This is a genomic window from Cupriavidus sp. R6-3, assembly GCF_059772245.1.
The window spans coordinates 1-56,565 of the sequence record NZ_JCBAJO010000003.1 but is presented as its reverse complement, the minus strand read 5'-3'; the positions used below and the strand labels follow the sequence as shown (position 1 = coordinate 56,565).

The following is a 56,565-nucleotide window of genomic DNA, read 5'->3' as shown; positions in this document are numbered from 1 at the left end:
GGCACTGTTCGACCCCGTGCTGGGCGACGAACTGGCGCGTGTCGATGCCACCGGGCTCGATCTGGCCGAAGGCTTCGCCTTCGCGCGCGAGCAAGGCGGCGCGGCGCTGCGGGCGCTGACCTATCGCGAACGGGCGTCGCTGCTGGGCGCCATCGTGCAGGTGCTGCAGCAACACCGCGACGCCTACTACGAGATCGCGACCGCCAACAGCGGCACGGTCAAGCGCGATTCCGCGGTCGATATCGACGGCGCGATCTTCACGCTGGGCTGCTATGCGAAGCTGGGCGAGACGCTGGGCGACCGGCGCTATCTGCTCGATGGCGAGGCGGCGCGCCTGGGCAAGGATCCCTTGTTCCAGTCGCAACACGTGCTGGTCCCCACGCGCGGCGTCGCGCTGTGCATCAACGCGTTCAACTTCCCTTCGTGGGGCCTGTGGGAGAAGGCCGCGCCGGCGCTGCTGTCGGGCGTGCCGGTGATCGTCAAGCCGGCCACCTCCACCGCCTGGCTGACGCACCGCATGGTCCGCGATGTCGTCGAGGCGGGCATCCTGCCCCCTGGCGCGCTGTCGATCGTCTGCGGCAGCGCCGACGGCCTGCTGGACGCGCTGGAGCCCTTCGACGTGGTGTCGTTCACCGGCTCGGCGCAGACGGCCGCGCAGATCCGCACGCATCCGGCCATCGCGCAGCGCTCGGTGCGCGTCAATATCGAGGCGGACAGCGTCAACTCGGCGCTGCTGCTGCCGCGCGAGGCCGGCGGCAACGATGCGCTGCCGCTGCTGGCGTCCGAGGTCGTGCGCGAGATGACGGTCAAGTCGGGACAGAAATGCACGGCGATCCGCCGCGTGCTGGTGCCCGAGTCGCTGTACGACGCCGCCGCCGAAGCCATCGTCGCGAAGCTGCGTGAAGTCACCGTCGGCAACCCGCGCAACCCGGACGTACGCATGGGGGCGCTGGTCAGCCGCGCGCAGCTCGCCACCGTGCGCGAGGGCCTCGCGCAATTGCAGGCGCAGACGCAAACCCTGCATGACGGCGCGAGCCAGGCGCTGATCGACGCCGATCCGGCCGTGGCTTGCTGCATCGGTCCGACGCTGCTCGGCACGCGCGATCCCGACGGCAATGCGCTGGTGCATCAGATCGAGGTGTTCGGTCCGGTCGCCACGCTGATGTCCTATCGGGAGCGGCAAGGCGAAGACAGCATCGACGCCGGCCATGCCTTCGAACTGGCGCGCCGCGGCGAAGGCTCGCTGGTGGCGTCGCTCTATGGCAGCGATCCGGCCGCGCTGGCCGCCGCGGCGCTTCAGCTGGCCGACAGCCACGGCCGCGTCCACGTGATCTCGCCCGATGTCGCGCAGCTGCATACCGGCCACGGCAACGTGATGCCGCAATCGCTGCACGGCGGCCCCGGCCGCGCCGGCGGCGGCGAGGAACTGGGCGGCCTGCGGGCGCTGAACTTCTACCATCGCCGCAGCGCGGTGCAGGCCAGCACGGCGGTGCTCGACCGGCTGTAGGGGTCCGCTGCCAGGACCAGTTGCAAGGAGACACGCAGCACATCGCATCACCGGCAGTATTCGCAGCATTCGCAGCATCCATAGAACAGATGGGGAGACAACGCATGGCAGCCGCAACGACGACTACCGCGACCACGATCACCGCCACCGCGCCAGGCTCGGACCCGCCGCCGGTGGTCGCGCCCACCACGCCCTTCAACTTCGCCCAGCACCTGCTGGAAGCCAACGCGCACCGCGGCGACAAGACCGCCTATATCGACGACCACGGCCGCCTGCGCTACAGCGAACTGGCCGAGCGCGTGCGCCGGTTCGCGACCGCGCTGCAAGCCCTCGGCGTACGCCGCGAGGAACGCGTGCTGCTGCTGATGCACGACTGCAGCGACTGGCCGGTCTGCTTCCTCGGCGCGATCTACGCCGGCATCGTGCCGGTCGCGGTCAACACGCTGCTGACGCCCGACGACTACGCCTACATGCTGCAGCACAGCCGCGCCCGCGCGGCGCTGGTGTCGGCGGCACTGCTGCCGGTGCTGGAGCAGGCCATGGCGAAGGCGATGGGCGAAGGCGGCCATGAGGTCGACCACGTGATCGTGTCCCGCCCCGAGGGCGCCAACGGCGATGGGAGCACCTTTCCTGCCGGCATGGTCTCGCTCGACGCGCTGATCGCCGACCATGCGCCGCAGCCGGCGGCCGCAGCCACCGGTCCCGATGACCCCGGCTTCTGGCTGTATTCGTCCGGCTCCACCGGCCGGCCCAAGGGCGTGCTGCATAGCCAGGCCAATCCCTACTGGACCGCGGAGCTCTACGCCAAGCCGATTCTCGGCCTGAACGAGGACGACGTCTGCTTCTCGGCGGCCAAGCTGTATTTCGCCTACGGCCTGGGCAACGGCCTGACCTTTCCGCTCAGCGTCGGCGCCACCGTGGTGCTGATGGCGGAGCGGCCCACGCCCGAGGCGATCTTCCGGCGCTGGCTGGACCATCGCACCACGGTGTTCTTCGGCGCGCCCACCGGCTATGCCGGCATGCTCGCCTCGCCCGCGCTGCCGGCGCGCGACCAGGTGGCGCTGCGGCTGTGCTCGTCGGCCGGCGAGGCGCTGCCGGCCGAACTGGGCCAGCGCTTCACCGCGCATTTCGGCTGCGAGATCATCGACGGCATCGGCTCAACCGAGATGCTGCATATCTACCTGTCGAATCGCCCGGGGCAGGTCCGCTACGGCACCACCGGCTGGCCAGTGCCCGGCTACAACATCGAACTGCGCGACGAGGAAGGCCGGCCGGTGCCCGACGGCGAGGTCGGCGACCTCTATATCCAGGGCCCGAGCGCGGCGCTGATGTATTGGGGCAATCGCGACAAGTCGCGCGAGACCTTCCAGGGCAGCTGGACCAAAAGCGGCGACAAGTACGTGCGCAACGCCGATGGCACCTACTGCTACGCGGGCCGCAGCGACGACATGCTGAAGGTCAGCGGTATCTACGTCTCGCCGTTCGAGGTCGAGGCCACGCTGATGCAGCATCCCGCCGTGCTGGAGGCCGCGGTGATCGGCGTCAACGACCCGCAGGGGCTGACGCGCACCAAGGCCTTTGTCGTGCTCAAACCCGGTACGCAGTGCGACGACGCCGAGCTCAAGGCCTTCGTCAAGGAACGGCTGGCGCCCTACAAGTACCCGCGCCTGATCGAGTTCGTCGACAGCCTGCCGAAGACCGCGACCGGCAAGATCCAGCGCTTCCGGCTGCGGGAGCAGGAGCAGCAGCAACAGCGACAGCAGCCCATGGATTGCGGCCGCGACGTCGCGTCGAACGTGCTGATCTCGCCGAGTGGGCAATTGGCACTGGCGGGGCTGCAATGAGCGCGCCGGTCGAATTCGTCGAGATCGATTGGGCCGGCCGCCCGGTGCGGATCGAATATCAGCGGCTGGGCACGGAGAACGCCGGCGCCCCGCTGCTGGTCTTCCTGCACGAGGGCCTGGGATCGGTGGCGATGTGGCGCGATTTTCCGCAGCGCGTCTGCGAGGCGCTCGGGTGGCGCGGCCTGGTCTATTCGCGGCCCGGCTATGGGCGTTCGACGCCGCGGGCCGCGGACGAGGTGTGGCATCCGGATTTCATGCACCGCCAGGCGCACGAGGTATTGCCCACGCTGCTGACGGCGCTCGGCATCGACGCCCAGGCCGAACCGCCCTGGCTGCTTGGGCACAGCGATGGCGGCTCCATCGCGCTGCTGTACGCGGCGCGGTTTCCGTCGCGCGTCGCCGGGACCATCGTGCTGGCCCCGCACATCCTGGTCGAGGACCTGTCGGTCTCGAGCATCGAGAAGGCGCGCGAAGCCTATCTCAATACCGACCTGCGGCAGCGGCTGGCGCGCTATCACGACGATCCGGACTCGGCCTTCTGGGGATGGAATGGCATCTGGCTGCATCCGCCGTTCCGCCACTGGTCGATCGAGGCCGAGATTGCCAGCATCACCTGCCCGCTGCTGGCGGTGCAGGGGCTCGACGACGAGTACGGCACGCTGGAGCAGATCCGCGGCATTGCGCGCCGCGTGCCGCAGACGCGCCTGCTGGAGCTGCCGGAGTGCGGCCATTCGCCCCATCGCGATCAGCCCGACGCGTTGATCGCGGCGATCGTCGATTTCGTGCGCGATCCGCAGTCGACAGCCATGGCGCCGATCACGCGGTCGCCGCACGACTTGCCGCAAGAGTTGCCGCAAGAGTTGCCGCAAGAGTTGCCGCAAGAGTTGCCGCAGAACTTGCCGCAATAGTCGCCGCACGCCGCCGGGAACGCCGGCGCGGCGTCCTGGCGGCCCCGTCGGCCCCGTACCCGATCGTTCACCCATCACAGAGCCGGTAGAAACCGGACTGCAAGGAGACAACCATGCGTCAAATCGACGTCCACCAGCTGGCCGACGAGGCCCGCTTCAACCGCTTCCATGGGCTCGTGCTGTTCTGGTGCGCGCTGATCATCATCTTCGACGGCTACGACCTGGCCGTGGCCGGCATCGCCCTGCCGTCGATCATGCAGTCGATGGGCGTCGACGCGACGCAGGCCGGCTTCATGGTCAGTTCCGCGCTGTTCGGCATGATGTTCGGTGCGATCTTCCTGGGCACCATCGCCGATCGCATCGGCCGGCGCTGGGCCATTGCCATCTGCATCGTGCTGTTCTCGGTCTTTACCGCGGCTGCCGGCTTCACCAGCGATCCGGTGACGTTCAGCGTCACGCGCTTCCTCGCCGGCCTGGGCATCGGCGGCGTGATGCCCAATGTCGTCGCGCAGATGACCGAGTACTCGCCGCGCAAGATCCGCGGCACCATGGTCACGCTGATGTTCAGCGGCTATTCGGTCGGCGGCATGCTGGCCGCGGTGGTCGGCAAGGGCCTGATCGAGAGCTACGGCTGGCAATCGGTGTTCCTGGCCGCTGGATTGCCGGTGCTGCTGATCCCGATGGTGATGAAGTCGCTGCCGGAGTCGATGCCCTTCCTGATCCGCTCGGGACGCCTGGACGAGGTCAAGAAGGTGCTGAGCCGGCTGGAGCCGTCCTACCGGCCGCAAGCGGACGACCGCTTTGCGCTGCCCGAGCTGAAGGCCGGCGAGGCGCCGATCGGCAAGCTGTTCCAGGACGGCCGCGGCTTCAGCACCGTGATGTTCTGGGTCGCGTTCTTCATGTGCCTGTTCATGGTTTACGCGCTGAGCTCGTGGCTGGCCAAGCTGATGGCCAGCGCCGGCTACAGCCTGGGCTCGGCGCTGACCTTCGTGCTGGTGCTGAACTTCGGCGCGATGATCGGCGCGGTCGGCGGCGGCTGGCTGGCGGACCGCTTCAATATCAAGCACGTGCTGGTCGGCATGTACGCGCTGGCGGCGGTCTCGATCACCTTGCTTGGCTACCCGGTGCCGACGCCGGTGCTGTTCGTGCTGGTGGGCCTGGCCGGTGCGTCGACCATCGGCACGCAGATCGTGACGTACGCCTATGCCGGCCAGTTCTATCCGATGGCCGCGCGCGGCACCGGCATCGGCTGGGCGTCGGGCGTCGGCCGCAGCGGCGCGATCCTGGCCCCGATCGTGATCGGCATGCTGGTCGGCATGGCGCTGCCGCTGCAGCAGAACTTCGTCGCCATCGCGATTCCGGCCGTGATCGCCGCGCTGGCGGTCTCGATGATCGACCATCGGCGTTCGGCCTCGGCCAGTCATGAGGCAGCGCTGCGCACGCCGGCGCCGGCGCCAGCCGTGCAGAAATAGCGGCGCCGGGCCGCCCAAACATGCGGCCCTGAAACACGCGATCCCGAAATACCCGATCCCCAGGGCACTCCACCCTGGGGATTTTTTGCGCCCAGGATTTGTGCCGGACGCGTGCGGCGACTACTCTGGAGTTTCATCGCAAAACGGCGGCCGGCATGGCGCCGTTTTCCTTTCGAGATGCCTGAAAAGGAGCCCGGCACATGACCACGCCTGTCACCCCGCCTGTCGCCTCACCGCCCACCCTTGTCCCGCACCTTTGGTACGACAAGGAGGCCGTCGAAGCGGCGCGCTTCTATGTATCGGTATTTCCGGATTCGGCCGTCGATTTCGTCGGTCAGATCCGCAATACGCCCTCCGGGGACTGCGATCTCGTGCGGTTCACGCTATGGGGCCAGCCCTTCATGGCGATCTCGGCGGGACCGATGTTCCGCTTCAATCCGTCGATCTCCTTCTTCGTGCTGTTCGATCCGGGCCGCGATCCGCAGGCGCGCGAACGGCTGGATGCCATGTGGGACAAGCTGGTCGATGGCGGCCAGGCGCTGATGCCGCTGGACGCCTACCCCTTCAGCGCGCGCTTCGGCTGGATACAGGACCGCTACGGGCTGTCCTGGCAATTGATGCTGACCGATACGTCGAGCGAATCCCGGCCGCCGATCGTGCCGGCGCTGATGTTCACCGGCGATGCCTGCGGCAAGGCGGAGGCGGCGGGCGAGTTCTGGCGCGAGATCTTCCCGGATTCGCAGGCGGGGCAACTGGTCCGCTATGGGCCCGGCATGGAGCCGAATCCGGCGGGCTCGGTGATGTTCTCCGACTTCCGGCTAGGCAATACGTGGATGGCGGCGATGGACAGCGGCTACCCGCACGGCTTCGCCTTCAACGAGGCCATCTCGTTTGTCGTGCCGTGCGAGGGCCAGGCGAGCATCGACCATTACTGGTCGAAGCTCTCCGCGGTACCCGAAGCCGAGGTATGCGGCTGGTGCAAGGATCCGTTCGGCATCTCGTGGCAGATCGTGCCGGCGGAGATGGACACGCTGATGCGCTCCGGCGACCAGGCGGGCATCGACCGGCTGGTTCAAGCCCTGCTGCAGATGAAGAAGCTGGACGCGGCAGCGCTGCGCTCGGCCTTCGAGGGAACGGGAAGCAGCCGGCCGTAAGACGGCATGCAGGCAAGACCGCAAGGCCCACGGAACATTTGAAACATATACCGAACATGGGAAACGGGACGCCCCAAGGCCCGGAATTCCAGCGTCCTTAAAGATATAACAATAAGTCATTTGGATCAGCGATCGTGCTGGCGTAGCATTCGCCGCGCCGCCGCCTCTCCCGGCGCGCGGCGCATGCTCCCATCACGATCCCCATGTCCGTCGACCTCACCCTCTCCCCTGCCGAAGCGCAACAGGCGGCCGCCACCGCCGCTCCACCCAACAAGGCCGTCATCCGCTCCGCCGCCGATGTCTCGCAACTGGTCAACCAGGGCGGCGCCCAGGCCAGCAATGCGCGCATGGTGGTCGCGATCGCGCTGGGCGGCGTGTTCCTAGACGCCTACGACCTCGGCGCGCTGGCCTTCGGCCTGAAGGACGTCACCCGCGAATTCAACCTGACGCCGGCCGGCACGGGCATGGTCGCGTCGGCGATCACCTTCGGCGCCATCGTCGGCGCCTTCCTCGGCGGCTATTTCACCGACCGCATCGGCCGCTATCGCGTCTTCATGGCCGACATGCTGTTCTTCGTGGTGGCGGCCATCGCCTGCGCGCTGGCGCCGAACGAATACGTGCTGGCCGGCGCCCGCTTCGTGATGGGCCTGGGCGTCGGCATCGACCTGCCGGTGGCGATGGCGTTCCTCGCCGAGTTCTCCAAGCTGCAGGGCCGCGGCAACAAGGCCTCGCGCGTGGCGATGTGGTGCCCCACCTGGTATGCGGCGATCTGCGTGTCGTATCTACTGGTGCTGCTGTGCTACGCGGTCCTGCCCGAGTCGCACAGCGGGCTGCTCTGGCGCATCATCCTCGGCTTCGGCGCGGTGCCGGCGCTGGTCATCATCGCGGTGCGCAGCAAGTACATGAGCGAATCGCCGGTGTGGGCCGCCAACCAGGGCGACCTTGAAGGGGCCGCGCGGATCCTGAAGCGGTCCTATGGCATCGACGCGGTGGTTGCACCCGACGCGGTTGCCAAGCCCGCCAAGCGCGCCGCGTCCTGGGGCAACTACGCGGTGCTGCTGCAGGGCGTCTATCGCAGCCGCACGGTGCTGGCGACGACCATGTCGATCGCTTCGTCGTTCGCCTACAACGCGGTCGCCTTCGGCCTGCCGGTCATCATCGCCAGCTTCCTGGCGCAGACCATGCTGAACACGATCCTGATCTCGCTGGCGCTGAACCTGCTGTTCGCCTTCGTCGGCGGACTGATCGGCGTGCGGCTGGTGCCGCGGGTCGGCGCGTGGAAGCTGACCGTGGTCGGCTACGCGTTCCAGCTGGCCGCGCTGGTCGGCCTGGCGCTGGTCGGCAAACCGGACGGGGTCAGCGAAGTGGTGGCGGCGATCGCGCTGCTGGCCGTGTTCCTGCTGGGCCAGGGCTTCGGTCCGGGCGCGCATACGATGACCTATGCCTCGCTGAGTTACCCAACCTCGCTGCGCGGCGTGGGCGTGGGCTTCAACCAGACGCTGATGCGCGCCAGCTCCACGCTGTCGCTGTTCCTGTTCCCGGTGCTGGCCGCCGCGCTCAGCACCAAGGTGTTCTGGGTCATCGCGCTGGCGCCGCTGGCCGGCCTGCTGGCGCTGCTGGCGATCCGCTGGGAGCCGGCGAACTACGACGTGGACGCCGAGGACTTCTGATCGGACTGGGGGCCGGCCACGCCGGACCACCCTGTCGAACGCTCCAGGAGGGAGAACGCGTACTGCGTTCTCCCTTTTTGCTTTTGGGGGTCCTTTGTGGGTCCTTCGGGGATCCTTCGTGGCCGCCTCGACCTTTGTGGTCGCCTTGACTTATCGTTCTCGATACAGGATATTTGATCCATCTTCATTCCTGAATTGAGAACGACGCGAGACACCGCGCCGCATCCGGATGGAACTGGCCGAACTGGAAATCTTCCGCGCCGTGGCGCAGGAGCAGAGCGTCACGCGGGCCGCCCGCGCGCTCGATCGCGTGCAATCGAACGTCACCACGCGCATCAAGCAGCTCGAGGACAGCCTCGGCGTGACGCTGTTCCAGCGCGACAGCAAGCGCATGACGCTGACCGCCGAAGGGCAAAAGCTGCTTGGTTATGCGGAGCGGCTGCTGGCGCTTGCCGAGGAAGCGCGGCAGGCGATGCGGCACGACGTGCCCACCGGCAAGCTGCGGCTCGGCACCATGGAAAGCGCCGCGGCGGCCCGCCTGCCAAAGCCGCTGGCCCGCTATCACGCAAGCTATCCGCTGGTCGACGTCGAGATCCGCACCGGCACCGCGCAGGCGCTGGCCGATGCGGTCGCCTTGCACCAGCTCGACTGCGCGATCGTCGCGCACCCGGGCAATGGCTCGCCGCGCCAGCTGTCGATGGCGGACATGGCGCCGGGGCTCGAAGGCACGTTCCTGTTCACCGAGGAACTGGTGCTGGTGCTGCCGGCCAGCCATCCGCGCGTGCGCCGGCCGCAGGACGTCAGGCTGCGCACGCTCGCCGGCTTTTCGCGCGGCTGCACCTACCGCCGCTGCGCCGAGGAATGGCTGGCGCAGGCCGACGAGGCCCTGCGCCGCAACCTGACCGTGCGAGAAATGCCCTCCTATCACGCGATCCTGGCCTGCGTCAGCGCGGGGTCGGCCTTCGCCATCCTGCCCAAATCGCTGCTGGCGCTGCATCGCGACAGCGACGACTTCCACACCGTGCCGGTGCGCTCCGCGCATACCTTCCTGGTCAAGCGCGCCGGCTTCACCACCGCCGCCTACGAAGCATTGCTGCACGAGCTGCGCCAAGGCTGAGCGGCCCGATCCCGAAGGAGCATCCGATGACCCCCTCTTCCGTTGAATCTTCCGCTGAGAACGGGCTGCTGGCCCGGCTCGGCATGTCGACGCCGATCATCCAGGCCCCGATGGCGGGCGTCAGCACGCCGGCGCTGGCCGCGGCCGTTTCCAACGCCGGCGGCCTCGGCTCGCTCGGCGTCGGCGCGATGAACGCCGATGCCGCACGCCAGGCTATCCGCGACACGCGCGCGCTGACCGATCGCCCCTTCAACATCAACCTGTTCTGCCATGTGCCAGCGCAGGCCGATGCGCAGCGCGAACGCGGCTGGCTCGACTACCTGGCGCCGCGCTTCGCCGAATTCGGCGCGACCCCGCCGGCCTCGCTGCGCGAGATCTATCGCAGCTTCGTCGCCGACGAGGCCATGTACGAGATGCTGCTGCAGGAAAAGCCCGCGGTCGTCAGCTTCCACTTCGGTCTGCCGGACCAGGCATGGATCGATGCGCTGCGCGAGGCGGGTATCGTGCTGCTGGCCTCGGCGACGACGATCGCGGAAGCGCGCAAGGTGGAAGCGGCCGGCATCGATGCCGTGGTCGCGCAGGGCGTCGAGGCCGGCGGCCATCGCGGCGTGTTCGATACGCAGGGCTTCGACGAAGGACTGGGCACGATGGCGCTCGTGCGGCTGCTGGTGCGCAAGACCGGCCTGCCGGTGATCGCGGCGGGCGGCATCATGGACGGCGCCGGCATCGCGGCCGCGCTGGCCCTGGGCGCGACAGCGGCGCAGCTCGGTACCGCGTTCGTGGCATGCCCCGAGACGGTGGCCGATGCCGCGTATCGCGAAGCGCTGCTGGCGGAGCAGACGCGTCCCACCACGCTGACGCGCGCCATCTCCGGCCGCGCCGCGCGGGGCTTCGTCAATCGCTTCACCGAACTGGGCGTCGCGGCCGATGCGCCGCCGATCCCCGATTACCCGATCACCTATGACGCCGGGAAGGCGCTTCACGCCGCGGCCAAGGCGGCCGGCAGCGCGGACTTCGCCGCGCAATGGGCGGGCCAGGCGGCACCGTTGGCGCGTTCGCTGCCGGCGGCGGAACTGGTGGCGACATTGAATGCCGAGCTGGACGACGTGCTCGGGCGCCTCGGTGCCATGGCGCGCGCGGGCTAACAGGACTGCGTGGCGGTTGCCCCGGGGGACATCGGGGCGCGTTGGGGTGCGGGCGTCATCAGTGCTGGAGTCATCAGTGCTGAAGCCATCGGCGCGGGCGTAACCGGTGCGGGCATCATTGGTGCGGGCTTCATTGGCGCTGGAGTCGTTGGGCGCGTGAGTCATTGCTACCATTGCACGCATGTCCCTGCCGCTGCCGCCACCGCCCGCCCTGCTCGACAACACGCTGTGCGCCGTCGCACGCCGGTATCGCTTGCTGGCGATCGGCGCCGTATCGGAACGGATTCACGAGGCCAATCCGGCGACGGCGCTGGCGGTGACCATCGAGCAGGCGCGCCTCGCCCTCGCCAACGGCGAAATCCCGGGCGCCGCACTGAAGCATCTGTTCGTCGAATCGCTCGCGCGCATGGTGCGGGACGCGATCCGGCCGGATGCGGGCGACCCGGCTTTCCAGGCGATGGTCCTTCGGCATCGGGTGCCCCACGTGCGCGAGTACGCATCGCTGGCGGCCCGTGCCGAGCAGGACCGCAGGCTGGTGCTGGCCGTCGTCAACGCGGTGGCCCACCCGAACAAGCCGCAGCGGAATGCTTCTGGCCCGCAGCGCGAGGCAATGACGCAGCTCCACGCGGCGGCCTCGGCTTCCTCGTGGGCGGCGCTGCACGATACGGTTCGACGCCTGCTCGCCATGCCGGCGACCTCGAACGAGGCGCCGAACGCCATGCCGAACGCAGCGCCGCTGCAACCTGCATTGGCGCAACTGTTGGACAGCCCCGCATTGGAACGCTTGCGACGCCTCGAAGCGCTGAGCTCGGATGCGCAAGTCCGCCAATATCGGTCGCTATGGGACCGGCAAGGTCCTCGCTCGGGAACCGCCACCGCGACGGCGCAGGGCGCTTCCTCGCGGCAGCGCGGGGCCGCCGCCGAAGCGCTGGCCGCACAGGCGCTGCGGGCGTTGGCACAGCGGCTCAACGACGCAGAGGGAATGTCGGCGCCTTACCGCGTGGTGACCTCGATGCGCGTGCCGGCGTCGCTGCCGGCCAGCCATGAGCGGGCCAAGACCGAATGGGATGCGGTACTGCTCCGGCAGGCCAGCACGAAGGATGAGGCCGACGACGAAACACCGGCGTGGGACGTCTGCCTGCTCGTCGAAGCCAAGGCTTCCGTGGATGCCGCCACGACGGATCTCCCTCGCTTGCTGCGCGGCTTGCGCCTGCTCGCCCACGCCGAGAACCACGTCACGTACGCATTCCAGACGGAACAAGGCACCGTGCGCCTGCGTGGCGCCTCGCTGAGCGCGCTGCCGACCGACGAGGCACGCCTCGCCAGCAAGGTCCTGTATTGCAGCGATGCGCCCGGCGAATCCAATCCACGCGTGCTGAGCGCTGCCAGCCGGATGCAACTGCTGTCCGCACCGGCCACGCTCGAATTCGCCAGCAAGCTGATCGAAACGCAGCCGGCGGATTCGCGCGACCTCGAGCCGGTCTGGCATCAACTGCTGGAATCGCCGCAGTGGAGCGCCGTGCTGAACCAATACCGGGCGCTGCGGCGCGTACGCGAATTGATGGTCCACGCGGACGACCTGCTGGCCGCGATCGGCGACGTGGGCCAACGCGCTGATACCTGCTGACGGCGATCGGCGACACGGATCAACGCGCCTGATACCCTGCTGGCCGCGATCGGCGACACGGGCCACCGTGCCTGATGATCGATTGGATCCCGCTGCGATAGCGGGATTCGCGCCGATCCTTATTCCGGCTGAATGCCGGCCTGCTTCACCAGCGCCGCCCAACGATCGACCTCGCCGCGCAGCCTGTCGCCCAATTGCGCGGGCGACGACGCCTTCAGTTCGATGCCCTGGCTATCCAGACGCGCCTTGGTCTGCGGATTGGCCAGCGCCGCCCGCACCTCCTCCCCAAGCCGAGTGACCACAGTGGACGGCGTCCGTGCCGGTGCAACGATTGCCCACCACTGGCTGATCTGCAGCGCCGGCAGTTTTGCCTCGGCGGCAGTCGGCACATTCGGCAGCGCGGCAATGCGTGCCGGTCCGGTGACCATCAGCGCCGTGATCTTGCCCGCGCCAAGCAGACTGCTGCCGCTCGCCAGCGTGGCGAAATGGCCGGCGACCAGTTGCGACGAGACATCGGTAAGCGCGGGCGCGGAGCCGCGGTAGGGCACCGCATCGATAGGAATCGTGGCCTGCCCCTCCAGCATCTTGGCCGCCAGATGGCTGATCGTGCCGTTGCCGCTCGTGGCCAGTTGCAACGGCTTGCCCTGCTTGCGCGCATCGGCAAGGAAGCGCTGTGCCTCGCCGGGCCGATAGCGGGTGCTATCCGCGAACAGCACCAGCGGCGATTCGCCGAGCAGCGAGACCGGCGTGAAGTCGCGCAGCAGATCGTAGGGCATCTGGCGGAACACCGACGGCGCGACCGTATGGGCCAGCTCGATGACGCCCAAGGTGTAGCCGTCGGGGGCCGCCTTTGCCACGGCCTCGGCGCCGATGCGGCCGGAGGCTCCCGCCCGGTTCTCGACGACCACGGGCTGGCCCATCGATTCGCTCATCCGCTGCGCCACGGCGCGCGCCAGCGCATCGGTGCTGCCGCCCGCGGCCCAGGGCACGACGAGGCGAATGGGTTTTTCCGGATAGGCCGACATGGCCGCGGGGGCATGGGCGGTGAGGCAGATTGCGAGGGAGGCGATCAGATAGCGCAGCGTCATGGGAACACTCCAGCCTGTATAAGGGTCAGCCTTGCGCGGGGTCGCGATCGCCCCGTGCCGTCAACATCAGAAGAACCGATTGCGATGCATCGATGCGCCCATCGGCGCGCAGCATTTGCGCCGCGGCGAGCCCGGCTCCGGCGCAGAGTTCCACCCAGAATCCTGCCGAGGCCAGCGCGGCGGTGCTGGCGCGGGCGGCATCGTCCCCCACGACCACCGCGCCGCCGCCCGAGCGCGTCACCGCGAGGACCTGCTGCGCGGTCACCGTCGAGCCCGCGGTCGAGAACTGCTGCGTGGCGCCGTAGAAATCCCCCTGCTGCGGTTCGCCGGCCAGCACGCGCCACAGCCGCGGAAACGGCTCGACGGCCCAGAGCTGCGGCACGCGGGCAAGCCGCCGTGCGGCCACCAGATCGCGCAGCGCGCTATAGATGCCCCACAGCAGGTCCCCGCGCGCGGTCGGCACGATGACGTGGTCGGGCTCGCAACCCTGGTGCACCCATTCGAGTGCCGCGGCGCGATAGCCCTCCACGCCGAACACCGGGCTGCCCACCGCGGGAATGCTGTAGTTGGTCAGCGGGAACGCGCCATCGTCGCGGACGCGTTGGCGCACATGCTGCCACCGCGCATGACCGGTCTCGCAAACGATGCGTTTCGCCCCGTAGTAGCGCAGCGCCGCATCGAAGATCGGCGGCAGGTCCCGATAGGTCGCCACCTCGCACGCCAGGCCGGCCGCCGCGCAATAGGCCGCGGCGGATACCGCCGCGTTGCCGCTCGAGGCGAGCACCACTTCGCTCGCGCCGATCGCCAGCGCACGGCTCACCGCCTGGGCCGACATGCGGTCCTTGTGCGAGCCGGTCGGGTTCGCCCCTTCGTTCTTGATCCATACCGAGGCGACGCCAGCCAGCTCGGCCAGCGCGGGCACCGGAAGACAAGGCGTGTCGCCCTCGCCCAGCGTCACGCCATTCAGATACGGCAGGCAGTGCCCCCAGCGATAACCTGTGCTTTTTGGTGCAAAATCGAAGGCTCGCGCGTCGTAGACCGCTTCGACACTGCTGGGTCGGCCCCGGCTGTGACAGGCAGGGCAACCTTCCGGCAGATCGGAAACGGGATAGATGGCCTCGCAGCTGATGCATTGCAGCGCGTGCAATGCCGGGTTGAGAGTCGGGTTGATGGCCGAAAGCGGCTTCGATGAACGGTCGAGAAGCATGGCGAAAGACGACGATTGCATGAAACGAAGTCTACGGCGCGGCATGCCATTGCAATCAAAGCCATTGCGGCTTTTCAATAAGACGAACTTATAGGGTCCCTATGAAAGAGGCGGCGACAGGCGCAGGCGAACCGTCCATCAGCGCCCGGCAGATCGAGGTATTCCGCATGGTCATGCGCCTCGGTTCCGCGCGCCGCGCCGCCGAGGCGCTGCATATCAGCCAGCCGGCCGTGACGCAGATCGTCCTGCAACTGGAGAAGATCGCGCAGCTGCGACTGTTCGACCGCAGCAAGGGCCGCATGGTCCCGACCGCCGAGGCGACCGCGCTGATGGACGAAGTCGAGCGCGTCTATATCGGCCTCGACGCCGTCCAGCGCAAGATCGACCTGCTCCGCCAGCACGAGGACACGATGCTGCGCGTCGGCGCGCTGCATGCCATGGCCGCCAGCGTGATGCCGATGGCGGTCGCCAGCTTCTCGCACAGCTACCCGCGCAGCCATTGCCGATTGGAGGTAGACAGCTCACGCGCGCTGCGCGAGCGCCTGCTGCAGCGCGAGCTCGACCTGGCCTTCATGGGCGATGAGGTTGACACCAGCGGTCTAACCGCTTCGGAGTTCTACGCCGTGCCGGCCGTCTGCATCGTGCCCGCGACGCATCCATTCGCCGCGCGCGCCAAAGTCGGCGTCGCCGACCTGGCCGACGCCCCGCTGATTGGCCTCGACGCCGCCGACCCGGCGCAACGGCAACTGGAAACCGCCTTCGCCGAACACCAGATCGCACCACGCTTCGTCGCAACGACGCCGTACAGCCATACGCAATGCGCGCTGGTGCTGGCGGGCGCCGGTCTCGCGATCACCAATCCCCTTGTCGCACGGACCTATCTGGCGCTTGGGCTTCGGAGTGTTCCGTTTGCCGGGGCGGTCCGATTCCGCGCGATCCTGGCATTTCACCCCGGGCGCGGCCAGTCATCGGCGGCGCAGCATTTCGTCAGTCTTTGCCGGCAGGGGGTCAGGGATTTGGTGCAGCGGTAGGTTTGGCCTCAGCTTAGGCTGCTGCTTCGGGCTCGTGGCCAACGACCTCGATGTTGTGGCCGTCCGGGCCGATGACGAAGGCGGCGTAGTAGTTGGGGTGGTAGTGCGGGCGGAGACCGGGGGCGCCGTTGTCTTTTGCACCCGCTTCGAGCGCTGCGCGATAGAAGGCATCTACCTGCTGGCGTGTTTCGGCTTTGAATGCGAGGTGGAGATGGGCTGGTTTTTCGTCGGTTTGGAATAGGCAGAGGGAAGGCTTGCCTGGGGGGCAAATTTCGACGCCGTAGGACGGTGGGCCCTCTGAGGCTACGGCTACGCCGAGCGGTTCGAGGGCCTTCAGGAAGAACGCTTTGCTCGCGGGGTAGTTGGTAACGCCAAATTTGACGTGGTCGAACATGGGAGCCTCGTAAAGCGTAATGCCTCTGCCATGAGCATATTCCTAAGTTGTCGTTCAAGATGCATCCGCCCGACCGAATCTTCGCTTGCAAGGTTGTTTAATCGGCGCAAGCGTTGCGGTTACCTTTGGTACGCACAGATTGAGAGTACCACCAGATGATTTGCATCGAAGGGGCCGACGCCAGAGATGGTGGGCAAACGGAATTGACGACAAAGCGGCCGGCGACCGTGCCATTGCCCGCACGCTCTGATGCCGGTTTGTAAGCGCCTGTGCTGGAAATCGTGCACGGAGCCGAAGCGCCGGGGGAGCAACGTCGTCGACATTCCGCCCGGCATCGGATGGCCAATCCGCTCGCTCGTCTGACATTGCGAACGCCGTAAAACGACATCCTCCCGACCATCAACCGCGCTACTGATTTTGCAGACGACGCGCATTGCCCGACCGAGCCCATCAAGACAAAGGACTGCGTGGCAGCAGCCGGCCTGCTCGCTCCTGCCATCACGACGGGTGGAGCCTGCCCCTTCGTTACAATACCAAGCCGAGCTGCGTCTGCGGAGATGTCGTAGCGCGCCGCCAGAGCCATGCGTCAAACTCGCGTCGGGGAAGCGCAAGCAGATCTGCAGCACAGCAGAACGCCCTCCGGAGAAAATGGTAGTCGTCATTCTCGACACCCACCCTCCTGGCAAACGTGCGCACGTGCCGATCCACGGCGATCGAGTCGATGCCGACCAGGCATCCCATATAGTCAACCGTCTTCGGACCGATCCCGTGAAGGGTCTGCATGGCGCGGCGAAACGCTTCCAGCATTAGTTGGGTACGCAAGTCTTGCAGGTCCTCGACGCCCCGGGCTCTCAGAAATACGACCAGGGCTTCAAAACGCGCGACTTTTTCGTGATGTCGCCAGTTCAGGAATGCTCCGGTTTCCCGCGCCTCGATCAAGTCAAGCAAGGCCGATATCGTGTCAATCTGGGGGTAGGCGCGCATGATGTACAGCACGCGCGGGCGGACCACCGTCACGTAGTTCAAACCCGCCTGCAGGACTGAATCCGCCAGCACCGCGCCGAGATGCCCGCAGGTGACCCTAGGAGTGTTCTGCTCGGCAAGGGCGCCCTCGTCTCTAGCAAAGTCCGCGATCCGTCGAGCAGCCCTTAGTACTGCTATGGCAGATTCCTGCGCTCCTCTCATACCAGCTCCGCCAGCTTCAATGCTTTGAGCCGCTCCACGCAGTTGGGGCAAGCCCCACAGGGAAACTCGGCCGACGCTTGACAAGAGTATGTCCGGCCGATCGGCACGCCAAGATCGACAGCAGCACGTACTACGTCCGCTTTAGTTGCATAGCGGAAAGGGGAGTGAAAGCGCACTGGCCCAATAGAAGTTGTCAGTGCATCGAGGTTGTTCATGAAGGCTGCGGTGCAGTCTATTTCCTTGGCATGGTTACTGTTGATGAAGCCGGTGTACACGTCCAAGATGCCAACCGTCTGTGCCCGCGCTGCGGCCGCGGCAAAGAACAGCATGGTGCGGTACGGGATGTACAGGTCATCGTCCTTAACTACCTCGTTCCAGAGGTCGGCCTCGCGGATCAAGCGCGACGGGGAGTCCCGGAAGACGTCTGAGATGTCATACCTCGCCGGCCGACGCATCGTTGGCGGGAGTACTTCATTTACCCTGCTCCATTCGGTCTCCACGCAATGCTGCCCGTAGTCGAAGAAGACTGGCACTACATCGACGCCCTTCGAAAAGAGTTGGTAAGCCACGGTCGTCGAATCCAACCCGCCGGAAGCTAGGAGCAGCGCAGCTTTCATACCATTGTGATCCTTAATTTGGCCAGCGCGTCGAACATGCCGTTCAGGCACTCGTCAAGGTCCGCGGAGTATACCGAACTTCCCACCATAACCATCGTATTGTTGTTCTCTTCACGCGGGTCGAATGTAATAACCGGCTTACGTAGCTCAATGGCCATTCCTATTTCCACCAAGGTACCCGGATCGCGCCCCAATGGAATCGCAAAAATGGCGTCGCAATCCTTTAACAGTTGGCAATCCAACAGGTAGGTGCGGCGTAAGGCGCCATCGCTGGCGGGCTTCGCCAGTTCGCCATTCTCCTGGACGGGTCGCCGCACCCGGAAGTTGTGATAAGCCAAGCTCTCGACAGCACGATCCAGTTCTGGCTTATAGACGTATGAGAAATCTGGTCCTGCCAGATAGATGGAGAAGCGCTGGCGCTCGTGCCAAGGCAGAGTCGTCCCGCTCAGTCCACGCAGTTCCTCCACGGTGAGCGTCAGGCTACGCTGCAGGTCTCGCCGAAAATCATCCGGATACGTGGTGTGCGCATACGCAGTAGCCGCTTGGCATCCCCGCCACGCCGCCTCAGCCCAGCCGCGCTCGGCGTAGGCAACCATCACCGCAGAATAGACATCACCCACACCAACGGAATTGGCCGTCTTGCCAAGGGTGGCTGGAATTTCCTCCACACTGCCATTCCGAAGGTCGAAGAGCCGGCTGCCGCCGCGATTCTCCTTCAACAGAAAGACTTCGGGGGAGAGTGTTGCCACTTCCGCAAGCAGGGGATCCAACGATCCCGCCCCGAGCGTCGCAAAGATGTGCGACGACGTGGATAACATGATGGCTTCAATGCAGTCTCGGAACTGCTGCAAGGACGCGAGGCTGTCCACGTCATAGGCCGCGTCGATTGAAAATCGCGCATTCGGAGAGCATCGGCGTCGCAAATCGTCTATATCGTACCTACCAGGAAAGACCATCACCCGCGCGTATCCCTGCAGGTCCGGCCCCGGGTCGCGCGGTATTACATGCTTGCGGTCACGCAGTAGGTCTTCGTATCCTTGGTGCGAAACCTCCGTTGGATCACCAATGACAATGACGTTCGGCGCACCGACGACATCGCCCAGCAAGTGGAACTCTTGGCATCCGTGCGCCTCCAGATAGCGACGCGCTTCACCTTCCAAGTACTGCGGACAGAAGGCGGCCACGGCATACGGCACGCCTGCCGCCCATAGCCCTCTCGCGGCATGGACGATGCCGCCTAACCTTAGCTTGCATTCCGCCTTCTGGTAGGGGTGAGTGAAGTCGACCACAATTTCCCCAGCGATCAGCACTGGGACGGTGCGCGTCTCCATTATTGGGGAACGAAGTCAGCTTCAACGGTGGGTATCGGCGCAAGCGCCGACGATGTGACCACGCCTGCGTAGCTAACCCCTGCCTTCAGGCAGGCAGCGAGGTAGTTGTAAGAGGTTGGAAGGGCCCCAACTTTGATTCCGCGCTGATCGACCGCGAAAACACGCCTTTCAAAAACAAGAGTTAGCGATGCGCCCTCGGCAGGCACGAGTCCGGACTGTGCGAAGTAGTCGCACTGTGCCACTTCTTCCAGCACCGTCGAGAATGCCTGCTGACACCGGTCGACGCCGCTCGTTCCGCCCCCGCCCGCTCCGGGCCCACTCTTCGGTGGGGTGGATCCAGAATAATCGGAAAAACTGCCAGACCCCGAGCTTCCCATTCTATCCCCTTCACATTCGGTAAATTGTGGTATTCAGACTCACTCTTTTTCTCAGCACGACGGGCATTTATATCCGCGCGTGGCAAGCCCGACAGTCGCTGCGCGCCATTGACTAACAAGTCAGCGCCATTGCTAGAAATTGCCGCCTCCAGCGGAAGAGAGCTTACGACACTGACGGCGCACATGAGTATTGAATAATTTTTCAGTCGGTAACCAGTCTACATTTAAATAAGAGAGACAACGCATCGTCACCCCCAAGAAAGGGGGGTTGCGTCGCGACAAAATGTCGGATCGAACAGCAGAATGAGATCGTCGTTGTACAAGCCCTTCGCGACTAGCCTGTGAAAACGCACATAACACGGCCGTCGATCGCAAGAAAATCCGTATCGCCAAACTGGAGCAGCACGCAAGAAATTAGGCGTAGCCGCGGGCCACACAGTGGTCACACATGCGACCGAAACGGGCTCTGGTCGGCCGGGACCACCATTTCGCAATGGCGAACGTACTGTGCCTCAGCGATTGGGGGAAAACCGCAACCTCGACACGGCAATCAGCAGCTCTACGATTTCTTCGTCAAGGGGAGCACCCTGACGAAGCCATTCGCCAACGCGGGCCAGTAATCTGTTGGCCAACTGAGACCCATGGCCAGGACTTCCTTCACCGATAGGTCGTTTTCCTGGAAGGCGGCGAGTGGCTGTTCCAGATGCACGACTACCTGTGTCGGGTGGGTCATCGCGGGCGAAGCTTGCTCAGGTCTCAGGAGCTTTTTTCTTCGATGCTATCGCGGTCGCGTTACGGAGACTCCGCCGCCGTAGGTGCGAACGTGGGTTCGATTCCCGCCGGCTCCACCGATCCTTCCTTTCGGCAGTTCCGCCGAACTACTGATGCAAACATTGAACAAAAGCCCGGCAATGCCGGGCCCTTGTTTGTTTTTGCGTTGCACCGATTATTCCCGGTCCACGCCATACCACGCGTCGCGCAGCGGCCCGACCCGGACGTTCTCGAAATCGGCGGACGCCTGCAACCACTTTTCGACCGCTTCGCGCTGCTCGGCGCTGACCGAACCGCGAGCGGCGTTCAGCAGAACATAGGCGGACAACTGGTAATCGTCGATGGCGCCCGCCATCAGCAGTCCGTTGGCCTCGATGGCCTCTTGCAGGAACCGGTCAAGCAGCGCCTCCGGATCGCCCTGGCGAGCCGGCTCGGAGACATCTGCCATCACCTCGAACGCCAGCTCCTGATACTCACCAATATGGAGCTTCTTGCGTTGGCGGTGGTTGTAGCGGCGGGAAGACTTCATGGGGATTCCTTTGATGCTTCATGAGAAAGGCGCAATTGTGCCAGCGTTCGCGGCCTCGTTCCCGTCCATCCTCCGAAGTTTTCGCCGAATCTTCCGCGATTGAGTCGCCGGAGTCTCAGGCGAGCAATGTCAAGGCATCTGCCAGTGAAAGCACCGTCGTACGGGATTCGAAGGCTGTCGAGAAGAGATGATCGTGCACGACCTGATCCGGGTCGTAGCAGCAATCCTTGACCGTGAACAGGCGGAAATCCGCATCGCTCGCGTACGCGACCGAAGACAGCATCACGCCGGTCGACGCAATGCCAACCATGATCAGCGTATCGATACCTTGGGCGGACAGTCGTACCTGCAGGTCGGTACCGAAGAACACGCTGGCACGGTGCGCGATGATGATCGGTTCATCGGCCTGCCGACCAAGTTCCGGCGAGATCTGGTCTTCGACGAAAAGACCGAGTTTCTTGACACCCTGCCCGTTCTTGTTCAACGGACTGACTTCCGGATAGCCAGGACTGAAATGGAACTTCGCGAAATAGACGCTGACGCCGTTGGCTCGCGCAGCGTCACACAGCTTGCGCGTATTGGCGAGCAACGTGGGTGCGACCGAGGGGAACAACGCCAGAATGTCGGTCTGATAGTGCATGACCAACAGCGCGGTTTTTGCGGGATCGATTGCCGGAATCTGCATGGTCATATCGCGCATCGGAGGCGCATTCCTTATCTTTGTCGACGATCTGCTTAATCAAACGAGGGCGCTGGCACAACGATGAACTTTACCATCGCCATCATCAGCCGAAATTCGGCACCGTCTCCCCGGCCCGCAACGTCAGGACTCGCACGCCGTTCCCCGTGACAGCGACCGTGTGCTCGAATTGCGCGGACAGCCGGCCATCGCGCGTCACCACCGTCCAGCCATCGTCTTCGGTCCGGACGGCGTGCCCGCCTTGGTTGATCATCGGCTCGATGGTGAACACCATGCCTTCGCGCAGCTCCAACCCTGTTCGCGGCCTTCCCCAGTGCAGGACTTCGGGCGGCTCGTGCATTTCACGCCCGATGCCATGCCCGCAATATTCCCTGACGACCGAATAGCCGTGCTTTCGCGCGTGCCGCTCGATCGCGTGCCCGACATCGCCAAGCCGGGCGCCAGGGCGAACAGTCTGGATGCCTTTCCACATGGCTTCGTAGGTAACCTGCACGAGCCGCTTGGCTAGTGGTGACACCTCGCCAACAAGATACGTCTTGCTCGAATCGGCGATATAGCCGTTCTTCTCCAACGTGATATCGAAGTTGACGATATCCCCGTTCTGCAGGATGTCCGACGTCGATGGAACGCCGTGGCAGACCACGTTGTTGCGAGAAGAGTTCAGCGCGTACGCATACCCGTACTGCCCTTTGCTCGCCGGGCGCGCTTGCAGCTCATTGACGATGAAGCTGTCGACCAAGTCGTTGACCTGCATGGTAGACATGCCGATCAGATTTAGTCGGTCTAGATAGGCAAACACCTGGGCCAACAATCTGCCCGACTCCGCCAGAATCGCGATTTCTTCCGGCCGCTTTGTCATGTCGAAGCGACCTTGATGCCTTGCGACACCACACCAGCCGCCCGCAATTCCCCCGCCACGATCTCATTGAAACTCTGCGTGGGATTCATTTCGCACAGCATGCCGATCTTGATCCAGAACGCCGCTTGCGCATTGATCGACCGACATGACACGGCGCTTGCCTTGCGGATTTGATCGTGCAGATCGTCGTCGATATTGACTATGCCCATTGCGGTATCTCTATATGGTTCATATACGAATCATATACGCAAGTCGATTTGCTGCGCAAGGGATGAGCCGCCTGCTGGCGCATGCCACAATCTTCGCCAGCCAACACAAAAACGGAGTAGACGCGATGACTGCCACGACCATGGGCATTGACCACATTGGCCTTACCGTTGCAAACCTCGAAGCTTCGACGCGCTTCTTTACGGAATGCCTGGGCTGGCGCGTATTCGGCAGCAACCCTGCATACCCCGCTGCGTACGTCACCGACGGCACAGCCAAGATCACGCTGTGGCAGGTCGCGGATGCAACCGCGTTCGCGGCGTTCGATCGCAAGAACGCCGTCGGCCTACACCATCTCGCCTTGAAGGTTCCGGATCGGTCTTCACTCGACAGGCTTTTCGAACGGGTCCGCGCTTATCCCAGCGTTCAGGTGGAGTTTGCACCGGAGCCGTCCGGCAACGGGCCCAAGTGGCATGCGATGGTGTTGGAACCGGGCGGTACGCGACTTGAGCTGAGTTTCGATCCTCGATAGCTGGCGAATCCGGCAAGACGAACGCGACCATATACGGGCAAATAGTAGGCGCTAGAGATACACTCGGCTGCTTCGCGAGGAACGAGAGCAAACATGGAACTCTCGCAGGTGATCCTCCGAAATATCAAGCTAACGGCGACCGCGTGTACGTTGAAGTCGAGCTAGCACCAAGACTAGCGGACAATTGAGGGCTAGCCCATGTTGTCCGCCTTTGACCACAAGCGGTTATCCCGGCACGGCGCCAGAAATCCGGATCAAAGACACCGGTCGGTACACTGCCGTCCGATATATGTCAGTTGCCCACAGGGATAGCATTTTCAGAAACTCATTGAATGGTGCTGCATCGTGTTTAGCCTGGAAGATGGCCCGCGCACGCTTCGCTCGCCCGAGGCGTGCAGAGTTCGTAAGCTCATGCTCAGCGAGCCGCATGTCGCCCCCCTTGCGCAGTACGTCGAGCGCATGCGCTTGGCGAATCCGGATTGGCAATTTCCCGACTTCGATCCACTCGACGGCGGCGTGAACGCTGAGCTACTGTTCCTGCTTGAAAAGCCGGGGCCGATGACGTCGCCAACAGGAACACGTGTCGGCTCAGGATTCATCTCTCGGAACAATGATGATCCAACCGCCGAAAACGTCTACAACTTCATGTTGCAAGCCGGCATCCCTCGGAAGAGCACGGTGCTCTGGAACGTGATGCCAGGGTGGAACAACAAGATTCAGTTCACCAACAGTGAACTTCGCAGCGGGATTGAGCATCTTCGCGAGGTTCTGCCGCTCCTGCCGAAGGTGACGACCGTAGTGCTAGTGGGAAGCCAGGCGCGCAAGGCTCTTCCCCTTCTGCAGGCGCTTGGTATGCGTGTCTTCATGTCCGCGCACCCTGGGCAGCAGGTTTACCGGTTCAATCCAACAATGTGGCGCTCCATTCCGGACCAATGGAGGGAAGCTTGGCTAGCTCACCAAGCCAACCTACACCCCAACTCCCCTAGCCCATGTGTATCCGTTTAAGAGATGGCATGGACGCCTGCAAGTGGACCGCGGCGAAGGCGCCAATGAAGCGTGAGAGCGCATCCTTCGAAGCCCAACCGATTGCCAACTCTCCCCCTCACCGCCGAAACCAAACCACCGACAACCCACCCCCCACCACCAGCAACACCACCGCCCCCGCCGCCAACAACGCACTCACCTCGACCTCCTTCCGCTCCAACGCAAACCGGCTGGTGAGCCGCCGATAAACCTGCGTCAAATCAGCAGCCGAACTGGCCTGAAAGTACTCACCATCGGTCAGCATCGCAACCTGGCGCAAGGTGGCCTCATCCAATTGCACGGGCGAAGAAATACCCGGTGGCGCCGCGCCCTCTTCTAGCGGTGTACCGAAGCCAACGGTGTAGACCCGCACGCCTCGCTGGGCGGCCATGCGTGCGGCGTCCAGAGGGTCCGGGCCGGTGGTGCGGCGGCCATCGCTGAGCAGGATGATTGCGCCGTGCCGATAGGAACCGGGGCTCGCCGAGGGCTGCTCCTGTTCGCGTTTGCGGACGGCCTCGGCCGCGGCGGCTTCTGACAGCGATCTGCCGCCCGGTCCGGGGGCAAGCGACTCGCCTCCGAAAATGATCGCCTCCAGGTCGATGCCATCGTTGGGCAACAGCACCGCCAGCGCCTGGATCAGTCCGCTGCCGGTTGCTGTGCCGTGCTGGAGTTGAAAGCGGTCGATCGCATCGAGCATGTCCTGCCGGCTCTCGGTAGGCGGAAGCACCACGGTCGCGGTGGCAGCAAAAGAGACAATGCCCAGGCGCACGCTTGCCGGCAACCCGATGATGAAATCGCGCGCGGCGTGCTGGGCGGCGGCGATTCGGGTGGGTGCCACGTCGGCCGCCGCCATGCTGCGGGAGGTATCCATCGCAAGCACCACCGTGACGGTGTCGGAGGGCAGCGTGATCGTGGCGGTGGGACGGGCGCAAGCCAGCAGGGCGACGCCAAACCCCAGCAAGACGAGGAACGGCGGGATGTGGCGCCGCACTCGTTGCTTGCGGCCCAGGGCGGCGCGCGGCAGCGCAATACTGGCGTACATCAAGGCGGCTTTTTTGCGCCGCGCAATCACGTAGAGGTAGGCGGCTGCCAGCAAGGGGAGAGCCAGCAGCAGCCAGAGCATTTGTGGCCAGAGAAACTGCATGCCCTGCTCCATGGCGCGTGGTATGACGATGGTACTGCGTTTCCAAGTCTGGCATTCGCGCCAACTTTTCGCTCCGGCCATTCGCGCCTCGAGCATTCGCGCCTCGAGCATTGGCGCCTCGGCATTGGCGCCCCGGCATTCGGGCCGCGGCATACGGGCCGCCGCATCCGCTCGGGCACGAGCTCAGGCATTCCCATGCATCCCTCGCCCTTTCCCGCACCGCAGTTTTCTCTTATGATGCCGCGCGTCATATCGGCCGGTAGAAGGACGACCGCCGGTCGGTAAATGACGGCGCTTTGCCAGCGTTCGACGCCATCCCGGGCGTCATCGACACACCATAAAAAAACAGCACAACAACAAGGAGTCACCTTGAATAAGTCCATCCGCACGAGTCTGCTCGCGCTGGCCGCCATGGCCGCCGTTCATGCGCACGCCGCTCCCACGCTGGTGCAGTCCGTTCAGGGCTACACGCTGCAGAACGACAAGATCGTCACCTTCAGCGGCCTGGTGTTCGACCAGGGCAAGGTACTGGAGACCGGCGATGCCGCCGCGCTGCGCGCGAAGTATCCCGATGCCAGGCGCATCGACGGCCAGGGCAAGACGCTGCTGCCGGGCCTGATCGATGCCCACGGCCATGTGTTCCGGTTGGGCTTCAAGACGACCGAGATCTCGCTGTCGGGCACGCGGACCCTGCAGGAAGCGCAGGGCCAGATCCGCGACTATGCGAAGAAGAATCCGCAGCGCCAATGGCTGCTCGGCTATGGGTGGAATCAGGTGAACTGGAAGCTGGGCCGCTTCCCGACCGCAGCCGAGCTCGATGCCGCGGTGTCGGACCGTCCGGTGCGCCTGGTGCGCGTCGATGGCCACGCGGCGTGGCTGAACACCAAGGCGCTGCAGGCGGCCGGCATCACGCGCGACACCAAGGACCCGGCCGGCGGCCGTATCGAACGCGATGCGAACGGTAATCCGACCGGCGTGCTGATCGACAAGGCCATGGCGCTGGTCAATAACGTGATCCCGCCCTACTCCGACGACGATCGCCGTGCCGCGCTGGCCGCCGCCGTCGCGCATCTGAACGCGCTGGGCCTGACCTCTGTCGGCGATGCCGGCGTGACCGTTGCCGACGATCGCATCTATCGCGAGTTCGCCGACCAGGGCAAGCTCACCACGCGCATCTACGGGATGATTCGCGACGCCGGCGAGGACTTCAAGACGCTGTCCGCCAAGGGCCCGCTGATCGGTTACGGCAACGATCGCTACGATCTGCGCGCCGTGAAGCTCTACGGCGACGGCGCGCTCGGCAGCCGTGGCGCCGCGCTGATGGAGCCCTACACCGATGACCACGCGCATAGCGGCCTGCTGTTCATGAGCGATGCCGCGATGCAGGCCAGCGTGAAGGCCGCGCTGAAGGCCGGCTACCAAGTCAATGTGCATGCGATCGGCGACAAGACCAACCATCAGGTGCTCGACGCGATGGAAGTCGCTTACAAGGACGTGGGCGGCCGCGAGCTGCGCAATCGGATCGAACACGCCCAGGTGGTCTCGCTACCCGATATTCCGCGCTTCAAGACGCTGAACCTGATCGCGTCGATGCAGCCGACCCACGCCACCAGCGACATGAACATGGCGGAAGACCGCATTGGCAAGGAGCGCATCAAGGGCGCCTATGCCTGGCAGACCTTCCTGAAGCAGGGCACCGTGATCGCGGGCGGCTCGGATTTCCCGGTGGAATCGGCCAACCCGTTCTACGGGCTGCACGCCGCGGTCACGCGCACCGACCATGAAGGCCGGCCCATCAAGGGCTGGCACCCCGAGGAAGCGATGACGCTGCCGCAGGCGTTCCGCGCGTTCACGATGGATGCCGCGTACGCGCAGCATCAGGAAAAGACGCTGGGTTCGCTCGAGCCGGGCAAGTGGGCCGACTTCATCCTGGTGGACCGCGATCTCTTCAAGGTCGCACCGGCCGACATCTGGAAAATCCAGGTGCTGGAGACCTGGGTGGCGGGTGAACGCGTGTACGCGAAGGGTGATCAGGCTGCGAAGCGCTGATCGACCGCCCCAACGTCGCCCGATAGAAGCCCTGCTGGACCATCGTTCAGCAGGGCTTTTTTTGCGGGCCGCCGTTCGCAATGACGCGCGATTCTGCCTGACAGATGGTTACTGCCCATCGCCTCCTTTGGTGCGTGGTGCCGATTCCGATGGCCGCCCGAGCCCTCGCTGCGGCCTCCGGAGGCAAACAACGCTAGTATTCGCCGAATCCGCCCTTCATCGATTCGGTATGAAATTCAAGGAAATCTATGCCTTTCGCGCGGTAATGCGCACGGGCTCCATGACGGCCGCGGCCAACGAGCTGTTCATGTCGCAGCCCAATGTCAGCCGGCTGATCTCGCAATTGGAAGCCTCCACCGGCCTGACGCTCTTTACCCGCAATGCCGGCCGGCTCGCGCCGACCGAAGAGGGATTGGCTTTTCTGCGGGAGGTTGATCGCACCTTCGTCGGGTTGGAAGCCCTGAAGGACGCCGCGCGCAATATCCGCCAGTTCGGCGCGGGCCGGCTGCGCATCGCCACGGTGCCTTCGTTGGCGATGACGGTATTGCCGCTGGTGCTGCAACGCTTTCATGCGGACCATCCCGACGTCTACGTCGCCATGGAAACCGGCAGCACGCAGCTCGTGGCCGAGCAGGTCGGCAACCGCCATTGCGAGCTCGGACTGGTTTCCTATTTGCCCACTGCCGCCGTGACCGAGGCGCATCCGGTAGCCGAGCTGTTCGGCTGCTGCGTGCTGCCGCCCGGCCATCGGCTTGCGGCCCGCGAGGTCATCACGCCGGCCGACCTCGCCGGCGAACCGTTCATCTCGATGGCCCATGGCGATGGGCTGCGCGCCGCCGTGGATGCCGCCTTCGCCGGCGACGACCGCCGGGTGATGCATTTCGAGACGCCCTATGGCGCGACCATCTGCAATATGGTCGGTCTTGGGCTGGGCGTGGGCATCGTCAATCCGCTGGTCGCCCGCATGTACCGGCACACCAATATCGTGGTGCGGCCATTCGAGCCCCGCGTGCCCTTCGTCAGCTATCTGCTGCTGGCGCGCAATCGGCCGGCCAATCTGCTGGTGGACCGCTTTATCGCGCGGCTGCGCGAGGTCATCGACGCGGAAATCGAAGGCTTGGCCGATTGAGATCCCACCTCAGACGCCACCTCAGACGCCACCTCAGACGCCACCTCAGACCCCATCAGCTTTTCGTATAGGTACCGCACGAATTGGTATTTGCGCGTATCGGGGGTCGGTGCGCATACTCGCTCGCATTGGCAACACCGGCCCGGCGCCACGGTTCCGGCCCAGGGCTGCCGCGATATTTGCGAGTCCCCACATGACTTTTGACAGGGCCCAAGGCCCGTTCCCGACCCGCGCGAGGGCGTGCTGAATGGGCAACGCCTCCACTCCCTCCCAACTTCCGATCTTCGATGTCGCCGTCATCGGCGGTGGCCTGGTCGGCTCGGCCGTGGCCTATGGCCTGCGCGGCAGCGTCAATTCCATCGCCGTGCTCGACGAGGGCGACGTCGCCCTGCGTGCATCGCGCGGCAACTTCGGCCTGGTCTGGCTGCAGAGCAAGGGCTACGGCATGGGCGCGTACAGCCGCTGGACGCTGGGCTCCGTGCGGCTGTGGCCTCAGCTGGCCGCGCAACTGCTGGCGGAAACCGGCATCGACGTGGCGCTCGAGCAGAAAGGCGGGCTGACCCCGCTGATGGGCGACTACGAGATCGAAGCGCGCCTGGCCTGGGTCAACAAGCTGATGTCCCAGCCGGGCGTCGAGCCCTACGAATGGAAGCTGCTGGATCATCACCAGGCGGCCTCGCTGGTGCCCGGGCTCGGCCCCGACGTGACCGGCGCCATCTGGACCCCGCACGACGGCATCGTCAACCCGCTGAAGCTGCTGCGCGCATTCCATATCGCTTTCAGCCAGAGCGACGTGCGCTACCTCCCCCATCACGGCGTAACGGCCATCACGCAGCTGTCGGACGGCGACTTCGTGCTGGACACGCCCAAGGGCAGCGTGCGCGCCCGCAAGATCGTGCTGGCCGCGGGCCTGCGCAATGGCGAACTGGGCCGCATGGTCGGCACCCATCTGCCGATGGCGCCGCAGCGCGGCCAGATCCTGGTGCTCGAACGCACGCGCCGCCTGCTCGATACCCCGATGGTGACGCTGCGCCAGAACGACGAAGGCAGCTGGCTCGTGGGCGATTCGCAGGAGGATGCGGGCTACGCCGACCATGTGACCACGTTGCCGATCCTCGCCACGCTGGCCGACCGCGCGGTGCGCACGCTGCCGGCGCTGCGCGAGGTGCGTGCGGTGCGCGCCTGGTCCGCCCTGCGCGTGCGCGCGCAGGATGGCTTCCCCGTTTACGAACAATCGGCCAGCCACCCCGGCGCGTTCCTGGTGACATGCCACAGCGGCGTGACGCTGGCGGCCACGCATGCGATGACGCTCGCGCCGATGATCGCCGCCGGTGCGTTGGCGCCCGAGCTGGACACTTTTTCGACCCGGAGATTTCATGTTCAGAAGACTTGATGCACCCGTCGTGCAAGCTGCCGGCCGCACGGTGCGTGTCATCGTCGACGGCGTCGCGCTGGAATGCCGCGAGGGCGACAGCGTCGCCGCGGCCCTGTTCGCGGCCGGCGTGCAGGCCTGCCGTGACACCGCCGTGTCGGGCGCGGCGCGCGGTCCCTTCTGCATGATGGGCGTCTGCTATGACTGCCTGGTGCGCATCGACGGCCGGCCCAACCAGCAGGCCTGCATGACGCCGGTGCGCGATGGCATGACGGTGCAGCGCCAGCTGGGCGCGCGCGAGGTGGCGGTATGAACGATATGGCATCGGACATGGCCTCCGACATGGCTTCCATTTCCGCCGAGATCCCGCAGTACGACCTGCTGGTGGTGGGCGCTGGCCCCGCGGGCCTGGCTGCGGCCACCCGCGCCGCCGGCCTCGGCCTTGTCACCGCGCTGATCGACGAGCAGCCCGCCCCGGGCGGCCAGATCTATCGCGCAGTCGGCAGTACCCCGGTGCAGGATCGCAACATCCTCGGCGCCGACTACTGGCACGGCCTGGAGCTGCTGGAGCCCTTCGCACGCAGCGGCGCACGCTATCTGTCCTCGGCCACCGTGTGGTCGATCAATCGACGCGAGCCGCAGGCCGGCGGCCAGCCGGCGGGCTTCGAGGTCGCCTACTCCGTGTCCAAGGGTGGGGAAGAACCGCAGGCCTCGCTGCTGCACTGCCGGCACATCATCTTGGCCACGGGCGCCCAGGAGCGGCCCTTCCCCATCCCGGGCTGGACCTTGCCGGGCGTCATCACGGCAGGGGCCGGGCAGATCCTGCTCAAGACCTCGGGCGTCGTGCCGGAAGGACGCACCGTGCTCGCAGGCGGCGGACCGCTGCTCTATCTGCTGGCCTATCAGTACCTGAATGCGGGCGTGAAGCTGGACGCCATTCTCGAAACCACGGCAAGCAGCCAATGGCTGCAGGCGCTGCCTCATGCGTGGAGCTTCCTGCGATCGCCCTACCTTGGCAAGGGCCTGACGCTGATGCGCGCGGTCCGCAATGCGGTGCCCATCGTCAGCGGCGTCACCGCGCTGGAGGCGTTGGCGGGCGCGAATGGCCAGCTGGCCGAAGTGCGATATACCGCGGGCGGCCAGAGCCGTTCGATGGCCGTTGACCAGTTGCTGCTGCATCAGGGCGTGGTCCCGAATACCAACCTGTCGCGCGCTGTCGGCGCCGAGCATGCGTGGAACGACCTGCAGGACTGCTGGGAACCGGTCGTCGATGCCTGGGGCGCGACCTCGGTGCCGCAACTGAGCATCGCCGGCGACGGCGCGGGCATCGCGGGCGCGATGGCAGCGGAGCACCGCGGGCGCATCGCGGCCGTGCATGTCGCCGCGGCGTTGGGACGCATCGACACCGCCGCCCGCGACCGCGAGGCCGCACCGCATCAGGCTGCTCTCGCACGCGCTACGCGGGGCCGGGAATTCCTCGAGGTGCTGTACCGCCCCGCGACGCAGTTCCGCCGCCCGGTGGGCGACACCATCGTCTGCCGCTGCGAAGAGGCCACCGCCGAGCAAGTACGGCATGCCGCCCGCATCGGCTGCCAGGGCCCCAACCAGATGAAGGCATTCCTGCGCTGCGGGATGGGCCCCTGCCAGGGCCGGTTCTGCGGACTGACGGTGACCGAGCTTATCGCCGACGAGCAGCAGCGCCATCCGCGCGACGTGGGCTACTACCGGCTGCGCTTCCCGACCAAGCCCGTGACGCTGGGGGAAATCGCCACGCTGCCGCAGACCCCGGCATCGCGCGAGGCGGTCGTGCGTTTCAAGAAGTAAGGGGTGATGGCCAGCGTGCCCGGCATGCAGGTGCGGCTGGCCAACGCCACCAGGAAACTATCGCGTCGAAGAACGCGTCGCCGGACTGCCATGCGGTACGGCGCAACACAACTAGAAAGCGAGCACCGCAGGCGACAAGCGTCGGGGCATATCGAAGCTCCGCCCGCGCCCAAGGTGCCGCAACGATCCAGTGCAGCAGCGACATCCTGAGAGGATTCCACCCATCTACGAGGACCAACCATGGCATTTTTCAAGATCGTTCCCGCTGTCGTACTGGCATTCGCTGCCACACAAGCCGTCGCCCAGGAATTGCCTCCCGGGCCCATCCGCATGCTGGTCGGCTTCGCGCCCGGAGGCGGCAACGATGTCATCGCTCGCGTCGTCGCCACGCAGTTCCAGTTGAACACCAAGCAGACCATGGTGGTGGAAAACCGGCCCGGCGGTGGCAGCACCATCGCCACCGCGGAGATGGCACGCGCCACGCCCAACGGCTCGGTGCTGCTGCTCGGATCGGTGGGCGGACAGGCTATCGCCCCGTCGGTCTACAGCAAGCTGCCCTATGACCCGGTCAAAGGCGTACAGCCGGTCTCGCTGGTGGCCAAGTCCGCCAACGCGCTGGTCGTGAACAACGCGCTGCCGGTGAAGACGGTGCAGGAGCTGCTGGCCTATGCGAAGGCCAATCCGGGCCAGCTCAATGTCGCGTCGCCGGGCAACGGCACGATCTCGCACCTGTCCGCGGAGCTGTTCAAGAGCATGGCTGGCGTGGCCATCACCCACATCCCCTATCGCGGCGATGCGCCTGCCATGCAGGACGTGATGGCGGGCCAGGCGCAGATGACGTTTGCCAGCCTGCCGTCGGCCAAGGCCGGCGCCGACTCCGGCAAGGTCCGCATCATCGCGGTGACCAGCGCCAAGCGCGTGGAAACCATGCCGGACGTTCCGACCATCGCCGAGTCTGGCGTGCCGGGCTACGAAGTGGTGTCCTGGTATGGGGTCTTCACCACCGGCGGCACGCCCATGCCGACCGTGAAGCGCCTCGCCCAGGAAATCGCCGCGGTAGTGGCAACCCCCTCGGTCCGCAATTCCATCACCAAGCAGGGCATGGAACCCAGCGCACTGGGCCCGGTGGAATTCGCCCAACTCGTGAACCGCGATTCCCAGAAATGGGACAAGGTCGTGAAGACAGTAGGGATCAAGCTGGACTGATTTTTTTGATTTGCAGTGCCCCTGTAGTACTCGCCCGGGCGTCGGAGGACGGCCCGGGTTTTTTTATCGAAGGCTCACTTCGGCTTGCCGGCCAAAATAGGTCGACCCGAACGTTGTCTCAATCCAATGCCAACCACCGCTACGCCAGCATCAAATCCAGGTTCTGAATCGCTGCACCAGACGCGCCCTTTCCAAGATTGTCGAAGACCGCGGACAGAAGGACGTGCCCGTGCTCCTTGCCAGCAAATATGCTCAGGCGCATGTCGTTCGTACCGTTCAGCGCTTGGGGATCCAGATGCTTCAAAGCGCTCGATTCCTGCAGCGGCAAGACATGTACGTGGGCCGCGTCGGCATAGTGGCGGGCGAGGCAGGCGTGTAACGTGTCGCCATTGACGCCCGGGGCCAGCAGCCGCAACGCCAGCGGCACCGTCAGCACGATGCCCTGGCGGAACGATCCGTATGCGGGGACAAAAATAGGCGGCTGCGCGAGCCACGCGTGCTGCTGGATCTCCGGCGTGTGCTTGTGCGCGAGTTCCAGCCCATAGACCTGGAATGACGGCGCGCTGGCGGCGCCCGGCCCCTCATATTCCTCCACGCCGGCGCGTCCGCGCCCCGAGTAGCCGGATACCGCATGAATGCTGATGGGGTAATCGCCCGGTATCAGCCCGGCCTGCACCAACGGACGCAGCAGGCCAATTGCACCGGTCGGATAGCAACCCGGATTGGTGACCCGACGTGCGTTTGCAATTCGCTCCGTCTGCTCTGGCGCCATTTCGGGGAATCCGTATGTCCAGTCCGGGTGTGTACGGTGCGCGGAGCTGGCGTCGATGACCCGGACCGCGGGATTGACAATGGCCGCCACTGCCTCGCGCGCGGCGGCATCCGGCAAACAGAGGATGGCGATATCGCAGGCATTCAAGGCTTCTGCGCGCCGCCGCAGATCCTTGCGCTCGGCAGCCGCCAGCGTCATCAGCCGGATGTCGGTCCGGTGACGCAGCCGTTCGTGGATCAGCAACCCGGTGGTACCTTGGTCGCCGTCGATGAAAACAACAGGAGAGCTCATACCTGAAATACTCCGCTGACTTGGGGTTGCAAGAAGTAGAACGACGAACGAGCCCTTATGTTCGGTGGACCGCTACAATCGGGAAAGTTGAATTTCACAACGAGAACATTCATCTTTCCTGAACCCGGACGCCAACATGCGAGAGATCAGCCTGGACCGCTTGCGCACCCTGGTCACCATTGCTGACCGCGGCTCATTTGCCGACGCGGCACGCGCATTGCACCTGGCGCCGCCAACGGTCAGCCTCCATATCGCCGAACTGGAAGACCGCATTGGGGCGCCACTGCTGTCGCGCAAGCGCGGACATGTCAGGCCGTCGGCGATCGGAGAGGTGCTGGTGGAGCGCGCGCGTCGGCTGCTGGCCGATGCGGAGCAGGCGTTGGACGATATTCAACGCCAGGTGCAGGGGCTGGAAGGACGCGTGCGGCTCGCTGCGTCGACCGGCGCGCTCGCGCACCTGTTGCCGCAAGCGCTCGAGGGCCTGCGCCAGCGCCATCCCGCTATCGACATTCAGGTTGCCGTGCTGACTTCACAGGAAACGCTATCCCGACTGGCGGATGGGACGCTGGATGTGGGACTGGTCGCACTGCCTCAGCCACCGGTAGCTGGACTCGTGATCAAGCCGTGGAGGCGCGACCCCGTGATGGCCTTTGTGCCGGCGCATTGGCGTTGCCCGGCGCGCGTCACGCCCGAATGGCTCGCTGCCCAACCTCTGATTCTCAATGACGCGACCACGCGGCTTTCCCGCCTGACCGCTGAGTGGTTCGCGACGGCGGGCTATCATCCTGCGCCTCGCATTCAGCTGAACTACAACGATGCGATCAAGAGTCTGGTAGCGGCAGGTTATGGCGCGGCGCTGTTGCCCTACGAGGCGACGGCGCCATTACCGGACAAGCGCATTGTCATGCGTCCGCTGCGCCCGGCGTTGTGGCGTCGGCTCGGCATTGCACATCGTGCGGGGCACGTTGAACGTTCCACGCAACACGTACTGGATATGCTGCGGGATCTGAGATTGGCGTAGGAGCGCCCGTTTTTCGCCTCGGTTCGTTCTCGCCGCGGCGCAATCGTGGTCGCATCGGTGTGGCGGATCGCCGTGGAAATGGCCCACTCAAGCGGTATCATGAGCGCCCTATTCAAAGGAAATACCGCGATGCAAGTCCTGGTCGACGCAGACGCCTGCCCGGTCGTAGTCAAGGAAATGTTGTACCGAGCGGCGCAACGCCTGGAAGTGTGCGTCACGCTGGTCGCCAATCAGTACATGCGCACGCCGCCTTCGCGCTTCATCAAATCGATCCAGGTGCCGGCGGGCTTCGACGCCGCCGACGACCGGATCGTCGAACTGGCCAACGCCGGCGACCTTGTGATTACGGCGGACATCCCACTTGCATCGGCTGCCCTGGACAAGGGCGCCCACGTGCTCGAGCCACGAGGAAGCTGGTTCACCCGGGAGAATATCCAGGAGCGCTTGACGATGCGTGAGGTGATGGACCAGCTCCGCGCCTCGGGCATCGATACGGGCGGGCCGGCGCCGTATTCCGCTCAGGACAGCAAGGCGTTTGCCGGCCAATTGGATCGGTTCCTGGCGCGCCATGCGCCGCCGAAAGCGGTCCCCTGACGCGTACTAGACATAGAAAGGCATGGGTGGACAAGCGAGACCCGCCCCAGAGATGCTCGGAGCTTTACGCCTTCTCGCCACGAGGCGGCGCACAGGATTCCCGCATGACAACATGCGTCGTCAGCCGAATCTTCTCGCCCTCCAGCGGCTTCCCCTCGGCTCTTCCCGACCCCACGCCAATAGACCGCAGCAGCATCTCCGCGGCCGCCGTCCCCACCGCCTCCAGATCCCAATTGATCGCCGTGATCGCCGGCGAGTAAAGCTGCGCGAGATCGCTGTCGCCGACGCAGATCAGGCTGACATCCTGCGGCACGCGGTTCCCGGTCTGCTTCATCGCCTGCAGGACGCCGGAGAGAATTCGTGTACCGAGGCAGATGAACGCGGTCGGGCGATCCTTGGCCGATAGCAGCGCCAATGCATCGCTGAATGACAGATCCATGGCCGAGCGGCTGGAACGCACCAGCGTGTTGTCCACAGTCAGGCCGCGTTCTTCCATCGCTTGGCGATAGCCGTTGATGCGCTCGCGACCCGGGCGCAGTGCGCCGTCGGAGGTCATCAGGGCGATGCGGGTGTGCCCCAGATCGAGCAGATATCGTGTCGCTTCGTATGAACCGCGGGCGTGTTCGACATGAACGCCGACACCGTGCGCGCCGAAATCGCGGTCCATCGCAACAACGGCGAGATCGCGGGAGATCTGGGCCAGGTAATCGGGGCGCTCGGTTTCACAGGGTCCCAGAATCAGTCCGTCGACGCGGCGGCGTCGGAAGAGGTCCACCATCAGCTCTTCCTGCGCCTTGTTGTTATGCGTGTTGCCGACCACCATCGCATAACCTTCGCGCTGCAGCCGCGTCTCCACTGCCGTGATGATCCGGGCGTATAGCGGATTCGCCAAATCGGAAACCAGCAGGCCCACGACGCCGGAGGTGCCGGTGCGCATGCTTTGCGCAATCGGGTCGGGTGCATAGGCCAGTGCCTTCGCGGCGCGCTCGACGGCCTGCAGCGCGGCCTCGCTCACTGGACCGCTGCGGTTCAGTGCGCGCGATGCCGTGCCCACCGAAACGCCGGCGGCCCGCGCCACGTCACGGATGGTGACGCGGGCGGGCGTATCGGAGCTGGGGGTGCGCGTTCGGCTGGTCATCGATGATCCGGCGGAAATGTATGAGCCTGAGGCAATCGTCGCAGGCTTGCTGGCCCGCTATTATCGTCGAAAGCCAGGGCCAGGCCGTGCCGTTTGCCTCAGTACATGGCACGCCCGCCGCTGATGTCGAACACCGCGCCCGTGCTGAAGCTGCAGCGCTCGGAACACAGCCAGGCGGCCATCTCCGCCACTTCCTCGACTCGCACAAAACGCTTCATTGGCACACGTTCGAGCAGGCGTGCCTGCAATAGCGCCCGCTGGCTTTCGTCGTGAGCGCCAAAGATGTCGGTATCCGCCGCGCTGGGCGTGATGCAATTGACCAGCACGCCCGTTTCCGCCAGTTCCTTGCCGAGGCTCTTCGTCATCGATATCAAGGCGGCTTTCGATGCCGCATAGGCGCCGGCAAACGGATTGCCTTCCTTGCCGGCGACCGAGGCCACATTGACCACGCGGCCCCAGCCATTTTTCACCATGGCGGGCACGATTGCCTGCGCGCATTGCAACGCGCCGAAGACGTTGACGTCGAACACCAGCTTCCATTCGTCGACCGACGCATCGACCGTAGGCCCTCTGCGTCCGAGGATGGCGGCGTTGTTGACCAGCGCCGTGGGCGTACCGAACGTTTCGACGGTTTGCGCGAATGCGAGGTCTATCTGTCCGCGATCGGTAATGTCGACGGCGACGCCCAATACGCGGGGGCCATCGCCGCGCAAGGCGCGAACGGCGTCATCGAGCAGCGCCCGATCGCGATCCCACAGGGCGACCGCGTATCCGTCCGCGGCGAGCCGGCTGCTGATTGCGAGCCCGATGCCGCGCGCGGCGCCGGTTACCACCGCGATCCGGCGTTCCGAATCCCTGCCCTCGGTGGCGTTCATTGCGGTGCTCCAATCCGCCGGATCGGATCGCTGCCGTCCCAGTTCTTCGCGGCCTCCGCAATCGCGGCAAAATATTCGCCCTTGCCGCCGGACATTTCGGAGATCTCGACGATATTGCCCGGCAGGTCCGCATGCACGTAATAGGCGAATCGGCCGCGCATGCCCATCCGGCCACCGTGGCGCTCGACATAGCCGCTGGCGCGCAATCGTTCGGCAAACTCGTCGAACCGGTCGTCCGTCCAGTACGCGATGTGCTGCATCCCTTCGCCGAATTGCCTCAGCGAATCGAGATACAGCGACGGCGCATCATTGCGCTGCTGGATCAGCTCGATCTGCACGCCGCCCGAATTGGCCAGCGCGATCGAGAGATCCGGCAAGGCCGACGCCTCGCCGTAATAGCGGAATTCGGTCGTGCCGACTTCCTTCTTGTAGAACCACGGTCCGACGCCCAGCACCTCGCTCCAGTGCCGCATCGCCTTCTCGATATCGCGTACGACGTAGCCGATCTGGCATACGCCTCCGAACAGCAAGCTCATTTCGGCTCCATGTCATTGCAACGTTGGAAACGTTTCCATCACAATACGGTAGCCGATGGCGCGGCGTTATGCAGCATAGCGTTAACCATGATTGCTGCCCGCATTCACCTTAGCCACACTGAGATGGAAACGTTTCCACTACGCCGGAGACGTGAACCGATACCCGCATCGCAGAACGGGCGAACCCCATGGAGACAGACATGAAGACACTCTTCACCACCGCGCTGCTGGCCCTGGCGGCCACGGCCGCCCAGGCGGCGGACCCCGCCAACTATCCCGAGCGCCCCATCCGCATGCTGCTGCCCTTCTCCGCTGGCGGTGGCGGCGATACGCTGGGCCGCTTTCTCGCCGAACGCTTTGCCGCACAGCTGAAGCAACCGGTGGTGGTGGAGAACAAGCCCGGCGCCGCCGGCACGATCGGGACCCAGTCCGTTGCGACGGCGACCCCGGACGGCTACACGATCATGATCGGCGGCATGTCGACGCATCCGCTGGCGGCCGCGACGTACGCGAAGCTGCCCTACGACCCCGTGCGCGACTTTCAGAGCCTGGGGACCATCGGCAATTCGTCCATCGTGATGGTCGCGTCGAACTCGTATCCCGCAAACAACCTGAAAGAGCTGACGGCTCTGGCCCGCAAGCAGCAGGCGCCGGTGCAATACGCCAGCTGGGGCTCGGGATCGACCGGACATTTCTGCGGCGAGATCCTCAGCCAGAAGGCCGGCATCCCGCTGCAGCACGTGCCCTACAAGGGCACCGCGCAAATCATCACCGATCTGCTCGGCAACCATATTTCCGTGGGTTTCGTCGACATGGTCACCGCCACGCCCTTCGTCAAGGAGGGCAAGGTCAAGGCGCTGGCCGTCTGCACGAAGCGCTCACCGAGTCTGCCGAACGTGGCCAGCTATCAGGAGCAAGGGGTGGATTTCGACCGCGAATTGACATGGGCGATGTATGTCCCGGCCAAGACGCCGAAGCCGATCGTCGACAAGCTGTCGGCCGTGCTCGAGAAGACGCTGAAGGAACCCGAGGTCGTCAGCAAGCTGCTGTCGCTCGGCATCACGGCGAAATACGTTTCCGGGGCCGAGCAGCAAGCGATCAATGCGCGCGATATCCCGATGTGGAAATCGATCGCAAAACAGGCGCAGATGGCGCTGAACTGACGCATCGCGGCGCTCGTGCTCTCCCCTCTTTCATGACGACACCACAAGAACGATTTATGCCTTCCACACTGAATGAAGCCCGCATCCAGACCGTACGCGATCATATGGCGCTGGAGTGCGTCCACGATTGGGACGCGGTGATCGACACCTTCGCGCATCCCCGCTACGAAATGCACGGCAGTGGAACGGTATTCGATGGCGAAGCCGAGGTGCGGGGCTATTTCGATTCATCGCGCGTGCCATTCCCCGATCTGAAGAACGAGATCATCGCGATTGCGGCCGATGGCGATACCGTGCTGGTCGAGTTCTGGCTGCAAGGCACGCACCTGGGTCCGTTGAAGGCCAACGGAAAGACCTATGCGCCGACGGGCCGCACGTTCCGCATCCGGATCGCCGCCACGTTCGAGTTCGCACCGGGCTCGGACAAGATCATCTGCGAACGGCCGTACTCCGCCCCGGATGCGAAGCTGCGCGCGCTGGGCCTGTTGTAAAGCGCCACCGGCCTGGCCATTCCCATATCACGCTGGGCTATGGGTCCCAGCTCTGCCGCTACTGGCAAAGGAGAGTTCAATCATGGCCTTGCCCAAGGTCGTCACGCATCAAGACCGTCTGCTGACGGTGAACATCCATGAAGCAGTCGAATTCCCTGGATCGGAGTCAGGGTCGACCATCATTCCGCTGTTCCTCGACCGTGAAAACGGCGTCTGGGTGCTGTACGGCAAGTTCGAGCCGGGCACCACGCTGCCCCCGCACTTCCACACGGGCACCGTCCACTTCTTCACGACGAAGGGAGAGTGGAACTACGTCGAATACCCCGACGATCGCCAGACCGCCGGCAGCTATTTGTACGAGCCCGGCGGGTCCGTCCATACCTTCTCCGTGCCGGCCGACGCCAGGGAGGCGGCCGAGGGATTCATGGTGGTCTACGGCGCCAACGTGATTTTCAAGGACGGCGAATATCAAGGGGTACGCGACGCGGGCGCGATCGAGGACGGCATTCTGAATGCTGCGAAAGCGATGGGCCTCCCTACGCCGCGCTATATCCGGCCGGGCGGGGGTGCCGCGTTCTCGCGCGATTGATCGGGATTAGTTTAGAGATCGAACACGTCTATCCCTTCGCGCACTCCGCTTCAAAGCTCTCATTCAGAGCCTGCGACCGCCGCAAGACATAGGGCAGCACCGCCAGCACGCCAACCACGGCCAGCACGGTGCCGACCCACAGCGGCGATCGCAGCCCCCAACCTTGGCTGATGCCTACGCCGCCAAACCACGAGCCGGACATCAGGCCGATATTGATCACCGCGGTATGCATGGTATTGACCAGCGGCCCGGGCGGCGCGGCGCGCATTACGCGCACCACCATCGCCGGGTTCAGCGACACACCGGTCAGCCCGACCAGCAGCATCGCGATGACCGCAACCAGCGGCTGGTCGGCGCAGACGGCGAACAATGCCAACGCGCCCGCCAGCGAGGCGCTCGTTTGAAGCGGCTTATGCCATCGGCTTACGCCATCGGGTTATGCCATCGTTTCCCGCTGCCGGTCCAATTCGGCCAGGATCTCCGCCGTATGCTGGCCGAGATCGGGAAGCGCGGCATCGCGCGAGCTTGCATCGTCGATCGTCATGGGCAAGGCCGGCATCCGCAGGGACCGGTTGCCGGGCGACGGCACGTTGATCACGCGTTCCGGTGTCGTGGCCTGCGCGGTTTGGATGGCATCGTGCAGGTCGCGCACCGCGCCGCACACCACGCCAGCGGCATTGAGCCTTCGGCAAGCGTCTTCGGTGGTCAGTGCCGACAACGCGCCGGCAAGCATCCCCAGCAAGGCGGGTCGATTCGCCACGCGCGAGGCGTTGTCGTGAAAGCGTGGGTCTTGTGCGAGTTCGGGCAGTCCCAGGCATTCGCACAAGCGGGCAAAGTGTTCCTGCAGATAGGCCGAAATCACGATTCTGCCGTCGGCAGTCGTTAGCACATCCGCCGCCGGCGCCATCGTCGGCTGGCCGTTGCCGCAGCGTGACGGCACCGTGTCGAGGATCTGGTACTCGGCCCACTGCTGGCTCAGCGCATCGGCTGCCACGTCGATCAGGGACACCTTGACATGGGCACCTTGTCCGGTGATGCCACGGCGCACCAGCGCAGCGAGCACGCCCGTCGCCAGCGTACGGCCGGCCAGCACATCGACGACCGTGAAGCCGACGCGTGTTGGATCGGCATGGGCATCGCCGTTCATGCTCATCATGCCGCTTTCGGCCTGCGCGGCGATATCGAGGCCCGGCCGCGCCGCCGCCGCCCCACTGTCGCCGAAGCCGTTGACGGAGCCGTAGACGAGCCGCGGAAGCTCGCCCCGAAGCTGTTCGGCGCCAAGCCCGTATTTCTCCATTACGCCCGGACGCGCATTCTGCAGCACCACATCGGCGCGGCGCACCAGATCCATCGCCACATCTCGATCCTCTTCGCGGCGCAGATCGAGCACGATCGAACGCTTGCCGCGGTTATAAGCGGAAAACATGGGCCCACAGGCATCGGCCTGCCATCCAGAGCGACGGCTGGCATCGCCGCCCGGAGGCTCGACCTTGATTACGTCGGCGCCCACATCGGCCAGGATTTGTCCTGCCGACGGCGCGGCGATGAACTGGCCGAAGTCGACGACGCGCAGTCCGGCCAACACGGCCCCGCCCAGGCCGCTGCTATCGAATGAACCCTTGGATTGCATGGCTTCTCACTCTGGCTTGACGCCGGCGTCCTGTGCAATGCGTTGCCATGCCACCGTATCGTCGGCGACCACTTTCCGGAACTGCGCCGGTGTCAGGGCGGGAGCGACAGGGAGGTTCAGCGCGGTCAGGCGGTCGCGAAACGCCGGCGTCGCGATGGCGCGCACCACCTCCTTGTTCAACCGATCCACCAGCGCCGCGGAGGTGCCCGCCGGCGCGAACATGCCATACCAGCTGGTGGTCGGGAACGGATAGCCTTGCTCTCCCATGGTCGGCACATTCGGGAACTGCGGCAACCGACTGGAGCCGCTGACCGCGATCGGCACCAGCCGGCCGGCCTTGACGAGGCCGATCTGGGAGCTGACGTCGACCCAGCCGACGGGCAACAGGCCGCTCTGGACGTCCGTCGCCACGGCTGCGGTACCTTTGTACGGCGCATGGACCATCTCGAGATTCGCCTTCTTCAGAAAGCTCTCCATGGTCAGGTGCCCACCCGATCCCATGCCCCACGATCCGTAGCTGAGTTGGCCCGGGCGCTGCCTGGCGTAGGCGACGAGCCCCTTCAGGTTGTGGATCGGCACCTTGGGCGAAGCCACCATCAGATTGCCGAAGCTGCCGATCTGCGCAATCGGTTCGAAACGCTTGAGCGGATCCGGCGCCCGCGTGTAGAGCGCAGGGTTGACGACCATCGCGCCGGCATAGGTCAGCAGCAGCGTGTAGCCGTCCGGGGCGGCGGCGGACACGGTTTCGCTGGCGATCAGGCCGTTCGCACCGGGCTTGTTCTCGACCACGAACGGCTTGCCGAACACCGAGCCGAGTTGCTCGGCAAGAATGCGCGCGAGCGTATCCGTACCGCCCCCGGCCGCACTGGCGACGACCAGCTTGACCGGGCGGTTCGGCCAGCCCTCGTTATCCTGCGCAAATGCCATCGATGAAGCCATCGATGACGCAGTCAGTGCCAGCACGGCGGCCAGCCATTGCCTGCGTGTATTCATGGTTTGTCTCCCTTTAACCGCCGATATTTGCGGTGTTGCTCCGTGGCGCGATCGGCGTCGACGTCGATCCCGTGCCGGGAACTTCCGCATGCAAACTAACGCGCGAGGCGTCATCCATGCCACGCTTGTTTCGCTATCTTGAACGGCCAAGAATGTTGGGAGACCTCTGCCACCGCACCGCACCGGCATCCGCGCGTTGAAGCGTTCGGGGATCGCGGCAAAAAAAACGGCGCCGGCGGGTATTCACCCCGCCGGCGCCGCCGGATGTCGCAGTTTGTGGCGCGCCTTACTTCGCCGTCGGCATCGCGAACTCTGCACCCTTGCCGATGCTCTGCGGCCAGCGCTGCATCACGGACTTCTGCTTGGTGTAGAAGCGCACGCCCTCTTCGCCGTAGGCATGCGTATCGCCGAACAGGCTGCGCTTCCAGCCGCCGAAGCCATGCCAGGCCATCGGCACGGGGATGGGCACGTTGATGCCGACCATGCCGACCTGGATGCGCCGCGCGAATTCGCGGGCGATGCCGCCGTCGCTGGTGTAGCAGGCCACGCCGTTGCCGAACTCGTGCGCGTTGATCAGCTCGACGGCCTCGGCAAAGTCCTTGACGCGGACGCAGGCCAGCACCGGGCCGAAGATTTCCTCGCGGTAGATGCGCATCTGCGGCGTGACGTTGTCGAACAGCGTGGCGCCGGTGAAGAAGCCGCCTTCATGGCCGGCCACGCGATGGCCGCGGCCATCGAGCACCAGCGTCGCGCCCTCTTCCACGCCCAGGCCGATATAGCCCTCGATGCGTTCCAGCGCCTGCCGCGTGACCACGGGGCCCATTTCCGCTTCGGGGTTCATGCCGTTGTCGATCTTCAGCGCACGGGCGCGTTCGGCCAGCTTCGGAATCAGGCGATCGGCGGTATCGCCGACCAGCACCGCGACCGACACCGCCATGCAGCGCTCGCCGGCCGAGCCGTAGGCCGCGCCGATCAGCGCGTCGATGGCCATGTCCGGATCGGCATCGGGCATCACCACCAGATGGTTCTTGGCGCCGCCCAGTGCCTGCACGCGCTTGCCGAATTGCGCGGCACGCTCGCTGATCGCCTGTGCGATCGGCGTCGAGCCGACAAAGCTGACGGCCTTCACTTCAGGATGCGCGATCAGCGCGTCGACCACCACCTTGTCGCCCTGCACGACGTTGAACACGCCGGCCGGCAAACCCGCCTCGGCCAGCAGATCGGCCATGAACAGGCTCGCGCTCGGATCGCGCTCGCTGGGCTTGAGCACAAACGTATTGCCCGCCGCGATCGCCACCGGGAACATCCAGCACGGCACCATGCACGGGAAGTTGAACGGCGTGATGCCGGTGACCACGCCCAGCGGCTGGCGCATGGTCCAGTTGTCGATGCCGGTGCTGACCTGGTCGGTGTAGTCGCCCTTGAGCAGTTGCGGAATGCCGCAGGCAAACTCGATCACGTCGATGCCGCGCATGACTTCGCCCTGCGCGTCGGAGAAGACCTTGCCGTGCTCGGCGGTGATGATCGCCGCGAGCGTGTCGCGATGCTGGTTCATCAACTGCAGGAAGCGCTGCATCACGCGGGCGCGGCGGATCGGCGGCGTGTCGGCCCAGGCGGGGAACGCCGCGGCGGCCGCGGCGACGGCGGCGTCGACATCGGCGACTTCACCGAGCAGGACCTTGCGCGCGGCTTCGCCGGTGGCCGGATTGAACACGTCCTGCCGGCGCTGGCTGCCGCCGCTCGTACGCTGGCCGCCGATGTAGTGGCCGACGTCGGCACGGTCGGTATAGGCATGCGCTTGGGTCATCTCGGGCTCCTTTGCAGTTCTGGAATCAGTACTGGAATCAGTTCTGGAATCGGTGGAATGGGGCCAGTGTAGGCGTCGCTCCCGGCCCCATTCAATAGCGCCGCGCTTGACTCACTGTTCAATGAACTAAACAATCGCCCGATGGACAAGCAAAAGATCGAATCGCTGTGGGTGCATCTGCATTCGCTCGTTGTGCTGGGCGATGTGGGCAGCTATACCGCCGCTGCAACGCAGCTTGGCATCAGCAAGGGCGCGATGAGCCAGCGCATCGCCGAACTGGAACGGGCGGCCGGCATCCCGCTGGTGCAGCGCACCACGCGCAGCGTGCGGCTGACCGAGGCGGGGCAGCGGCTGGTGGACGCGACCCGGATACCGTTCGAGTCGATCGAGCGCAGCTTCGGCGACGTGAAAGACATGGGCGGCGAGCCGCGCGGGCTGGTGCGGATGACGGCACCGGTGGCGCTGGGCCGGCAGCAGATCGTGCCGCGGCTGCCGCCGTTTCTGGCGATGTATCCGCAGATCCGCGTCGAGCTGGAACTGTCGGACAGCTTCGCCTCGCTTGCGCGCGAGGGATTCGACCTGGCAGTGCGCCACGCCTCGCGCGCACCGGATACCCACATCGCCTGGACGCTGTGCCGCACCGGCACGGTCCTGGTGGCGACGCGCGCCTATCTGCGGCGCCACGGCACACCCGTTTCGCCGTCCGACCTGACCGCGCACAACTGCCTGCATTACTTCCGCCGGGGGGAGCAGCCGACCTGGAGCTTCGAGCCGGTCCGGGGCGGTGCGGCCCGGCAGAGCGTCGGCATCCGCGGCAATTTCGCGGCGGACAACAGCGAGGCGCTGCGCGATGCCGCGCTGGGCGGCCTGGGCATCGCGCTGGTGCCCGACTTCACCGCGCAGGCTGATCTGCATGCGGGCAAGCTCGTTCAAGTGCTGCCGGGCTGGCGGCCTTCGGGGGCGTTCGGCGACACGATCTACGCGATCCGGCCCTACAGCCCGCTGCTGCCGCGGCCGGTGCGGCTGCTGGTGGACTATCTGCGCGAGGCGTTGAAGGAGGGATTCGGGACGCAGTGAGGCGAAGCCGGTCTCCCGATGCGCGGCCCTATGCGCAACCGGGTGCGCAACCGGATGCGCAACGGGAATGCAGCACCTGTCCACGCCCATGTTCGACGCGGCCTTGTCGGCACAAATGATAATGAAAACGATTATCATTATGTCCTTTCAATACGACATTGCCGCCCGTGTCCCCGCTCCGCTTCCCCGTTCGCGCCCCGTCTGCCCGACTCCATGCCAGCCGCCCCGAGTGGGCCCGCCCATCCCGCGCGCACCGGTTTCGACCGCATGTCCTTGCCATGGCGGTCGCCGGGGCCCTGCCGCTGACGGCCCTGGCGCAAGCCCAGTCCTCCACCGCCGCGGAGTCGGCGGAAACCCTGCCCGAGGTCACCGTCCGCGCCGAGACGACGCCGGACCAGCCGCCGCCCGCCTATGCCGGCGGCCAGGTGGCGCGCGGCGGCCGGCTTGGCATTCTTGGCAATCAGGACATGATGGACGTGCCGTTCAGCATCACGGCATACACCGCCGAGACCATCCAGAACCAGCAGGCGCGCAGCGTCGCCGATGTCCTCGCGAACGATCCCGGCGTGCGCAGCAGCCTGGGTTTCGGCAATTTCTCCGAGACGTTCGTGATCCGTGGCTTCCAGCTGAATGGCGACGACATCGGCTACAACGGCCTCTATGGCATCGCCCCGCGCCAGCTCGTGGCGGTCGAGGGGCTCGATCGGGTCGAGGTCTTCCGCGGCGCCAGCGCCTTTCTGAACGGCGTCACGCCGACCGGCACGGGCATCGGCGGCAGCATCAACCTGGTTCCCAAGTTTGCGCCCTACCAGCCGCTGACCCAGGCCACCATCGACTACACCAGCCAGGGCCGAGCCGGTGGCCATGTCGACATCGGCCGCCGCTTCGGCGAGGACCAGCGTTGGGGCGTGCGCATCAATGCGCTGGCGCGCGGCGGCGAGGCCGCCATCGACGACGAGCGCCGCCAGCAGCGCCTGTTCACCGCGGGCCTCGATTACCAGGGCGACAAGCTGCGCGTGTCGGCCGACTTCGGTTACCAGAAGCAGACCATTCGACAGGGCCGGCCGATGGTGTCGCTGACGGGCACCACGCTGCCCGCCGTGCCGTCGGCGCGCGCCAACTTCGCGCAGGCCTGGACCGATTCGATGCTGGAGGATACCTACGGCACGCTGCGCGCCGAATACGACGTCGCGCCCGACTGGACCACCTACCTGGTGGCCGGCGCGCACCACACGAACGAGTTCGGCAACTACTCCTCGCTGACGGTGAACGGAAGCGGCGTCGGGACCGCGGCGCGGCTGACGGTGCCGTACAAGTCCAACACCACCTCCGAGGAAGTCGGCGTGCGCGGCGCCTTCCATACCGGGCCGGTCAAGCATCGGATCAATCTGGCGTGGTCGGGCATGCAATCGGTCAAGCGCACGGCCTACGAGATGTCGGGCCGTTTCGCTACCGGCCTGTACGACCCGGTGCAGACGCCGCGGCCCGGCACCACGCTGACCGGCGGCGACATGGCCAACCCCGGCGTCACCGGCAGGACCAACCTCAGCGGGTTCGCCATCTCGGACACGCTGTCCTTCCTCGACGACCGCGTGCTGCTGACCGCCGGCGTGCGGCAGCAGAACCTGAGCGTGCGCGGCTACAGCTATACGGGCGTGCAACAGTCGAATTACGACGAGTCGGCCACGTCGCCGGCCTTCGGGCTGGTGGTCAAGCCGACGCGCCAGATCTCGCTGTATGCCAACTACATTCAGGGCCTGGCGCAAGGACCGACCGCGCCGAATACGGCGACCAACCGCGGCGAAGTGTTCCCGCCGATCAAGTCCCGGCAGGTCGAGGCCGGCGTCAAGTGGGACGCCGGCAAGTTCGGCAGCACGCTGGCCGTCTATCAGATCGAGCAGCCGTCCGGCATCCTGCAGGGCGATGTGTATTCGCTGGCCGGCGAGCAGCGCAATCGGGGCATCGAACTGAGCGGCTTCGGTGAACCGCTGCCCGGCATCCGCCTGCTGGCCGGCCTGGCCTATATCGACGCCAGGTTGAACCGTACCGGCACGCCGGCGAACGATGGCAACAAGGCGGTCGGCGTACCGAACTACACGCTCAATGTCGGCGCGGAGTGGGACATCCCCGGCGTGCCGGGCTTCACCGTATCGGGCCGCTATCTGCAGACGGGACGCCAGTATCTGGACGTGGCGAACCGGGTCAGCCTGCCGTCGTGGCGACGCTTCGACCTGGGCGCCCGCTATACCTTCAAGGCGGCGCAGCAGCGCTACACGCTGCGCGCCGGCATCGAGAACGTCGCGGGCAAGGCGTATTGGGCGTCCGCATATGGCGGTTACCTGATCATGGGCGCCCCGCGCACCTTCAAGGTCGCCATGACGGTGGACTTCTGAGGCGGCGGCGCGCCGCTCATGAAGACCTCATGACGATGGCGCGCTGAAGGGCTCCGCCCGCCCGGCGTTACCCGGGGCATTACCCCAAGCAATTACCCCCGGGGCGCTACCCGGCGAGCCTTTCGGCCTCCGCCAACATCCCATCGAGGACGCAATCGGCGAGCCGTTCGGGGAAGTCGGCCGGCAACTGCGCCCGCACCGCCTGAGCCACCGCCGGGGCGCGCTCCGCGAGGTCTTCCACCACATACCGTGCCGGCCGTCCGTCGGGCGTCAGCACGCCATGCCGCTCGCCGAGGGCCACCCAATGCCGGCGCTCGATTTCGCGCATCTTGTAGTGTGCGTTCTGCGACCGGACCGCCATGGCCATCCTGATCTTGAACGGAGAGAGCCGGCCCGGGGCTTCGCCGATGATGGGATGGGCCGACAGCACGTCGTAGAGCGGAGTCAGCTGATACCGCCCTTCCGGACGCAGGAACAGGCTGAAGTTCTTGGCATGGCCATCGGGCGCGCGCAGCAGCCAGAAGATGACCTGTGCCTGGAAGAAGGTCCTGCGGTCCTGCTCGCGCGTCATCGACCCCGCGAGCGTGTCCATGATGGTGTCGATGCCCGGGCCGCCATCGGCTTCGTACTTCGCCGTCGGCGGCACGCCCTTCGCCTGGCACATGTCCTCTTGCGGCAGCCGGACGAGGCGGCTGTCGCCCGCCGGGCCTTGCCACCAGACGCGGTCGAATCGCTGCACGCTGAGCGCCTTCATGTCCTCGAACCGCACCAGTTCGCAACGGGCCACCGGCAAGCCGAATTCCTTCAGGACGAGCGAGCACAGCCACTCGTTCTCCACCGATTCGCTCAGGTCCAGTTTCAGCCCGCCCACCAGTCCAAGCGGCAGCTTCAGGATGTGCGTGGTTGGCGTCTGGCCATGCGGCAGGCACCACGCGCCGTTGTGATACAGCAGCGCGGTCTTCTCCTGAGCGCCGGCAATCGAGATGCGGAACTCGTCCTCGTCGTGAACGATGCTCAGCGGCGCCGGCGCCAGCGTGCCGCGCAGCACCTGTGCGACCTGCGCCTCGGTCAGCGGCTCGGCTTGTACCGCCTGCCCCGCGGCTGGCGACGCACCGTCCGGCAGCAGTTGCAGCGCGCCCACGCAGTCGCGGCCGATCTCGGCGAGCAGATCGAAGGCGTCGATCGAGCCGGTGCGATACCGCCGCGCAATGCGCTCGCGGATTTCCCGGGTATCCGGCAGCAGGTTCTCGAAATAGGCCCGCACCTTCTCGCCGCGGTGGGGCGAGTTGCCGGGGATGAAGGGCAAGGACAGGGACAAAGGCCGTCCTTGCGCGGAGGCCACCCACTCGGGGGCGTATTCCAGCGTGTCCCCCGCATGAGGATGGAACCGCCACGTGCCGACGAAGGCGCCGTTCATCCACAGGCCGAGCGCGCGAGTGTGCGACCGTCGCCCCATTGTCACCAGGCCTGCGTGGTCGACGACGCCTCGCCGCTATTGCTGTCGCTATGGCTGTCGCTATTGCCGGGTGACGGAGCCTCCTTGCGCAGCACGAACTCGACGCCAAGGATGCCGAGCAGGCGCATTAGCCGTTCGACGCTGATGCGCGCGGCGTTGCGTTCCAGCGCAGACAAGGTCTGCTGGCTGACGCCCATGCGCAATGCGGCCTCGGCTTGCGTCAGACCCGCTTCCTTGCGGAACGCTTGAAGCAGCTGCGGTAACTGGTCGGACGTTCGGACGGTGAAGTTGCGCATACAGGCCTCGGCTGTTTTCCTGCTTTACAACGGATCGATTGTATTCCGGATTTACTGGCTTTTCTTTGTATTCACAGAATACTCGCTTCAAGCAGTAAGACAAGGATACAGCTTTTGGCGCGTAAAAATGTCGCGTGGCAACGCCTCAGGCCGAGCCACACAGATCGTGTGCCTCGTCAACAATTTTTCCTTGCATCCTCGCCGATACTGTATATCCTTACAGTACCTGTACAAACATACAGTTGCGGGAGTGCCCATGGAAGACCTGATCCGGATTCAGAACGAATACGACCGTCTCGTCCTTCGGTGGCTGCGCCAACAGGTCGGTGACGACGCGGTGCGGCTCGCTGCCAGGCGCCTGAACGGCGAATCCAAGCCCTATGTGTCCGAAGTCTGCCGTGCGCTGGACATTCGTCCGCCGGCGCGCAGTGCCTTCCGCATGGAAGCGACGCGGGCCAACCGGGCCGTCGGCGAACGCTATCTGGCGCGCATCCGGCAGATCCTGTCCGGCTCATCGGCAGATGGCCACCGGGCTGCGGATACGGCCTCCCGCCCGCGGCACGCGCCCGCGCAACCCGCCCTGCCTTTCGGCCAGGGTTTTGCCTTCGGCGGCGGGCTGTCCGTGCGCGAGCCGACGGCGGGCGCGCGATGAATGTGATGACGAGTTACCGAAGATGCAGCAAGGCCCAGATCCCGACGTCCTCCTGAACCTGAAAAAGATGAACTTCCGGCTGCATTTCGGCGGGGCGCTGCGGGCCGCGCGCACTGCCAGAGGCTTGTCGCAGCAGGCGTTCGGCACCGTATCGAGCCGCACCTATGTCAGCAGCCTGGAGCGTGGGCAGAAGAGCCCGACGCTGGACAAGGTGGCGCAGATCGCCAGCGTCCTCGGCCTGCATCCGCTGACGCTGCACGCGTACGCCTTCTTGCGCGAGCCGACGCCCGAAGAGCGGATCGTGCTGCTGCGGACGATCCGGGCCGAGTTGCGAGAATTGCTGGAGCACGAGGCGGCGAAGCGGAGTCGGTAAGGATCGGCAGCCCTGTCCCGATATCGCGCCAAGGCGTGGCCGCATGGCCGCATGGCCGCATGGCCGCATGGCCGCGCGGACCGGCCCACGCTCAGGCCGGTTCCGCCTCGTTGTCGGCAATCTGGAACTTGCGCATCTTCTCCCACAGCACCTTGCGGCTGATGCCGAGGCTGGCGGCCGTGTCCTGGCGGCGCCAGCCGTTGGCATCGAGCGCGGCAATGATGCGGCGACGTTCTTCGACCTCGGTGCGCCAGTCGACGCCCCGGTCGTTGCCCTCGAACGCCCCGGGCCGCAGCGCGCGGAACAGCGGCCGAATGCGATCCTGGTCCCACAGGCCGTCGTGCTGCACCACGATCGCGACGCGCTCCGCCAGATTGCGCAACTCCCGTACGTTGCCGGCGAAGTAAGCGGTACCAACGGCGCCCTTGAGCCAGTCCGGCATCGGCGGCAGCGCCTCGTAGCCGGACCGTCCGAGAATCTGCCGCAGGAAGGCCTCGAGCAATCCGACCTTGTCGGCGGCGCCCCGCTCTTCCAGGCTCGGAATCCGCAGTTCGATCACGGCCAGCCGGAAATACAGATCCGCGCGGAACTTGCCTTGCCCGACCGCCTCGCGCAGGTCCTTGTTGGTCGCGGCAACCAGGCGGAAATTGAGCTTGACCGGCAGCGTCGAGCCAAGCCGCGTGACGACGTTCTCCTCCAGCACGCGCAACAGCTTGACCTGCTGGAACAGCGGCAGATCGGCGATTTCGTCGAGGAACAGCGTGCCGCCGTTGGCCTGTTCGAAGTAGCCGCGGTGCGCATACATCGCGCCGGTGAACGCGCCCTTGGCGTGGCCGAAGAACTGCGATTCAAATAGCCCGTCGGGAATCGCACCGCAGTTGACGGCGACGAACGGCCCCTTGCCATAGAGACTATGCCGCTCGTGGAAGAGCCGGGCGATGCGTTCCTTGCCCGCACCGGTCTCGCCATACAGCATCACGTTGCTGTCGAAGTCGGCGTAGGTGTCGACATGCGACATCAGCTGCTGCATCGCCGGCGAGCCGGCCACCAGCTCGGCGATCTCCGGCTGCACCTCGCTGGCCGCGAGCAGTTGCGGCAGCAGCTTGCCGAGTTGGGCACGCAGATCGGCGCCGGTGAAATCGTCCGACAGGATGTGTGCGTATTCCGGCGGAAAGCGGCCCGGATCGTTCTCTCGCGTGGGGGCAGCGACCCAGATCACGGGCATGCCGTGCACCGCCTCCCAATCCAGCGCGGTGAACTTGGCGGCGCCGATCACCGACACGCTGATGATCGCCACCGACAGTTTCAAGCGCGGCTCGGTCGGCAAGCCTTCGAGCCCACCGGCGCGGATCACTTCGGCGCCAAGAGGCGCGAGAAAGCGGGCTACGCGGTCGGCAAATTCGTACTTGCCTTCCCATACGTAGACTTCGAGATTTTCGTAGGCCCAGCGGTCTGTTTTCATGGCGATGCTGCAATTGCCGCGCGGCGGCTGGTCGTATTCATGTCGCGGTTCAATAGACGAGTCTGGTGTTGTCGCAATCGACGTCGTGAACCCAGAGGTCGGCGTTGCTTAATTGGATGCCGAGGGCGGCCAGCAGGCCGTCGAGGGTGGGGCCAAGCAGGCCGAATATCACGGAGCTCAGGGCGCTGACGATGCCGCCGAGTTTCAGATCCAGGTTGGCGATCGGGATGCCAACTGGAGCGACGATGAGCTTCACGTCGAGATTGCGCGCCAGACTTTCGACCAATGCCGCCAATTGGCCTTGGGAGGCGGTCGAGGTCTGCTCGCCAGGCGCAAGCGTCGAGGTCATACCGTTGCCCGGGATGGTTTGCTGTTTGGGACTGGCCGTGATCTTGATACCCGCAAGGTTGGTGACAACGACATCCGAGGTAGCACACTGGCTCAAATCGTCGCGGGCAAGACAAACCGTCGCCGCTGTGGTTACCGTGTTGAGGGTCGCTCGGCGGTCTGATCGCGCAGCGGCACAGCGCATGCCCGTCAGCGCGGAGTGAGCGGTACCAAGTTGCACGCGCAGTGGCAGATTCACCGATATCAAGGAGCCACCAAGAATCTCTCCACCAAGGTTCAACCTCACACCGAGATCGACCTGCGACGTTCGTGCGGTGGTCTCCCAACCCATTGGATCGGTGCTGGATGCCCGCACCGGCCCCACCGCCATGCGAGGCGGCTCGACGATCTGCAACGCCAATTGCGTGCCGGGCAATAGTGGGACCGCGCCAGCCAGATCGACCGCTGCCCCTTTGTTCGCAACCTGCGCCGCCAGCATCAACAACTCCGCCACATTGAGCCCCACATCCGCCGCCGACGACATCGCCGGCGCCAGCACGCCGAGGTCGAGCACTCGTCCGACACTTAGCCCCGCCGCCAGGGCTCGCGCATCGATGATCCCGGGCATTCCACCCAGCATCGCGTTGAGCAGCGACTCCTTGTTCGCCGCGCGGAGCACCAGCGCATAGAAGCGCGATAGCGACAAGTCGGCGTTCAACAATTCGTCGACCGTGCCGAGGCCGGCCTCAAGCCGCAACTGGTCCAGCGTCACGCGTGTATCGACCAGCCCCTGCCAGTCCGCGGCCGACAGGCTGATGGTATTGCCGAGCAGCAGCGCCAGCGCGCTGCGCGACGATTCGAAATTCAGCAGCCCGCTGCCGACCGAGAACGATGCGACAGGCGGGCTGGCGTTGCCGATCGCCTCCGCGCGCAGCCGCCGTCCGTCGCCCCCGGGAAGCCCGAACAGGATCGGCACCCTCTGCGACACGACGACCCGCACCGCGTTCGGTGACAATCGCGCCGGATCGAAGCTGCCGCGGAAATGACGGCCATCGGCAGCGGCAGCCGCATCGCTGGGATCCCACACGCCCGCGCAGACGGCCATGCCGTCTTCGCCCCCGGGGCTGGCGCCGCAGTCTTGGCGCGCCGCGCCGGTAAAGCCGTTCTGGCCCGCGGACGCCTGTGCCGCCGCCAGCGCCCGTTCGGTCATCGCCGCGTTGGTGTCGGCGCGCCGCAGTTGCTGGGCGGCGGCCAGCGCCGCCATGTCGGCAACCGACTGCAGCTGCCGCTGCCGGTAGAAAACATGGCCGACGTCGATGGACACCAGCGCGGCCATGCCGATGGTGGCGAGCAGCACCACCATCAGAATGCTGACCGCACCGCGCGATTGCGCGCGTGTGCTGCGTGTCCTGCTACGCCGAGCCATCATCATTTACCGCGAGGGCGTCAATCCGAGCAGGCTGACGCCGCTGCCGCCGCTCGGCTGGCCGACGAAACGCTCGGGAATCGGGTGCTGGAAGCTCTTCAGATAGCGCGCATGCGCCAGCGCGGCCTGTTCGCCCGGCATGGGGAGCATGGCGCCGGCCTGGCTGCCTTCGCGCTGGATTGCCAGCAGGCTGCGTGTGTCGGTGCCGATGGCGGTGTTCGATGGTTTCTGGATTTGCGCGGCTGCGCCTGTGTCCGGGCTGGCCGGCGCCATGGTTTGCGCTCCGGCAACGGGCAGCCAGCTCGCGGCACACAAGGCGATTGCGGCCGTACTCGCGATGCGCGACGGTCTCATGATGTTCATGCACTTCTCCTCTTGCTGTCCGCTTGCTGTCCCGTCCCTGCCAGCTTGCCGTCGATCGCGGATCGTCTCGCGATGATCACGGTGCGCTGGCCGGGTTCTGTGCCGCGCCCTCGCCCGGCTGCGCGGCCGTTGTCAGCGCAATGCGCTGCGGCTTGGGCGGCCGTGCACCGCCAACCCGTGAAGCCGCGCGCTCCTGCCGCGCTGCCTCGCGTGCGATGCGGTCCGCCTCCTGCGCGATCGCCTTGCGGGTCGCCGCCGACATCGACGCGCGCTCCATCAGTGCGGTCGCCTGGTCGCGCTGGCGGTTTGCCAGCATCCACACGGCGGCATTGCTGACGATGCGGGGATTCGCCCCATCGAGCTGCAGGGCCTGCATTACCGGCACGCGGGCCTGCTGCAACTGTCCGGCGCGCATCAGCGCATAGCCCAGGTCGCTCGCCACCAGGGCATTGGTCGGATCGCGCGACAACGACGCTTCGAGCTGCGTCACCGCTTCGCCGAAATCGCCGCTGCGGCCGGCCAGCAGGCCGAGGCCGTGATAGGCCCGCGCGGCGTAACCGGTGCCCAGCAGATTCCGATAGGCGACCGCGGCGGCCTCGTCCTGTTCGGTTTCGCGCAGCGCATCGGCGCGCAGCATCGCCACGTCGGCGTTGTCGCCGAAGCGTTGCTGATAGGCGTCGAGATGCGCGAGCGAGGCGTAGTACAGCCCCTGCTGCTGCATCCGCTCGATCAGTCCGCGGTACACGGCCCGATCGTCGTACTGCTCCTGCGCCTGCTTGTCCTGCAGCCTGGACAGCGCGATCTGTGCGTCGGCCTGCTTGCTCATCAGCGAGGCCGGGTCGCTGGTGGTGGCGCAGCCGGCGGCGAGCCAACTTGCGGTAGCGACGGTAACCGCGGTCAATGTCCGACGCCAACGCGTTGCCACGGGCAGAAGGGTGCCCTCTCCCCCGGCCCCTCTCTCGCGCGCGGGAGAGGAGAGAAAACACGCCGCCACATGCCTCTCGCTCGCGGTAGAAGGAAGAAAACATGCCGCCGCACGTAGCGCGCTAGCAAACACCGTCATTGCATATCTCCAGCAAACTTCGCCAGCATCCGGATCACGCCAAGGAACCCCGGTCCCGCGGTCACGATCAGCAGCACCGGCAGCAGGCTGACCACCATCACGCCGGTCATCTTCACCGTCAGGCGGCCGACCTTTTCCTTCAGGCGCATCTTGCGCGCCTCCTGCAGCCGCAGGCCGAACAGCTTCAGCGGCTCCTGCACCGCGCCGCCGAAGCGATCCACCTGGTTCAGCAGCATGATCAGATTGCGCAGGTCCTCGCTCTCGAACAGCTTGCCGATGCGTTGCAGCGTCTGCTCGCGCGAGCGGCCGGAGGCGAACTGGTCGTTGGCGCGTTTCAGTTCGGGACCCAGCACGGGCAGCATGCTGCCGAACTCGGTCACGATCAGCTGCAGGCTCTGGTCGATCGACATGCCGACGCCTTGCAGCAGCCGCAGCATGTCGACCAGCACCGGCAGTTCGTCGTCGAGCTGGCGCATCCGGCCGGCGGCGCGCCGACGCAGCACCGACTTGAACGCGAGAAAGGACACCGCGAAGCCGCCGAACGCGGTAAACACCGCGCCCTGCAGCGATTCCGGCAGCCGCCACAGCATCAGCACCGCGGCGATCAGCAGCGGCACACAGAGTCGCAGGCCGCCGAAGATGGCACGGGCCTTGGGGCCATACCAGCCGCACTGTTCCAGCAGGCGGAGTTCTTCAGGGCCGACGATGGCCTTGCCGATTGGACTGGCGAGCCAGCGTTCGTCGAAGCGGCCGCCGAG

The 56,565-nt window shown here is 65.6% G+C and carries 53 protein-coding genes (1 of these 53 only partly in view); 27 read left to right on the top strand and 26 right to left on the bottom strand.

The features are described from left to right. From AC6EI8_RS01475 to AC6EI8_RS01435, 9 genes are all read left to right on the top strand, one after another. A protein-coding gene (locus AC6EI8_RS01475) for a 3,4-dehydroadipyl-CoA semialdehyde dehydrogenase (RefSeq protein ID WP_498381081.1) crosses the window boundary here: on the top strand, positions 1-1,507 show its 3' portion. It extends 62 nt beyond the left edge of the window; 1,507 of the gene's 1,569 nt are visible here — the last part of the coding sequence; its start codon lies off the left edge, out of view; the stop codon is at positions 1,505-1,507. Positions 1,508-1,611: 104 nt separating this feature from the next. Further along, positions 1,612-3,351, top strand: a complete 1,740-nt coding sequence (locus AC6EI8_RS01470; RefSeq protein ID WP_498381080.1) for a benzoate-CoA ligase family protein — start codon at positions 1,612-1,614, stop codon at positions 3,349-3,351. Continuing rightward, positions 3,348-4,259 (top strand): alpha/beta fold hydrolase, encoded by a 912-nt coding sequence (locus AC6EI8_RS01465; protein WP_498381079.1) that lies wholly within the window; start codon positions 3,348-3,350, stop codon positions 4,257-4,259. The genes AC6EI8_RS01470 and AC6EI8_RS01465 overlap by 4 nt, the downstream gene beginning before the upstream one ends. A 113-nt stretch (positions 4,260-4,372) precedes the next feature. Continuing rightward, complete coding sequence (locus tag AC6EI8_RS01460; RefSeq protein WP_226105134.1) at positions 4,373-5,731, top strand: MFS transporter; 1,359 nt, start codon at positions 4,373-4,375, stop codon at positions 5,729-5,731. Between the two features lie 200 nt (positions 5,732-5,931). Further along, positions 5,932-6,885, top strand: coding sequence for a VOC family protein (locus AC6EI8_RS01455; RefSeq protein ID WP_226105132.1), 954 nt, complete (start codon positions 5,932-5,934; stop codon positions 6,883-6,885). A gap of 203 nt (positions 6,886-7,088) precedes the next feature. Beyond that, positions 7,089-8,555, top strand: a complete 1,467-nt coding sequence (locus tag AC6EI8_RS01450) for an MFS transporter (RefSeq protein ID WP_498381078.1) — start codon at positions 7,089-7,091, stop codon at positions 8,553-8,555. 229 nt (positions 8,556-8,784) lie between these two features. Then, complete coding sequence (locus tag AC6EI8_RS01445) at positions 8,785-9,672, top strand: LysR family transcriptional regulator (protein ID WP_498381076.1); 888 nt, start codon at positions 8,785-8,787, stop codon at positions 9,670-9,672. A gap of 26 nt (positions 9,673-9,698) precedes the next feature. Next, complete coding sequence (locus AC6EI8_RS01440; protein WP_149319930.1) at positions 9,699-10,817, top strand: NAD(P)H-dependent flavin oxidoreductase; 1,119 nt, start codon at positions 9,699-9,701, stop codon at positions 10,815-10,817. Positions 10,818-10,998: 181 nt separating this feature from the next. Next, the gene (locus tag AC6EI8_RS01435; RefSeq protein WP_498381074.1) at positions 10,999-12,444 is read left to right on the top strand and encodes a 3-deoxy-D-arabino-heptulosonate 7-phosphate synthase; all 1,446 of its coding nucleotides are present in this window, start codon (positions 10,999-11,001) and stop codon (positions 12,442-12,444) included. A 119-nt stretch (positions 12,445-12,563) separates the two neighbouring features. Here AC6EI8_RS01435 and AC6EI8_RS01430 read toward each other — a convergent pair whose 3' ends face one another. After that, entirely contained in the window at positions 12,564-13,532 is a 969-nt protein-coding gene (locus AC6EI8_RS01430; protein ID WP_498381073.1) for a tripartite tricarboxylate transporter substrate binding protein, read from the bottom strand. Between the two features lie 25 nt (positions 13,533-13,557). Next, complete coding sequence (locus tag AC6EI8_RS01425; RefSeq protein WP_498381072.1) at positions 13,558-14,739, bottom strand: pyridoxal-phosphate dependent enzyme; 1,182 nt, start codon at positions 14,737-14,739, stop codon at positions 13,558-13,560. Positions 14,740-14,840: 101 nt separating this feature from the next. Between AC6EI8_RS01425 and AC6EI8_RS01420 the strand changes: the two genes are divergently transcribed. After that, the gene (locus AC6EI8_RS01420; protein ID WP_498381071.1) at positions 14,841-15,770 is read left to right on the top strand and encodes a LysR family transcriptional regulator; all 930 of its coding nucleotides are present in this window, start codon (positions 14,841-14,843) and stop codon (positions 15,768-15,770) included. 13 nt (positions 15,771-15,783) lie between these two features. On the opposite strand, the gene AC6EI8_RS01415 is transcribed toward AC6EI8_RS01420, so the two are convergent. From AC6EI8_RS01415 to AC6EI8_RS01380, 8 genes are all read right to left on the bottom strand, one after another. After that, the gene (locus tag AC6EI8_RS01415) at positions 15,784-16,164 is read right to left on the bottom strand and encodes a VOC family protein (protein WP_498381069.1); all 381 of its coding nucleotides are present in this window, start codon (positions 16,162-16,164) and stop codon (positions 15,784-15,786) included. A 525-nt stretch (positions 16,165-16,689) separates the two neighbouring features. Beyond that, positions 16,690-17,349: an HhH-GDP family DNA glycosylase gene (locus AC6EI8_RS01410; RefSeq protein ID WP_498381068.1), complete on the bottom strand. Its 660-nt coding sequence runs from the start codon at positions 17,347-17,349 to the stop codon at positions 16,690-16,692. Beyond that, on the bottom strand, positions 17,346-17,966 hold the full coding sequence (locus AC6EI8_RS01405) for a 7-cyano-7-deazaguanine synthase (protein ID WP_498381067.1): 621 nt from the start codon (positions 17,964-17,966) through the stop codon (positions 17,346-17,348). Before AC6EI8_RS01405 ends, AC6EI8_RS01410 begins: the two co-directional genes overlap by 4 nt. After that, the gene (locus AC6EI8_RS01400; protein ID WP_498381066.1) at positions 17,963-19,297 is read right to left on the bottom strand and encodes a nucleoside 2-deoxyribosyltransferase; all 1,335 of its coding nucleotides are present in this window, start codon (positions 19,295-19,297) and stop codon (positions 17,963-17,965) included. Before AC6EI8_RS01400 ends, AC6EI8_RS01405 begins: the two co-directional genes overlap by 4 nt. A gap of 1,323 nt (positions 19,298-20,620) precedes the next feature. After that, positions 20,621-20,974: a YggL 50S ribosome-binding family protein gene (locus AC6EI8_RS01395; protein ID WP_498381065.1), complete on the bottom strand. Its 354-nt coding sequence runs from the start codon at positions 20,972-20,974 to the stop codon at positions 20,621-20,623. 115 nt (positions 20,975-21,089) lie between these two features. Next, positions 21,090-21,674, bottom strand: coding sequence for a cysteine hydrolase family protein (locus AC6EI8_RS01390; RefSeq protein ID WP_498381064.1), 585 nt, complete (start codon positions 21,672-21,674; stop codon positions 21,090-21,092). An 85-nt stretch (positions 21,675-21,759) separates the two neighbouring features. After that, positions 21,760-22,533 carry a type I methionyl aminopeptidase gene (gene map / locus AC6EI8_RS01385; protein WP_498381062.1) on the bottom strand — a complete coding sequence of 258 codons (774 nt, stop codon included), beginning with the start codon at positions 22,531-22,533 and terminating at the stop codon, positions 21,760-21,762. Beyond that, on the bottom strand, positions 22,530-22,742 hold the full coding sequence (locus AC6EI8_RS01380) for a ParD-like family protein (protein ID WP_150082410.1): 213 nt from the start codon (positions 22,740-22,742) through the stop codon (positions 22,530-22,532). Before AC6EI8_RS01380 ends, map begins: the two co-directional genes overlap by 4 nt. Before the next feature lie 125 nt (positions 22,743-22,867). Between AC6EI8_RS01380 and AC6EI8_RS01375 the strand changes: the two genes are divergently transcribed. Next, positions 22,868-23,272, top strand: a complete 405-nt coding sequence (locus tag AC6EI8_RS01375) for a VOC family protein (RefSeq protein WP_498381105.1) — start codon at positions 22,868-22,870, stop codon at positions 23,270-23,272. Between the two features lie 345 nt (positions 23,273-23,617). Beyond that, positions 23,618-24,277, top strand: coding sequence for a uracil-DNA glycosylase (locus AC6EI8_RS01370; protein ID WP_498381061.1), 660 nt, complete (start codon positions 23,618-23,620; stop codon positions 24,275-24,277). A 97-nt stretch (positions 24,278-24,374) separates the two neighbouring features. Here the strand turns inward: AC6EI8_RS01370 and AC6EI8_RS01365 are convergent, their stop codons facing one another. Continuing rightward, complete coding sequence (locus AC6EI8_RS01365; protein ID WP_498381060.1) at positions 24,375-25,439, bottom strand: VWA domain-containing protein; 1,065 nt, start codon at positions 25,437-25,439, stop codon at positions 24,375-24,377. 369 nt (positions 25,440-25,808) lie between these two features. On the opposite strand from AC6EI8_RS01365, the gene AC6EI8_RS01360 reads away from it, so the two are divergent. From AC6EI8_RS01360 to AC6EI8_RS01335, 6 genes are all read left to right on the top strand, one after another. Next, complete coding sequence (locus tag AC6EI8_RS01360; protein WP_498381058.1) at positions 25,809-27,488, top strand: amidohydrolase; 1,680 nt, start codon at positions 25,809-25,811, stop codon at positions 27,486-27,488. A 229-nt stretch (positions 27,489-27,717) separates the two neighbouring features. Then, on the top strand, positions 27,718-28,617 hold the full coding sequence (locus tag AC6EI8_RS01355) for a LysR substrate-binding domain-containing protein (protein WP_226105104.1): 900 nt from the start codon (positions 27,718-27,720) through the stop codon (positions 28,615-28,617). Between the two features lie 247 nt (positions 28,618-28,864). Then, a complete protein-coding gene (locus tag AC6EI8_RS01350; RefSeq protein WP_498381057.1) occupies positions 28,865-30,010 on the top strand; it encodes an NAD(P)/FAD-dependent oxidoreductase in 1,146 nt (381 codons plus the stop codon). Next, positions 29,994-30,302, top strand: a complete 309-nt coding sequence (locus AC6EI8_RS01345) for a (2Fe-2S)-binding protein (protein ID WP_150082418.1) — start codon at positions 29,994-29,996, stop codon at positions 30,300-30,302. Before AC6EI8_RS01350 ends, AC6EI8_RS01345 begins: the two co-directional genes overlap by 17 nt. 29 nt (positions 30,303-30,331) lie before the next feature. After that, a complete protein-coding gene (locus tag AC6EI8_RS01340; RefSeq protein ID WP_498381056.1) occupies positions 30,332-31,813 on the top strand; it encodes an FAD-dependent oxidoreductase in 1,482 nt (493 codons plus the stop codon). A 240-nt stretch (positions 31,814-32,053) separates the two neighbouring features. Further along, the gene (locus AC6EI8_RS01335) at positions 32,054-33,019 is read left to right on the top strand and encodes a Bug family tripartite tricarboxylate transporter substrate binding protein (protein WP_226105101.1); all 966 of its coding nucleotides are present in this window, start codon (positions 32,054-32,056) and stop codon (positions 33,017-33,019) included. Between the two features lie 139 nt (positions 33,020-33,158). Here AC6EI8_RS01335 and argC read toward each other — a convergent pair whose 3' ends face one another. Further along, entirely contained in the window at positions 33,159-34,082 is a 924-nt protein-coding gene (gene argC, locus AC6EI8_RS01330) for an N-acetyl-gamma-glutamyl-phosphate reductase (RefSeq protein ID WP_498381055.1), read from the bottom strand. A 136-nt stretch (positions 34,083-34,218) separates the two neighbouring features. On the opposite strand from argC, the gene AC6EI8_RS01325 reads away from it, so the two are divergent. Together AC6EI8_RS01325 and AC6EI8_RS01320 are read left to right on the top strand one after the other, a co-directional pair. Further along, complete coding sequence (locus AC6EI8_RS01325; protein WP_498381054.1) at positions 34,219-35,103, top strand: LysR family transcriptional regulator; 885 nt, start codon at positions 34,219-34,221, stop codon at positions 35,101-35,103. 129 nt (positions 35,104-35,232) lie between these two features. After that, the gene (locus tag AC6EI8_RS01320; RefSeq protein ID WP_498381053.1) at positions 35,233-35,697 is read left to right on the top strand and encodes a YaiI/YqxD family protein; all 465 of its coding nucleotides are present in this window, start codon (positions 35,233-35,235) and stop codon (positions 35,695-35,697) included. 64 nt (positions 35,698-35,761) lie between these two features. On the opposite strand, the gene AC6EI8_RS01315 is transcribed toward AC6EI8_RS01320, so the two are convergent. The 3 genes from AC6EI8_RS01315 to AC6EI8_RS01305 form a co-directional block, all read right to left on the bottom strand. Next, complete coding sequence (locus AC6EI8_RS01315) at positions 35,762-36,835, bottom strand: LacI family DNA-binding transcriptional regulator (protein ID WP_498381051.1); 1,074 nt, start codon at positions 36,833-36,835, stop codon at positions 35,762-35,764. A gap of 98 nt (positions 36,836-36,933) precedes the next feature. Next, positions 36,934-37,710: an SDR family NAD(P)-dependent oxidoreductase gene (locus AC6EI8_RS01310; RefSeq protein ID WP_498381050.1), complete on the bottom strand. Its 777-nt coding sequence runs from the start codon at positions 37,708-37,710 to the stop codon at positions 36,934-36,936. Further along, positions 37,707-38,246, bottom strand: coding sequence for a VOC family protein (locus AC6EI8_RS01305; RefSeq protein WP_150082425.1), 540 nt, complete (start codon positions 38,244-38,246; stop codon positions 37,707-37,709). Before AC6EI8_RS01305 ends, AC6EI8_RS01310 begins: the two co-directional genes overlap by 4 nt. Before the next feature lie 200 nt (positions 38,247-38,446). Between AC6EI8_RS01305 and AC6EI8_RS01300 the strand changes: the two genes are divergently transcribed. The 3 genes from AC6EI8_RS01300 (at position 38,447) to AC6EI8_RS01290 (ending at position 40,489) form a co-directional block, all read left to right on the top strand. After that, positions 38,447-39,409: a Bug family tripartite tricarboxylate transporter substrate binding protein gene (locus tag AC6EI8_RS01300; protein ID WP_498381049.1), complete on the top strand. Its 963-nt coding sequence runs from the start codon at positions 38,447-38,449 to the stop codon at positions 39,407-39,409. Then, positions 39,367-39,900, top strand: coding sequence for an ester cyclase (locus AC6EI8_RS01295; RefSeq protein ID WP_498381048.1), 534 nt, complete (start codon positions 39,367-39,369; stop codon positions 39,898-39,900). Before AC6EI8_RS01300 ends, AC6EI8_RS01295 begins: the two co-directional genes overlap by 43 nt. 82 nt (positions 39,901-39,982) lie before the next feature. Further along, positions 39,983-40,489, top strand: a complete 507-nt coding sequence (locus AC6EI8_RS01290) for a 2,4'-dihydroxyacetophenone dioxygenase family protein (RefSeq protein ID WP_149319905.1) — start codon at positions 39,983-39,985, stop codon at positions 40,487-40,489. 28 nt (positions 40,490-40,517) lie between these two features. Here AC6EI8_RS01290 and AC6EI8_RS01285 read toward each other — a convergent pair whose 3' ends face one another. The 4 genes from AC6EI8_RS01285 to AC6EI8_RS01270 all read right to left on the bottom strand — a co-directional run bounded on the left by AC6EI8_RS01285 (position 40,518) and on the right by AC6EI8_RS01270 (position 44,919). Continuing rightward, positions 40,518-40,865 (bottom strand): hypothetical protein, encoded by a 348-nt coding sequence (locus tag AC6EI8_RS01285; protein WP_498381047.1) that lies wholly within the window; start codon positions 40,863-40,865, stop codon positions 40,518-40,520. Between the two features lie 60 nt (positions 40,866-40,925). Continuing rightward, the gene (locus tag AC6EI8_RS01280) at positions 40,926-42,119 is read right to left on the bottom strand and encodes a CaiB/BaiF CoA transferase family protein (RefSeq protein ID WP_498381046.1); all 1,194 of its coding nucleotides are present in this window, start codon (positions 42,117-42,119) and stop codon (positions 40,926-40,928) included. Positions 42,120-42,125: 6 nt separating this feature from the next. Beyond that, complete coding sequence (locus tag AC6EI8_RS01275; protein ID WP_498381045.1) at positions 42,126-43,112, bottom strand: Bug family tripartite tricarboxylate transporter substrate binding protein; 987 nt, start codon at positions 43,110-43,112, stop codon at positions 42,126-42,128. Positions 43,113-43,398: 286 nt separating this feature from the next. Further along, the gene (locus AC6EI8_RS01270) at positions 43,399-44,919 is read right to left on the bottom strand and encodes a CoA-acylating methylmalonate-semialdehyde dehydrogenase (RefSeq protein ID WP_498381044.1); all 1,521 of its coding nucleotides are present in this window, start codon (positions 44,917-44,919) and stop codon (positions 43,399-43,401) included. 141 nt (positions 44,920-45,060) lie between these two features. Between AC6EI8_RS01270 and AC6EI8_RS01265 the strand changes: the two genes are divergently transcribed. Next, entirely contained in the window at positions 45,061-45,996 is a 936-nt protein-coding gene (locus tag AC6EI8_RS01265) for a LysR family transcriptional regulator (RefSeq protein WP_150082430.1), read from the top strand. A gap of 278 nt (positions 45,997-46,274) precedes the next feature. Then, positions 46,275-48,389, top strand: coding sequence for a TonB-dependent receptor (locus AC6EI8_RS01260; protein WP_498381043.1), 2,115 nt, complete (start codon positions 46,275-46,277; stop codon positions 48,387-48,389). Positions 48,390-48,495: 106 nt separating this feature from the next. Here AC6EI8_RS01260 and AC6EI8_RS01255 read toward each other — a convergent pair whose 3' ends face one another. Together AC6EI8_RS01255 and AC6EI8_RS01250 are read right to left on the bottom strand one after the other, a co-directional pair. Next, entirely contained in the window at positions 48,496-49,845 is a 1,350-nt protein-coding gene (locus AC6EI8_RS01255; protein ID WP_498381042.1) for a type II toxin-antitoxin system HipA family toxin, read from the bottom strand. 2 nt (positions 49,846-49,847) lie between these two features. Then, on the bottom strand, positions 49,848-50,141 hold the full coding sequence (locus AC6EI8_RS01250) for a helix-turn-helix domain-containing protein (RefSeq protein ID WP_498381041.1): 294 nt from the start codon (positions 50,139-50,141) through the stop codon (positions 49,848-49,850). A gap of 256 nt (positions 50,142-50,397) precedes the next feature. Here AC6EI8_RS01250 and AC6EI8_RS01245 point away from each other — a divergent pair, with 256 nt between their 5' ends. Continuing rightward, entirely contained in the window at positions 50,398-50,793 is a 396-nt protein-coding gene (locus tag AC6EI8_RS01245; protein ID WP_498381040.1) for a CppA family protein, read from the top strand. 67 nt (positions 50,794-50,860) lie between these two features. Beyond that, entirely contained in the window at positions 50,861-51,166 is a 306-nt protein-coding gene (locus AC6EI8_RS01240) for a helix-turn-helix domain-containing protein (protein ID WP_498381039.1), read from the top strand. Between the two features lie 91 nt (positions 51,167-51,257). Here AC6EI8_RS01240 and AC6EI8_RS01235 read toward each other — a convergent pair whose 3' ends face one another. The 5 genes from AC6EI8_RS01235 to AC6EI8_RS01215 form a co-directional block, all read right to left on the bottom strand. After that, positions 51,258-52,628 carry a sigma 54-interacting transcriptional regulator gene (locus tag AC6EI8_RS01235; protein WP_149319898.1) on the bottom strand — a complete coding sequence of 457 codons (1,371 nt, stop codon included), beginning with the start codon at positions 52,626-52,628 and terminating at the stop codon, positions 51,258-51,260. A gap of 49 nt (positions 52,629-52,677) precedes the next feature. Then, entirely contained in the window at positions 52,678-54,381 is a 1,704-nt protein-coding gene (locus AC6EI8_RS01230) for a TadG family pilus assembly protein (protein ID WP_498381103.1), read from the bottom strand. Positions 54,382-54,387: 6 nt separating this feature from the next. Next, complete coding sequence (locus tag AC6EI8_RS01225) at positions 54,388-54,744, bottom strand: DUF3613 domain-containing protein (RefSeq protein WP_223819484.1); 357 nt, start codon at positions 54,742-54,744, stop codon at positions 54,388-54,390. Between the two features lie 76 nt (positions 54,745-54,820). Next, complete coding sequence (locus AC6EI8_RS01220; RefSeq protein ID WP_226105076.1) at positions 54,821-55,645, bottom strand: tetratricopeptide repeat protein; 825 nt, start codon at positions 55,643-55,645, stop codon at positions 54,821-54,823. 158 nt (positions 55,646-55,803) lie between these two features. Then, on the bottom strand, positions 55,804-56,565 hold a 762-nt coding region (locus AC6EI8_RS01215; RefSeq protein WP_498381036.1), incomplete at its 5' end, for a type II secretion system F family protein.

Coding starts and splice junctions, on each gene's coding strand:
- AC6EI8_RS01470 (WP_498381080.1), top strand. CDS start 1,612: ATGGCAGCCGCAACGACGACTACCGCGACCACGATCACCGCCACCGCG.
- AC6EI8_RS01465 (WP_498381079.1), top strand. CDS start 3,348: ATGAGCGCGCCGGTCGAATTCGTCGAGATCGATTGGGCCGGCCGCCCG.
- AC6EI8_RS01460 (WP_226105134.1), top strand. CDS start 4,373: ATGCGTCAAATCGACGTCCACCAGCTGGCCGACGAGGCCCGCTTCAAC.
- AC6EI8_RS01455 (WP_226105132.1), top strand. CDS start 5,932: ATGACCACGCCTGTCACCCCGCCTGTCGCCTCACCGCCCACCCTTGTC.
- AC6EI8_RS01450 (WP_498381078.1), top strand. CDS start 7,089: ATGTCCGTCGACCTCACCCTCTCCCCTGCCGAAGCGCAACAGGCGGCC.
- AC6EI8_RS01445 (WP_498381076.1), top strand. CDS start 8,785: ATGGAACTGGCCGAACTGGAAATCTTCCGCGCCGTGGCGCAGGAGCAG.
- AC6EI8_RS01440 (WP_149319930.1), top strand. CDS start 9,699: ATGACCCCCTCTTCCGTTGAATCTTCCGCTGAGAACGGGCTGCTGGCC.
- AC6EI8_RS01435 (WP_498381074.1), top strand. CDS start 10,999: ATGTCCCTGCCGCTGCCGCCACCGCCCGCCCTGCTCGACAACACGCTG.
- AC6EI8_RS01430 (WP_498381073.1), bottom strand. CDS start 13,532: ATGACGCTGCGCTATCTGATCGCCTCCCTCGCAATCTGCCTCACCGCC.
- AC6EI8_RS01425 (WP_498381072.1), bottom strand. CDS start 14,739: ATGCTTCTCGACCGTTCATCGAAGCCGCTTTCGGCCATCAACCCGACT.
- AC6EI8_RS01420 (WP_498381071.1), top strand. CDS start 14,841: ATGAAAGAGGCGGCGACAGGCGCAGGCGAACCGTCCATCAGCGCCCGG.
- AC6EI8_RS01415 (WP_498381069.1), bottom strand. CDS start 16,164: ATGTTCGACCACGTCAAATTTGGCGTTACCAACTACCCCGCGAGCAAA.
- AC6EI8_RS01410 (WP_498381068.1), bottom strand. CDS start 17,349: ATGAGAGGAGCGCAGGAATCTGCCATAGCAGTACTAAGGGCTGCTCGA.
- AC6EI8_RS01405 (WP_498381067.1), bottom strand. CDS start 17,966: ATGAAAGCTGCGCTGCTCCTAGCTTCCGGCGGGTTGGATTCGACGACC.
- AC6EI8_RS01400 (WP_498381066.1), bottom strand. CDS start 19,297: ATGGAGACGCGCACCGTCCCAGTGCTGATCGCTGGGGAAATTGTGGTC.
- AC6EI8_RS01395 (WP_498381065.1), bottom strand. CDS start 20,974: ATGAAGTCTTCCCGCCGCTACAACCACCGCCAACGCAAGAAGCTCCAT.
- AC6EI8_RS01390 (WP_498381064.1), bottom strand. CDS start 21,674: ATGCGCGATATGACCATGCAGATTCCGGCAATCGATCCCGCAAAAACC.
- map (WP_498381062.1), bottom strand. CDS start 22,533: ATGACAAAGCGGCCGGAAGAAATCGCGATTCTGGCGGAGTCGGGCAGA.
- AC6EI8_RS01380 (WP_150082410.1), bottom strand. CDS start 22,742: ATGGGCATAGTCAATATCGACGACGATCTGCACGATCAAATCCGCAAG.
- AC6EI8_RS01375 (WP_498381105.1), top strand. CDS start 22,868: ATGACTGCCACGACCATGGGCATTGACCACATTGGCCTTACCGTTGCA.
- AC6EI8_RS01365 (WP_498381060.1), bottom strand. CDS start 25,439: ATGCAGTTTCTCTGGCCACAAATGCTCTGGCTGCTGCTGGCTCTCCCC.
- AC6EI8_RS01355 (WP_226105104.1), top strand. CDS start 27,718: ATGAAATTCAAGGAAATCTATGCCTTTCGCGCGGTAATGCGCACGGGC.
- AC6EI8_RS01350 (WP_498381057.1), top strand. CDS start 28,865: ATGGGCAACGCCTCCACTCCCTCCCAACTTCCGATCTTCGATGTCGCC.
- AC6EI8_RS01345 (WP_150082418.1), top strand. CDS start 29,994: ATGTTCAGAAGACTTGATGCACCCGTCGTGCAAGCTGCCGGCCGCACG.
- AC6EI8_RS01340 (WP_498381056.1), top strand. CDS start 30,332: ATGGCTTCCATTTCCGCCGAGATCCCGCAGTACGACCTGCTGGTGGTG.
- AC6EI8_RS01335 (WP_226105101.1), top strand. CDS start 32,054: ATGGCATTTTTCAAGATCGTTCCCGCTGTCGTACTGGCATTCGCTGCC.
- argC (WP_498381055.1), bottom strand. CDS start 34,082: ATGAGCTCTCCTGTTGTTTTCATCGACGGCGACCAAGGTACCACCGGG.
- AC6EI8_RS01325 (WP_498381054.1), top strand. CDS start 34,219: ATGCGAGAGATCAGCCTGGACCGCTTGCGCACCCTGGTCACCATTGCT.
- AC6EI8_RS01320 (WP_498381053.1), top strand. CDS start 35,233: ATGCAAGTCCTGGTCGACGCAGACGCCTGCCCGGTCGTAGTCAAGGAA.
- AC6EI8_RS01315 (WP_498381051.1), bottom strand. CDS start 36,835: ATGACCAGCCGAACGCGCACCCCCAGCTCCGATACGCCCGCCCGCGTC.
- AC6EI8_RS01310 (WP_498381050.1), bottom strand. CDS start 37,710: ATGAACGCCACCGAGGGCAGGGATTCGGAACGCCGGATCGCGGTGGTA.
- AC6EI8_RS01305 (WP_150082425.1), bottom strand. CDS start 38,246: ATGAGCTTGCTGTTCGGAGGCGTATGCCAGATCGGCTACGTCGTACGC.
- AC6EI8_RS01300 (WP_498381049.1), top strand. CDS start 38,447: ATGAAGACACTCTTCACCACCGCGCTGCTGGCCCTGGCGGCCACGGCC.
- AC6EI8_RS01290 (WP_149319905.1), top strand. CDS start 39,983: ATGGCCTTGCCCAAGGTCGTCACGCATCAAGACCGTCTGCTGACGGTG.
- AC6EI8_RS01280 (WP_498381046.1), bottom strand. CDS start 42,119: ATGCAATCCAAGGGTTCATTCGATAGCAGCGGCCTGGGCGGGGCCGTG.
- AC6EI8_RS01275 (WP_498381045.1), bottom strand. CDS start 43,112: ATGAATACACGCAGGCAATGGCTGGCCGCCGTGCTGGCACTGACTGCG.
- AC6EI8_RS01270 (WP_498381044.1), bottom strand. CDS start 44,919: ATGACCCAAGCGCATGCCTATACCGACCGTGCCGACGTCGGCCACTAC.
- AC6EI8_RS01265 (WP_150082430.1), top strand. CDS start 45,061: ATGGACAAGCAAAAGATCGAATCGCTGTGGGTGCATCTGCATTCGCTC.
- AC6EI8_RS01260 (WP_498381043.1), top strand. CDS start 46,275: ATGGCGGTCGCCGGGGCCCTGCCGCTGACGGCCCTGGCGCAAGCCCAG.
- AC6EI8_RS01255 (WP_498381042.1), bottom strand. CDS start 49,845: ATGGGGCGACGGTCGCACACTCGCGCGCTCGGCCTGTGGATGAACGGC.
- AC6EI8_RS01250 (WP_498381041.1), bottom strand. CDS start 50,141: ATGCGCAACTTCACCGTCCGAACGTCCGACCAGTTACCGCAGCTGCTT.
- AC6EI8_RS01245 (WP_498381040.1), top strand. CDS start 50,398: ATGGAAGACCTGATCCGGATTCAGAACGAATACGACCGTCTCGTCCTT.
- AC6EI8_RS01240 (WP_498381039.1), top strand. CDS start 50,861: ATGAACTTCCGGCTGCATTTCGGCGGGGCGCTGCGGGCCGCGCGCACT.
- AC6EI8_RS01235 (WP_149319898.1), bottom strand. CDS start 52,628: ATGAAAACAGACCGCTGGGCCTACGAAAATCTCGAAGTCTACGTATGG.
- AC6EI8_RS01230 (WP_498381103.1), bottom strand. CDS start 54,381: ATGGCTCGGCGTAGCAGGACACGCAGCACACGCGCGCAATCGCGCGGT.
- AC6EI8_RS01225 (WP_223819484.1), bottom strand. CDS start 54,744: ATGAACATCATGAGACCGTCGCGCATCGCGAGTACGGCCGCAATCGCC.